Annotated in this window: 57 protein-coding genes and 2 tRNA genes (1 of these 59 running past the window's edge); 39 read left to right on the forward strand and 20 right to left on the reverse strand. The window is 42.4% G+C overall.

Annotated features, from left to right (window positions below):
- Positions 1 to 48: 48 nt before the first annotated feature.
- Positions 49 to 1,497 carry a serine-type D-Ala-D-Ala carboxypeptidase gene (gene dacB / locus PSF31_RS14650; protein ID WP_096864331.1) on the reverse strand — a complete coding sequence of 483 codons (1,449 nt, stop codon included), beginning with the start codon at positions 1,495 to 1,497 and terminating at the stop codon, positions 49 to 51.
- Positions 1,498 to 1,742: 245 nt separating this feature from the next.
- Between dacB and greA the strand changes: the two genes are divergently transcribed.
- Positions 1,743 to 2,219: a transcription elongation factor GreA gene (gene greA / locus PSF31_RS14655; RefSeq protein WP_004905916.1), complete on the forward strand. Its 477-nt coding sequence runs from the start codon at positions 1,743 to 1,745 to the stop codon at positions 2,217 to 2,219.
- A gap of 118 nt (positions 2,220 to 2,337) precedes the next feature.
- Here the strand turns inward: greA and yhbY are convergent, their stop codons facing one another.
- On the reverse strand, positions 2,338 to 2,631 hold the full coding sequence (gene yhbY / locus PSF31_RS14660; RefSeq protein ID WP_004905914.1) for a ribosome assembly RNA-binding protein YhbY: 294 nt from the start codon (positions 2,629 to 2,631) through the stop codon (positions 2,338 to 2,340).
- Positions 2,632 to 2,766: 135 nt separating this feature from the next.
- Here yhbY and rlmE point away from each other — a divergent pair, with 135 nt between their 5' ends.
- From rlmE to PSF31_RS14750, 18 genes are all read left to right on the forward strand, one after another.
- The gene (gene rlmE, locus PSF31_RS14665; protein WP_004905912.1) at positions 2,767 to 3,396 is read left to right on the forward strand and encodes a 23S rRNA (uridine(2552)-2'-O)-methyltransferase RlmE; all 630 of its coding nucleotides are present in this window, start codon (positions 2,767 to 2,769) and stop codon (positions 3,394 to 3,396) included.
- A 57-nt stretch (positions 3,397 to 3,453) separates the two neighbouring features.
- Positions 3,454 to 5,433, forward strand: a complete 1,980-nt coding sequence (gene ftsH, locus PSF31_RS14670; RefSeq protein ID WP_004905910.1) for an ATP-dependent zinc metalloprotease FtsH — start codon at positions 3,454 to 3,456, stop codon at positions 5,431 to 5,433.
- A 66-nt stretch (positions 5,434 to 5,499) separates the two neighbouring features.
- On the forward strand, positions 5,500 to 6,336 hold the full coding sequence (gene folP, locus PSF31_RS14675; protein ID WP_096864330.1) for a dihydropteroate synthase: 837 nt from the start codon (positions 5,500 to 5,502) through the stop codon (positions 6,334 to 6,336).
- Between the two features lie 4 nt (positions 6,337 to 6,340).
- Entirely contained in the window at positions 6,341 to 7,678 is a 1,338-nt protein-coding gene (gene glmM, locus PSF31_RS14680; RefSeq protein WP_004905906.1) for a phosphoglucosamine mutase, read from the forward strand.
- Between the two features lie 220 nt (positions 7,679 to 7,898).
- Entirely contained in the window at positions 7,899 to 8,243 is a 345-nt protein-coding gene (secG, locus tag PSF31_RS14685; RefSeq protein ID WP_004905902.1) for a preprotein translocase subunit SecG, read from the forward strand.
- Between the two features lie 115 nt (positions 8,244 to 8,358).
- Positions 8,359 to 8,448, forward strand: a tRNA-Leu gene (locus PSF31_RS14690).
- A gap of 58 nt (positions 8,449 to 8,506) precedes the next feature.
- A tRNA-Met gene (locus PSF31_RS14695) sits at positions 8,507 to 8,583 on the forward strand.
- Positions 8,584 to 8,835: 252 nt separating this feature from the next.
- Positions 8,836 to 9,288 carry a ribosome maturation factor RimP gene (rimP, locus tag PSF31_RS14700; protein ID WP_036958775.1) on the forward strand — a complete coding sequence of 151 codons (453 nt, stop codon included), beginning with the start codon at positions 8,836 to 8,838 and terminating at the stop codon, positions 9,286 to 9,288.
- A 23-nt stretch (positions 9,289 to 9,311) separates the two neighbouring features.
- Positions 9,312 to 10,820 (forward strand): transcription termination factor NusA, encoded by a 1,509-nt coding sequence (gene nusA / locus PSF31_RS14705; RefSeq protein ID WP_004905898.1) that lies wholly within the window; start codon positions 9,312 to 9,314, stop codon positions 10,818 to 10,820.
- Positions 10,821 to 10,843: 23 nt separating this feature from the next.
- Positions 10,844 to 13,582: a translation initiation factor IF-2 gene (infB, locus tag PSF31_RS14710; protein ID WP_096864329.1), complete on the forward strand. Its 2,739-nt coding sequence runs from the start codon at positions 10,844 to 10,846 to the stop codon at positions 13,580 to 13,582.
- A gap of 86 nt (positions 13,583 to 13,668) precedes the next feature.
- Complete coding sequence (gene rbfA, locus PSF31_RS14715; RefSeq protein WP_004905894.1) at positions 13,669 to 14,079, forward strand: 30S ribosome-binding factor RbfA; 411 nt, start codon at positions 13,669 to 13,671, stop codon at positions 14,077 to 14,079.
- A complete protein-coding gene (gene truB / locus PSF31_RS14720) occupies positions 14,079 to 15,032 on the forward strand; it encodes a tRNA pseudouridine(55) synthase TruB (RefSeq protein WP_004905892.1) in 954 nt (317 codons plus the stop codon). Before rbfA ends, truB begins: the two co-directional genes overlap by 1 nt.
- Before the next feature lie 112 nt (positions 15,033 to 15,144).
- On the forward strand, positions 15,145 to 15,414 hold the full coding sequence (gene rpsO / locus PSF31_RS14725) for a 30S ribosomal protein S15 (protein WP_004905890.1): 270 nt from the start codon (positions 15,145 to 15,147) through the stop codon (positions 15,412 to 15,414).
- A gap of 403 nt (positions 15,415 to 15,817) precedes the next feature.
- Positions 15,818 to 17,941 (forward strand): polyribonucleotide nucleotidyltransferase, encoded by a 2,124-nt coding sequence (pnp, locus tag PSF31_RS14730; RefSeq protein ID WP_094961648.1) that lies wholly within the window; start codon positions 15,818 to 15,820, stop codon positions 17,939 to 17,941.
- 93 nt (positions 17,942 to 18,034) lie between these two features.
- A complete protein-coding gene (nlpI, locus tag PSF31_RS14735; protein WP_226617020.1) occupies positions 18,035 to 18,952 on the forward strand; it encodes a lipoprotein NlpI in 918 nt (305 codons plus the stop codon).
- Positions 18,953 to 19,122: 170 nt separating this feature from the next.
- Entirely contained in the window at positions 19,123 to 21,054 is a 1,932-nt protein-coding gene (locus tag PSF31_RS14740) for a DEAD/DEAH family ATP-dependent RNA helicase (protein ID WP_164560869.1), read from the forward strand.
- A 57-nt stretch (positions 21,055 to 21,111) separates the two neighbouring features.
- The gene (locus PSF31_RS14745) at positions 21,112 to 21,597 is read left to right on the forward strand and encodes a type II toxin-antitoxin system RelE/ParE family toxin (protein WP_232806433.1); all 486 of its coding nucleotides are present in this window, start codon (positions 21,112 to 21,114) and stop codon (positions 21,595 to 21,597) included.
- A complete protein-coding gene (locus PSF31_RS14750) occupies positions 21,587 to 21,916 on the forward strand; it encodes a helix-turn-helix domain-containing protein (RefSeq protein WP_004905885.1) in 330 nt (109 codons plus the stop codon). The genes PSF31_RS14745 and PSF31_RS14750 overlap by 11 nt, the downstream gene beginning before the upstream one ends.
- Positions 21,917 to 21,920: 4 nt before the next feature.
- Here the strand turns inward: PSF31_RS14750 and btsR are convergent, their stop codons facing one another.
- Positions 21,921 to 22,637 carry a two-component system response regulator BtsR gene (btsR, locus tag PSF31_RS14755; RefSeq protein ID WP_004905884.1) on the reverse strand — a complete coding sequence of 239 codons (717 nt, stop codon included), beginning with the start codon at positions 22,635 to 22,637 and terminating at the stop codon, positions 21,921 to 21,923.
- A 19-nt stretch (positions 22,638 to 22,656) separates the two neighbouring features.
- Positions 22,657 to 24,342, reverse strand: coding sequence for a sensor histidine kinase (locus PSF31_RS14760; RefSeq protein WP_004905883.1), 1,686 nt, complete (start codon positions 24,340 to 24,342; stop codon positions 22,657 to 22,659).
- A gap of 533 nt (positions 24,343 to 24,875) precedes the next feature.
- Between PSF31_RS14760 and PSF31_RS14765 the strand changes: the two genes are divergently transcribed.
- From PSF31_RS14765 to PSF31_RS14785, 5 genes are all read left to right on the forward strand, one after another.
- Positions 24,876 to 25,847, forward strand: coding sequence for an HlyD family secretion protein (locus tag PSF31_RS14765; RefSeq protein ID WP_004905881.1), 972 nt, complete (start codon positions 24,876 to 24,878; stop codon positions 25,845 to 25,847).
- A gap of 11 nt (positions 25,848 to 25,858) precedes the next feature.
- Positions 25,859 to 27,004, forward strand: coding sequence for an ABC transporter permease (locus PSF31_RS14770; protein ID WP_004905879.1), 1,146 nt, complete (start codon positions 25,859 to 25,861; stop codon positions 27,002 to 27,004).
- A complete protein-coding gene (locus PSF31_RS14775) occupies positions 27,004 to 28,158 on the forward strand; it encodes an ABC transporter permease (RefSeq protein WP_004905877.1) in 1,155 nt (384 codons plus the stop codon). Before PSF31_RS14770 ends, PSF31_RS14775 begins: the two co-directional genes overlap by 1 nt.
- Before the next feature lie 130 nt (positions 28,159 to 28,288).
- Positions 28,289 to 28,576 carry a type II toxin-antitoxin system RelB/DinJ family antitoxin gene (locus tag PSF31_RS14780; protein WP_004905876.1) on the forward strand — a complete coding sequence of 96 codons (288 nt, stop codon included), beginning with the start codon at positions 28,289 to 28,291 and terminating at the stop codon, positions 28,574 to 28,576.
- The gene (locus PSF31_RS14785) at positions 28,557 to 28,874 is read left to right on the forward strand and encodes a type II toxin-antitoxin system YafQ family toxin (RefSeq protein ID WP_004905874.1); all 318 of its coding nucleotides are present in this window, start codon (positions 28,557 to 28,559) and stop codon (positions 28,872 to 28,874) included. The genes PSF31_RS14780 and PSF31_RS14785 overlap by 20 nt, the downstream gene beginning before the upstream one ends.
- Positions 28,875 to 28,913: 39 nt before the next feature.
- Here PSF31_RS14785 and PSF31_RS14790 read toward each other — a convergent pair whose 3' ends face one another.
- Together PSF31_RS14790 and ubiU are read right to left on the reverse strand one after the other, a co-directional pair.
- The gene (locus PSF31_RS14790) at positions 28,914 to 29,789 is read right to left on the reverse strand and encodes a U32 family peptidase (RefSeq protein WP_096864325.1); all 876 of its coding nucleotides are present in this window, start codon (positions 29,787 to 29,789) and stop codon (positions 28,914 to 28,916) included.
- Positions 29,790 to 29,806: 17 nt separating this feature from the next.
- Entirely contained in the window at positions 29,807 to 30,802 is a 996-nt protein-coding gene (gene ubiU / locus PSF31_RS14795; RefSeq protein ID WP_094961644.1) for a ubiquinone anaerobic biosynthesis protein UbiU, read from the reverse strand.
- A gap of 514 nt (positions 30,803 to 31,316) precedes the next feature.
- Here ubiU and ubiT point away from each other — a divergent pair.
- Together ubiT and PSF31_RS14805 are read left to right on the forward strand one after the other, a co-directional pair.
- Positions 31,317 to 31,841, forward strand: a complete 525-nt coding sequence (ubiT, locus tag PSF31_RS14800; protein ID WP_004905868.1) for a ubiquinone anaerobic biosynthesis accessory factor UbiT — start codon at positions 31,317 to 31,319, stop codon at positions 31,839 to 31,841.
- On the forward strand, positions 31,835 to 32,338 hold the full coding sequence (locus PSF31_RS14805) for a GNAT family N-acetyltransferase (RefSeq protein WP_004905865.1): 504 nt from the start codon (positions 31,835 to 31,837) through the stop codon (positions 32,336 to 32,338). Before ubiT ends, PSF31_RS14805 begins: the two co-directional genes overlap by 7 nt.
- Here the strand turns inward: PSF31_RS14805 and PSF31_RS14810 are convergent.
- On the reverse strand, positions 32,311 to 32,649 hold the full coding sequence (locus PSF31_RS14810) for a GIY-YIG nuclease family protein (RefSeq protein ID WP_004905864.1): 339 nt from the start codon (positions 32,647 to 32,649) through the stop codon (positions 32,311 to 32,313). The two genes, PSF31_RS14805 and PSF31_RS14810, sit on opposite strands and share 28 nt — an antisense overlap.
- Positions 32,650 to 32,919: 270 nt before the next feature.
- Here PSF31_RS14810 and bhsA point away from each other — a divergent pair, with 270 nt between their 5' ends.
- Complete coding sequence (gene bhsA, locus PSF31_RS14815; protein WP_096864324.1) at positions 32,920 to 33,171, forward strand: multiple stress resistance protein BhsA; 252 nt, start codon at positions 32,920 to 32,922, stop codon at positions 33,169 to 33,171.
- A gap of 301 nt (positions 33,172 to 33,472) precedes the next feature.
- The gene (locus PSF31_RS14820) at positions 33,473 to 33,910 is read left to right on the forward strand and encodes a YhbP family protein (RefSeq protein WP_096864365.1); all 438 of its coding nucleotides are present in this window, start codon (positions 33,473 to 33,475) and stop codon (positions 33,908 to 33,910) included.
- On the opposite strand, the gene nrdG is transcribed toward PSF31_RS14820, so the two are convergent.
- From nrdG to pyrB, 5 genes are all read right to left on the reverse strand, one after another.
- Complete coding sequence (gene nrdG / locus PSF31_RS14825) at positions 33,907 to 34,371, reverse strand: anaerobic ribonucleoside-triphosphate reductase-activating protein (protein WP_096864323.1); 465 nt, start codon at positions 34,369 to 34,371, stop codon at positions 33,907 to 33,909. The genes PSF31_RS14820 and nrdG overlap by 4 nt on opposite strands.
- 4 nt (positions 34,372 to 34,375) lie before the next feature.
- A complete protein-coding gene (nrdD, locus tag PSF31_RS14830) occupies positions 34,376 to 36,514 on the reverse strand; it encodes an anaerobic ribonucleoside-triphosphate reductase (protein WP_096864322.1) in 2,139 nt (712 codons plus the stop codon).
- Between the two features lie 401 nt (positions 36,515 to 36,915).
- Entirely contained in the window at positions 36,916 to 37,302 is a 387-nt protein-coding gene (gene ridA, locus PSF31_RS14835; protein ID WP_004907508.1) for a 2-iminobutanoate/2-iminopropanoate deaminase, read from the reverse strand.
- Positions 37,303 to 37,464: 162 nt separating this feature from the next.
- Entirely contained in the window at positions 37,465 to 37,929 is a 465-nt protein-coding gene (gene pyrI / locus PSF31_RS14840; RefSeq protein ID WP_004905852.1) for an aspartate carbamoyltransferase regulatory subunit, read from the reverse strand.
- 12 nt (positions 37,930 to 37,941) lie between these two features.
- The gene (pyrB, locus tag PSF31_RS14845) at positions 37,942 to 38,877 is read right to left on the reverse strand and encodes an aspartate carbamoyltransferase (protein ID WP_004907510.1); all 936 of its coding nucleotides are present in this window, start codon (positions 38,875 to 38,877) and stop codon (positions 37,942 to 37,944) included.
- 443 nt (positions 38,878 to 39,320) lie between these two features.
- On the opposite strand from pyrB, the gene PSF31_RS14850 reads away from it, so the two are divergent.
- Entirely contained in the window at positions 39,321 to 39,677 is a 357-nt protein-coding gene (locus PSF31_RS14850; protein WP_036958764.1) for a hypothetical protein, read from the forward strand.
- A gap of 61 nt (positions 39,678 to 39,738) precedes the next feature.
- Here PSF31_RS14850 and phnV read toward each other — a convergent pair whose 3' ends face one another.
- The 5 genes from phnV to phnR form a co-directional block, all read right to left on the reverse strand.
- Entirely contained in the window at positions 39,739 to 40,536 is a 798-nt protein-coding gene (phnV, locus tag PSF31_RS14855; RefSeq protein ID WP_096864321.1) for a 2-aminoethylphosphonate ABC transport system, membrane component PhnV, read from the reverse strand.
- A gap of 2 nt (positions 40,537 to 40,538) precedes the next feature.
- Positions 40,539 to 41,399 (reverse strand): 2-aminoethylphosphonate ABC transporter permease subunit, encoded by an 861-nt coding sequence (phnU, locus tag PSF31_RS14860; protein WP_096864320.1) that lies wholly within the window; start codon positions 41,397 to 41,399, stop codon positions 40,539 to 40,541.
- Between the two features lies 1 nt (position 41,400).
- Positions 41,401 to 42,510, reverse strand: coding sequence for a 2-aminoethylphosphonate ABC transport system ATP-binding subunit PhnT (gene phnT / locus PSF31_RS14865; protein ID WP_096864319.1), 1,110 nt, complete (start codon positions 42,508 to 42,510; stop codon positions 41,401 to 41,403).
- 6 nt (positions 42,511 to 42,516) lie between these two features.
- A complete protein-coding gene (phnS, locus tag PSF31_RS14870) occupies positions 42,517 to 43,530 on the reverse strand; it encodes a 2-aminoethylphosphonate ABC transporter substrate-binding protein (RefSeq protein WP_096864318.1) in 1,014 nt (337 codons plus the stop codon).
- A gap of 127 nt (positions 43,531 to 43,657) precedes the next feature.
- A complete protein-coding gene (gene phnR, locus PSF31_RS14875) occupies positions 43,658 to 44,377 on the reverse strand; it encodes a phosphonate utilization transcriptional regulator PhnR (RefSeq protein WP_004905839.1) in 720 nt (239 codons plus the stop codon).
- A gap of 139 nt (positions 44,378 to 44,516) precedes the next feature.
- On the opposite strand from phnR, the gene phnW reads away from it, so the two are divergent.
- From phnW to PSF31_RS14895, 4 genes are all read left to right on the forward strand, one after another.
- On the forward strand, positions 44,517 to 45,620 hold the full coding sequence (gene phnW / locus PSF31_RS14880) for a 2-aminoethylphosphonate--pyruvate transaminase (RefSeq protein WP_096864317.1): 1,104 nt from the start codon (positions 44,517 to 44,519) through the stop codon (positions 45,618 to 45,620).
- 9 nt (positions 45,621 to 45,629) lie between these two features.
- Positions 45,630 to 46,439: a phosphonoacetaldehyde hydrolase gene (gene phnX / locus PSF31_RS14885; protein ID WP_096864316.1), complete on the forward strand. Its 810-nt coding sequence runs from the start codon at positions 45,630 to 45,632 to the stop codon at positions 46,437 to 46,439.
- Positions 46,440 to 46,590: 151 nt separating this feature from the next.
- Entirely contained in the window at positions 46,591 to 47,130 is a 540-nt protein-coding gene (locus tag PSF31_RS14890; protein ID WP_096864315.1) for a hypothetical protein, read from the forward strand.
- A gap of 94 nt (positions 47,131 to 47,224) precedes the next feature.
- Positions 47,225 to 47,377 (forward strand): hypothetical protein, encoded by a 153-nt coding sequence (locus tag PSF31_RS14895; RefSeq protein WP_153673787.1) that lies wholly within the window; start codon positions 47,225 to 47,227, stop codon positions 47,375 to 47,377.
- A gap of 117 nt (positions 47,378 to 47,494) precedes the next feature.
- Here the strand turns inward: PSF31_RS14895 and argF are convergent, their stop codons facing one another.
- A complete protein-coding gene (gene argF, locus PSF31_RS14900) occupies positions 47,495 to 48,520 on the reverse strand; it encodes an ornithine carbamoyltransferase (protein ID WP_096864314.1) in 1,026 nt (341 codons plus the stop codon).
- Positions 48,521 to 48,689: 169 nt separating this feature from the next.
- On the opposite strand from argF, the gene rraB reads away from it, so the two are divergent.
- Positions 48,690 to 49,103, forward strand: a complete 414-nt coding sequence (gene rraB, locus PSF31_RS14905) for a ribonuclease E inhibitor RraB (protein ID WP_176489311.1) — start codon at positions 48,690 to 48,692, stop codon at positions 49,101 to 49,103.
- 235 nt (positions 49,104 to 49,338) lie between these two features.
- Here rraB and PSF31_RS14910 read toward each other — a convergent pair whose 3' ends face one another.
- Entirely contained in the window at positions 49,339 to 50,907 is a 1,569-nt protein-coding gene (locus PSF31_RS14910) for a hypothetical protein (protein ID WP_096864312.1), read from the reverse strand.
- Between the two features lie 386 nt (positions 50,908 to 51,293).
- Here PSF31_RS14910 and PSF31_RS14915 point away from each other — a divergent pair, with 386 nt between their 5' ends.
- Together PSF31_RS14915 and PSF31_RS14925 are read left to right on the forward strand one after the other, a co-directional pair.
- Entirely contained in the window at positions 51,294 to 51,419 is a 126-nt protein-coding gene (locus PSF31_RS14915) for an NAD-dependent epimerase/dehydratase family protein (RefSeq protein ID WP_255254518.1), read from the forward strand.
- A 119-nt stretch (positions 51,420 to 51,538) separates the two neighbouring features.
- Positions 51,539 to 52,588 (forward strand): UDP-glucose--hexose-1-phosphate uridylyltransferase, encoded by a 1,050-nt coding sequence (locus PSF31_RS14925; RefSeq protein ID WP_096864311.1) that lies wholly within the window; start codon positions 51,539 to 51,541, stop codon positions 52,586 to 52,588.
- Positions 52,589 to 52,625: 37 nt separating this feature from the next.
- On the opposite strand, the gene PSF31_RS14930 is transcribed toward PSF31_RS14925, so the two are convergent.
- Positions 52,626 to 54,806 carry an extracellular solute-binding protein gene (locus PSF31_RS14930; protein WP_096864310.1) on the reverse strand — a complete coding sequence of 727 codons (2,181 nt, stop codon included), beginning with the start codon at positions 54,804 to 54,806 and terminating at the stop codon, positions 52,626 to 52,628.
- 302 nt (positions 54,807 to 55,108) lie between these two features.
- Here PSF31_RS14930 and PSF31_RS14935 point away from each other — a divergent pair, with 302 nt between their 5' ends.
- The 3 genes in view from PSF31_RS14935 to PSF31_RS14945 are tightly spaced (at most 21 nt apart) and all read left to right on the forward strand, a layout consistent with a single transcriptional unit that may run on beyond the window.
- Positions 55,109 to 55,930: an MBL fold metallo-hydrolase gene (locus tag PSF31_RS14935; protein ID WP_096864309.1), complete on the forward strand. Its 822-nt coding sequence runs from the start codon at positions 55,109 to 55,111 to the stop codon at positions 55,928 to 55,930.
- Positions 55,931 to 55,940: 10 nt separating this feature from the next.
- The gene (locus PSF31_RS14940) at positions 55,941 to 57,191 is read left to right on the forward strand and encodes an MFS transporter (protein WP_096864308.1); all 1,251 of its coding nucleotides are present in this window, start codon (positions 55,941 to 55,943) and stop codon (positions 57,189 to 57,191) included.
- 21 nt (positions 57,192 to 57,212) lie between these two features.
- Positions 57,213 to 57,671 carry the 5' portion of an MgtC/SapB family protein gene (locus tag PSF31_RS14945; protein ID WP_272683204.1) on the forward strand. The gene runs 252 nt beyond the window's last position, so the window shows 459 of its 711 coding nt (coding positions 1-459); its start codon is at positions 57,213 to 57,215; the stop codon falls past the right edge of the window.

A 57,671-nucleotide genomic window follows, 5' to 3' on the forward strand; every position in this document is an offset into this window, starting at 1 on the left:
AGTCTGAAAGGCGCGAAAGCGCCTTTTTACTGTCTAAATCACGTATGATCAGTTTTTCTGATACAGATCTTTATACAAACGGCTTTCAAATCGTACTAATGGAACTCGACGAGTACGTTGCTGGCTCTGTGGTACTGCATAAGCAGAGATAAATTGCACAAAAGCCACACGTTGACCACTGGCGGTTGTGATAAAACCAGCGAGATTATAAACCCCTTGTAATGCTCCAGTTTTGGCGGAAACTTTTCCATTAACACCCGCCTCATCAAAACCACCACGGTAACGCAAAGTGCCATCATGGCCTGCAAGTGGAAGCATAGAAATAAAATCGAGTTGTTGATCATTTTTTGCGATAAATTGCAAGATCTCCATCATGGTTGCTGGGGTGATTAAATTATGGCGAGATAATCCCGATCCATCTACCATCACGGTATTGCCAAGGTCGATCCCCGCTTTTTGCTTCAGCACTTGTCTTACCGCATCGGATCCTGAACGCCAAGTCCCCGGAACGCCATAATATTCACGGCCAATGGTACGAAAAACGGTATCCGCTATCATATTATCCGATTTTTTGAGCATCACTTTCAACAAGTCATGTAGTGGCTTAGATTCGGTTTTGACTAATACTTGTGATTGAGCCGCAGGAAATGTGCGTTTTTTCACATGGCCAGTTAGCTCAATACCCGCGGTGGTTAACTCATTTTTGACAATTGCACCGGAGTAACTCGCTCCGTTTTGTACCGCAAAGGCAAGTGGCAAGGGCTCGCTGCGTTGAGTTAAACAACCTGTTAGGGTGTAGCGGTTCAGTTCACCAGGAACGACATCAAGTTCGCAATAGCGCGCTTCAGGGGAACCTTTAGGTAATGTTTTGACTTCGCTGAACATATTGACAGGGTAAAAACTAGCCGCCTTAATGAATGCAAAATCTCCTGCTTTTTCAGCAGGGTAAAGAGAAACTGAAAAACAGTTACGGTCAATGATAGCCGCAGCGGGTGGCGCACTAAAGCATTGGGTCATATCATTCCAAACCCATCCCGGTGCTTTGTCATGGCTAGTAAAAGCAGAAATATCAACGACGAGATCGCCGTCAACTTTATGGATCCCAAGCTGCTTTAATGCATTCGCCATATTGCGAATTTGTTGGCGGGTTAATGTCGGGTCACCACTGAAGCGGATCACTAAATCACCCGTCAGCGTGTTGTTGCTAAGTTTTGCATCAGTTTCAAAATTGGTGACAAAACGGTAATCTGGCCCCAGTTGCAATAGGGCAGCAAGAGCGGTCACAACCTTTTGTGTACTTGCAGGTAATGCCATTTGCTGTGCATTATAATCAATTAATGGGGTGCTACTTCCCACTTTTTGCGCGACCAGAGCAAGGTTAGTGCCATCAGGTAAATATTGTTTGTATTCATCAATAGGAATCGCAAAAACTTGCGTACTAGCTAAGGTAATTCCTAAAGAGATTATCCATTTTCTGGTTAAAGTTAATAATGACATATATTTCACGCATTAGGGTGGACATATAATACATACTAAAGTGTAATGCCCAAGAAAGTAAACGGTGACCCGTTATTAAGTCTCAGTTAAAATAGCGTACATTATGATAAGATAAATGAGTACATAAGTCTGATTGCGTTTTTTTACTAGAACACCCCCGGTTTTACGCAGGTGTTCGGTGTACTGTTGTTACAAAATCAGGAAGATACTTGTTTTTAGATAGGATTGAACCGAGGTATTTATTAATGAAACAGATCCCGATGACGGTACTTGGTGCGGATAAGCTAAGAGAAGAGCTAGAATTCCTTAAATCTGTCCGTCGCCCAGAAATTATTGCATCTATTGCAGAAGCGCGTGAGCACGGTGACTTAAAAGAAAATGCAGAATATCATGCAGCACGTGAGCAACAAGGTTTCTGTGAGGGCCGTATTCAAGAAATCGAAGGGAAACTTTCTCACGCTCAAGTGATCGATGTAACTAAAATGGTCAATAACGGTCGTGTTATCTTTGGCGCGACTGTGACAGTATTGAATGTTGATACTGACGAAGAGCTAACGTATCGTATTGTTGGTGATGATGAAGCAGATATTAAGATCAATCTGATTTCTGTGAACTCACCGATAGCACGCGGTTTAGTGGGTAAAGAAGTTGATGATGCGGTCTCGATTAAAACCCCAGGTGGTGATGTCGAGTTCGAAATTCTTAAAGTTGAGTATATCTGATTCCTATTTCCCTGAATTGGTTATATTATTTCCCTGATTTAAAGAAAAAGGCCGCAGGCGGCCTTTTTCATCATATAAAACATGCTTTCAATGGCATTTTTATATAAATGATGGGGGATTATTTAGGTAAAATGATTTTGCGGTCTGCCGAAGGACGGTAGATAACAAGAATTTTACCAATAATTTGTACATTTACTGCACCAGTTTCGCGAACAATCGCATCAGCGATCAAATTTTTAGTATCACGGTCTTCGCCTGCGATCTTGACTTTGATAAGCTCATGATGTGCTAATGAGAGTTCAATCTCAGCCAAAACACCTTCGGTTAAACCATTGTTGCCGATCATAACAACAGGGTTTAAATGGTGAGCGAGACTTTTTAGGTGCTGAATTTGTTTTTTATTAAGATTCATTGATTTTTTGCTTGGTTAGTATTGAAAATGGCTTATTCTACCGCCATCTGATATCTATCACCATCAATTATATCTTTTTGATGGTAAAGAAGCAGCAAGTTAGGTGAAGTTCTTTTAGTATAGTTGGAAAGCACAATGGCCAATAAAAAACGTTCGGCAAGCTCAAGTCGCTGGTTGCAAGAGCATTTTAGTGATAAATATGTTCAGCAAGCACAAAAAAAAGGGCTACGCTCACGTGCATGGTTTAAGCTGGAAGAAATCCAGCAAGGTGATAAAATTTTTAAACCAGGTATGACCGTTGTTGATTTAGGAGCAGCCCCTGGTGGTTGGTCGCAATACGTTGTTAGCCAAATAGGTCATAATGGGCGGGTTATTGCTTGTGACTTATTGCCGATGGACCCAATCGTTGGCGTTGATTTCCTGCAAGGGGATTTTCGCGATGAAGCCGTTCTCGCCGCTTTGTTAGAACGCGTTGGCGACAAAAAAGTACAGGTGGTCATGTCTGACATGGCTCCAAATATGAGTGGGACACCAGCGGTTGATATTCCTCGCTCTATGTATCTAGTTGAATTAGCTTTGGATATGTGCCGTGCTGTATTGGCGCCTGGGGGGAGTTTCATTGTTAAAGTGTTTCAGGGAGAAGGCTTTGACGATTACCTTAGGGATATCCGCTCCCTGTTTACGAAAGTAAAAGTTCGTAAACCCGAATCTTCGCGCGCACGGTCACGTGAAGTATACATTGTAGCGACAGGGCTAAAACTGTAGTACCCTGAGCGTTATTTGTTAACACAGTTGTAATATGAGGTTAATCCCTTGAGTGACATGGCGAAAAACCTGATTCTCTGGTTAGTCATCGCAGTTGTTCTGATGTCCTTGTTCCAGAGTTTTGGCCCAAGCGATTCGAATAGTCGCAGAGTTGATTATTCTACGTTTATCAATGAGTTAGCCCAGGATCAGGTACGTGAAGTTCGTATCACAGGTCGTGAATTGAACGTCAGAAAGGCTGATAATAGCCGCTATACAACTTATCTTCCTATGCAGGATGAGAAGCTGTTAGACACTTTGCTAAATAAGCATGTGACGGTTGTTGGTGAACCACCAGAAGAACCTAGCTTACTGACATCTATTTTTATTTCCTGGTTCCCAATGCTTCTGTTGATTGGTGTCTGGATTTTCTTCATGCGCCAGATGCAAGGCGGTGGCGGCAAGGGGGCAATGTCATTTGGCAAAAGTAAAGCCCGCATGCTGACAGAAGATCAGATCAAAACAACATTTGCAGACGTTGCTGGGTGTGATGAAGCCAAAGAAGAAGTAGGCGAAATCGTAGAGTTTCTGCGTGAACCTGCTCGTTTCCAAAAACTTGGCGGTAAAATTCCAAAAGGCGTCCTGATGGTAGGGCCTCCAGGAACAGGTAAAACATTACTGGCAAAAGCTATCGCTGGTGAGGCAAAAGTTCCATTCTTCACCATTTCCGGTTCTGACTTTGTGGAAATGTTTGTGGGGGTGGGGGCTTCTCGTGTTCGTGACATGTTCGAACAAGCGAAAAAAGCAGCGCCTTGTATCATCTTTATTGATGAGATCGATGCGGTAGGTCGTCAACGTGGTGCAGGTCTTGGTGGTGGTCACGATGAGCGTGAACAAACACTGAACCAAATGCTAGTTGAGATGGACGGTTTCGAAGGTAATGAGGGGATCATTGTTATCGCAGCAACTAACCGTGCTGACGTACTTGACCCTGCTTTATTACGTCCAGGTCGTTTTGACCGTCAGGTAGTCGTTGGCTTACCAGACGTTCGTGGCCGTGAACAAATTCTGAAAGTACATATGCGTCGTGTTCCTATTGACCCAAGTGTAGATACTTTCATTCTTGCACGTGCAACACCTGGGTTTTCAGGTGCTGAACTCGCAAACTTAGTGAACGAAGCCGCATTGTTTGCTGCTCGCGCGAATAAGCGTGTTGTTTCTATGGTTGAGTTTGAAAAAGCGCGTGACAAGATTTGGATGGGTGCAGAGCGTCGTTCTCTGATGATGACCGAAGAGCAAAAAGAATCAACGGCTTACCATGAAGGTGGTCATATGATTATCGGTCATTTAATGCCAGAACATGACCCTGTCCACAAAGTAACGATCGTTCCGCGTGGGCAAGCGTTAGGTGTTGCTTTCTTCTTACCTGAAGGTGATGAAGTCAGTCGTAGCCGCTTGAAGCTCGAAGGTATGATTGCAACGGCATATGCAGGTCGTATTGCAGAAGAACTGATTTATGGTCGCGATAAAGTCACAACGGGTGCTTCTTCCGATATTCAGTTTGCGACGAATACGGCACGTAACATGGTGACTCAGTGGGGCTTCTCTGACCGCTTAGGCCCAATGCAGTATTCGAAAGAAGAAGGCCCAGCGTTCTTAGGTCGCTCTTCAGGTAATGGTTCAGGAATTTCTGATGAGACAGCACGTATTGTCGATGAAGAAATTAAAAAAATTCTGGACCACTGTTATCAATTGGCATACAAAACATTGGAAGACAATATTGATATTCTGCATGCGACTAAAGATGCATTATTGAAATATGAAACCATTGATATGCCACAGATTGATGACCTGATGAACCGCCGTCCAGTGCGTGAGCCAGCAGGTTGGGATGAAGACAAAAAAGTGAGTAATGTCACTGGTTCGTTCGGTACAGGTGCGCCAAAAGCGGAACCTACAGCGGAAAAACCACAGTCTGAAGAACCAAATAACACAAGTAATAGTAATAATGCTGATGAATCAAACCCATCAGATAATAACGACAGCAAACCACAATAAGCGGTCGTGAAATAAAATATTAAGACCCCAGTTCGCTGGGGTTTTTTTCGTTAAGGAAAAATAACAATGCAAATCAAAGCGAGAGGCAGTGTCCTTGACTTATCCACACCTAAGGTGATGGGGATTTTGAATGTCACTCCTGATTCATTTTCAGATGGTGGCACTCATAATCGTTATCATGATGCGCTTGAACATGTGGCAAAAATGGTGCAACACGGTGCGACTATCATTGATATTGGTGGCGAATCTACCCGTCCAGGGGCTGCCGAAGTTTCTGTGAATGAGGAACTTGATAGGGTTATTCCTGTTGTTGAAGCAATAGCCCAGCGTTTTGATGTATGGATTTCAGTCGATACCTCTAAAGCCCAAGTCATGGCGGAAGCAGCAAACGCAGGTATGCATATCATCAATGATATTCGTTCTCTACATGAGCCAGACGCATTAGTCGTCGCCGCGAAAACAGGTTTACCCGTTTGTATTATGCATATGCAAGGCCAGCCAAGAACGATGCAAGAAGCGCCAAATTATGAAAATGTGGTGCGTGAGGTAAAAGACTATCTTGATGCTGAAATCACCCGGTGTGTGGGCGCAGGGATAGAGAGGCAACAAATTATCCTTGATCCAGGCTTTGGTTTTGGTAAGAACTTGTCGCATAATTACCAGTTATTGGCAAACTTAGAACAATTTCATAATTTCGGACTACCGCTATTGGCAGGGATGTCACGTAAATCTATGATTGGACAATTATTGAATGTTCCACCACAAGAACGCCTCGCAGGCAGCCTAACTTGTGCAGTGATTGCTGCGATGCAAGGGGCTCACATCATTCGAGTTCATGATGTCAAAGAAACCGTGCAAGCGATGCAAGTGGTACAGATGACTCTGTCAGAAAAGGAAAAATAAGCGTATGAGCGACCGTAAATATTTTGGTACTGATGGTATTCGTGGCAAAGTGGGTGATAGCCCAATTACCCCTGATTTTGTTTTAAAATTAGGCTGGGCGGCAGGGAAAGTCCTCGCTCGTCATGGTTCACGTAAAATTATTATTGGTAAAGATACGCGTATTTCTGGCTATATGTTGGAATCTTCATTAGAAGCGGGCTTAGCAGCGGCAGGTTTATCCGCATCTTTCACAGGTCCAATGCCAACCCCAGCGGTTGCTTATTTAACACGTACTTTCCGCGCAGAAGCGGGAATTGTCATTTCAGCGTCTCATAACCCATATTATGATAATGGGATTAAGTTCTTCTCAATTGATGGGACTAAGCTGCCTGATGAAGTCGAAGAAGCCATTGAAGCTGAAATGGAAAAGCCGATCACCTGCGTTGAGTCAGCTGAATTAGGTCGTGCAAACCGTATTGTAGATGCTGCGGGCCGTTATATTGAATTCTGTAAAGGTACGTTCCCGAACGAACAAAGCCTTGCAAGTTTAAAAATTGTCATTGATTGTGCTAATGGGGCTACTTACCACATCGCACCAAATGTGTTCCGTGAGTTAGGGGCAGAAGTCATCACTATCGGTTGCGATCCTAACGGAATCAACATCAACGAAGAGTGTGGCGCTACAGACGTTCGCCAGTTACAACAAAAAGTTTTGGAAGAAAAAGCGCATGTTGGTTTAGCATTTGATGGTGATGGTGACCGCATTATTATGGTTGATCACCTCGGTGAAAAAGTCGATGGCGACCAAATCCTCTTCATTATTGCTCGCGAAGCGTTACGCCAAGGCCAGTTAAAAGGCGGGGTAGTGGGAACATTAATGAGTAATATGGGTTTAGAAATCGCCCTAAAACAGCTAGGAATTCCTTTTGAGCGTGCAAAAGTGGGCGACCGCTATGTTCTCGAAAAATTACAGGAAAAAGGTTGGCGCATGGGGGCTGAAAACTCAGGCCACGTGATTTTATTAGATAAAACGACCACTGGTGATGGGATTGTTGCAGGCTTGCAGGTATTAAGCGCTATGGTACGTAACCATATGAGCCTACATGATTTATGCAGCGGTATGAAATTATTACCACAAGTGCTAGTTAACGTACGTTTCAAAGGCCAACACGACCCATTACAAAGTGATGCAGTTGTTGCCGCGAACGAAGAAGTTGAAAAACAATTGGCAGGAAAAGGCCGCGTATTACTGAGAAAATCAGGAACAGAGCCATTAATCCGAGTTATGGTTGAAGGTGAAAACGAAGCTGATGTGACAGCAATGGCAAACCATATTGCTGATGCAGTAAAAGCAGCTGGCTAAGTTGTTATTGGTGAAGCTGAGCGATATTTTGATAATTTGTTGTTTTTTTCTGCAAATAATCAAATGGAATTAAAATAGACTTGCTTGTCGGCTCAGCTTTGGTTAGTATTCGCACCTGCTCAATCCCGTAAGCGTGTTTCTTTACGGTCGAAATGAGCAGGTGTGCAGTGATAAAGGTCATAGCATTAGGCTATGCACCGCAACTGAATAGGTAACTCAAATGTATGTAGCTCTTTTAATTATTTTCTTGCTAGCGGCTATCGGGCTTATTGGTCTGATTATGTTACAGCAAGGTAAAGGTGCTGACATGGGAGCTTCATTCGGTGCGGGCGCTTCTGCAACACTGTTTGGTTCATCGGGCTCAGGTAACTTCATGACCCGTATGACTGGAATCTTGGCTGCTGTGTTTTTCATCATCAGTTTAATACTTGGCAACATGACTGCCAACAAGTACGGAACTGGTAGTGGTAGTAAGTGGGAAAACATTAGTGAACCTACAAAAGTCGAGCAACCAACAGACGTTCCGGCAGCACCAGCTACACCAACGAGCGATATCCCTCGTTAAGTGTGAAAGATTCCGAATGAAGGCAACTAATGCCATCATTAAGTAGTAAGCTCAGCGATGAGCAAGAAGTTAAAATTTGAGGTTATTGATTAAATATTGATAACCTCGCCTCAGTGCCGAGGTGGTGAAATTGGTATACACGCTACCTTGAGGTGGTAGTGCCTACAAAACGGGCGTACGGGTTCAAGTCCCGTCCTCGGCACCATTATTTAAGATACTTGTGATTTACAAGTTATCTGTGTAGAATATGACACGCTTTCGAACGCGGGATGGAGCAGCTTGGTAGCTCGTCGGGCTCATAACCCGAAGGTCGTCGGTTCAAATCCGGCTCCCGCAACCATTTCTTATTCAACATACCTTGTCAGTATCGTGGTCTATAGTAGTTATCCGGTGTAGTAATCAAGTGCAGTTATCTAACAGCTCTCAAAATTTCTCATCGATTTCTCTAGATTTTACAGGTATAATAAGAATATGGTGAACCCGTGCACTACAGGGTCCAGTTGCATAAAGCCCCGAATTTCGGGGTTTTTTGTTATTTGACAATCGAATTAACTGGGCTTTTATAGCCCTTTTTTTATGTCTGGGGGTGGGCTTGTCCACATTAGAACAGAAATTAACAGAGATGATCTCAGCACCTGTGGAGGCGCTAGGCTTTGAATTTGTAGGCTTAGAGTTTGTCCGTGGCCGTACATCAACACTGCGTGTCTTCATTGATAGTGAAGAAGGCATCACTGTTGATGATTGTGCTGATGTCAGCCATCAGGTCAGTGCAGTATTGGACGTTGAAGATCCAATCTCTGTCATTTATAACCTGGAAATATCGTCACCAGGGCTTGAACGTCCATTATTCACCATTGCGCATTATGAGCGTTTTATGGGGGAAGAGGTGGCATTGACTTTGCGTATAGCAATGCAGAACCGCCGTAAGTGGCAAGGAATTATTAAGGCCATAGACGGTGAAATGATTACGGTTACTGTAGATGGTAAGGATGAGGTGTTCGCCCTCGGCAACATCCAGAAAGCTAACTTGGTACCCCACTTTTAATAAAGTTCAATGAGGCAACTAGGATGAATAAAGAAATTCTGGCTGTTGTAGAAGCGGTTTCTAACGAAAAATCCCTCCCTCGTGAAAAAATCTTCGAGGCTCTGGAAACTGCATTAGCGACGGCGACTAAAAAGAAATACGAGCAAGAAATTGATGTTCGTGTGGAAATTGACCGTAAATCAGGTGATTTCGACACGTTCCGTCGTTGGTTAATTGTGGAAGAAGTCACAATGCCAACGCGTGAAATTACGTTGGAAGCGGCTCAGTATGAAGACCCAGCGCTCCAGCTTGGAGAGTACGTCGAAGATCAAATTGAATCTGTTGTATTCGACCGTATTACTACCCAAACAGCTAAACAAGTTATCGTACAGAAAGTGCGCGAAGCAGAACGTGCGATGGTTGTTGACCAATTCCGTGAGCAACAAGGTGAAATTATCACTGCTCAGGTGAAAAAAGTTAATCGTGAAAATATCACGTTAGATTTAGGCAATAACGCGGAAGCCGTTATTCTGCGTGAAGATATGTTGCCACGTGAAAACTTCCGTCCAGGTGACCGTATCCGCGGAGTCCTGTATGATGTTCGTCCTGAAGCACGCGGCGCGCAACTTTTTGTTACGCGTTCTCGCCCTGAAATGCTGATTGAATTATTCCGCATTGAAGTGCCAGAAATCGGCGAAGAAATTATTGAAATTAAAGCCGCTGCTCGTGACCCAGGCTCTCGTGCAAAAATCGCAGTTAAAACTAATGACAAGCGTATCGACCCAGTTGGTGCTTGTGTTGGTATGCGTGGTGCACGTGTTCAAGCCGTTTCTAGTGAATTAGGCGGCGAAAGAATTGATATTGTGTTATGGGATGATAACCCAGCTCAATTCGTTATTAATGCAATGGCTCCGGCTGATGTTGCATCTATCGTAGTCGATGAAGACAAATGTACGATGGATGTTGCCGTAGAAAGTAGTAATTTGGCACAAGCCATTGGACGTAACGGTCAAAACGTTCGTCTGGCAGCTCAGTTACTGAAAAAACACCGTGGTGATGACAAATGGGAATTAAATGTCATGACCGCAGAAGAGCTTAATGCAAAACATCAGGCAGAAGCACATGCTTCTATTGATACATTCACCAAGCATCTTGATATTGATGAAGAGTTTGCCACTGCACTTGTTGAAGAAGGCTTCTCGACGTTAGAAGAACTGGCTTACGTGCCTATTAATGAACTTCTGGAAATTGATGGTCTTGACGAAGAGACTGTTGAAGTTCTACGTGAAAGAGCGAAAGCGGCCCTCACCACAATAGAATTGGCTCAAAAAGAGAGCCTAGGTGATAATCAGCCAGCAGAAGATTTATTGAATCTTGAAGGTATGGATCGTACTCTTGCCTATAATTTGGCTACTCGTGGAATCTGTACACTGGAAGATCTTGCTGAGCAGGGCATCGACGACCTGATTGATATTGAAGGTCTGGATGATGAGAAAGCAGGTACGCTCATCATGGCCGCACGTAATATTTGCTGGTTCGGTAACGATGCGTAAACACTGTAGCAGGAAGGAACGGCATGACAGAAACTGTAAAAACATTGGCAACGGAAATTCAAACCACAGTTGATCGCCTGGTACAGCAATTTGCTGAAGCAGGGATCAAAAAAGGTGAGAATGACTCTGTTAGCCAGTCAGAAAAAGAAGCTTTACTGAACCATTTAAACCGTGAACAAGGCGGGGTAGCGGGTCAGCCAAGCAAATTGACACTACAGCGCAAAACTCGTAGTACGCTGAGTGTCCCCGTCACCGGTGGCAAAAGCAAATCGGTAAATGTCGAAGTCCGCAAAAAACGCACTTATGTGAACCGTGATGCTGAAGAAGCAAAAGCGGAAGAGCAGGCGCAGCGTGAAGCGGAAGAGCAGGCACAGCGCGAAGCTGAAGAACTGGCACAACGTCAAGCAGAAGCAAAACGATTAGCAGAAGAAACAGCTAAACGTGAAGCGGAAGAAAAGGCAAAACGTGAAGCCGAAGAGAAAGCAAAACGTGAAGCAGCAGATAAAGCTACGCGCGAAGCAGCGGAAAGAGAAAAAGTGAAACCAAGCGAAAATCAACAAAAACCAGGCAAAGCTGTAGAAAGTAATGCCGACAAACAACGCCGTGAAGCTGAAGCTGCGGAGCTAAAACGTAAAGCTGAAGAAGAAACTCAGCGCAAAGTTGAAGCAGAAGCACGTCGCGTAGCTGAAGAAGCACGCAAAATGGCAGAAGAAAACGGTGAAAAGTGGACTGCTGAAACGAAAACTGAAGAAGACAGCGATTATCACACGACAACTTCAACGCACGCTCGTGCAGCTGAAGATGAAAGTGATGAGAAAGAAGAAGGCCGTCGTTCACGTAATCGTACTGCAAAAGCACCTCGCCAGAAGAAAGGTAATAAACTTTCTGAAAAAGCAGATCGCGAAGAAGAACGTGCCGCAGGCCGTTCGGGTCGCAGCAAAGGTAAGCAACGTAAAGGTAGTTCTTTACAACAAAGCTTTACTAAACCAGCAGTTGCGGTTAACCGTGATGTTGTGATTGGTGAAACAATCACTGTTGGTGAACTTGCTAATAAAATGGCAGTAAAAGGTTCTCAAGTCATCAAAACGATGATGAAGATGGGCGCAATGGCGACTATCAACCAAGTGATTGACCAAGAAACTGCACAGTTAGTTGCAGAAGAAATGGGTCACAAAGTTATTCTGCGTCGTGAAAACGAATTAGAAGAAGCGGTAATGAATGACCGTGATACAGGTTCTGCACTTCAAGAGCCACGTGCGCCAGTTGTGACCATTATGGGTCACGTTGACCATGGTAAAACCTCTCTACTTGACTACATTCGCTCAACGAAAGTGGCATCAGGTGAAGCGGGTGGTATTACTCAGCACATTGGTGCTTACCACGTACAAACTGATAAGGGTATGATTACCTTCTTAGATACCCCAGGTCACGCCGCGTTTACTTCAATGCGTGCTCGTGGTGCTCAGGCAACGGATATCGTTGTTCTGGTTGTTGCTGCAGACGATGGTGTTATGCCACAAACAATTGAAGCTATTCAGCATGCGAAAGCAGCGGGTGTACCAATTGTTGTTGCAGTAAACAAAATTGATAAACCAGAAGCTGATCCAGACCGCGTTAGAAATGAGCTGTCTCAGTACGGTGTTATTTCTGAAGACTGGGGTGGTGATACTCAGTTCATCAGTGTTTCTGCTAAGAAAGGTACCGGTATTGACGAGTTGCTCGATGCTATCTTGCTGCAAGCTGAAGTTTTAGAACTGAAAGCGGTATATGCAGGCATGGCAAGTGGTGTCGTTGTTGAGTCGTACTTAGACAAAGGTCGTGGCCCAGTTGCAACAATCTTAGTTCAAGAAGGTACACTGAACAAAGGCGATATCGTCCTGTGTGGTTTCGAATATGGCCGTATTCGTGCAATGCGTAACGAATTAGGTAAAGAAGTTCAGTCTGCAGGCCCTTCAATGCCTGTTGAGATCTTAGGCTTATCTAACGTGCCTTCAGCGGGTGATGAAGCTACCGTTGTACGTGACGAGAAAAAAGCACGTGAAGTTGCCCTGTATCGTCAAGGTAAATTCCGTGATGTTAAATTAGCTCGCCAGCAGAAATCTAAACTGGAAAACATGTTTGCTAACATGGAAGAAGGTAAAGTGTCTGAGCTGAACATCGTTCTGAAAACCGACGTACAAGGTACTTGTGAAGCAATTACCGACTCTCTAATGAAGCTGTCGACTGATGAAGTTAAAATTAAAATCATCGGTTCTGGTGTAGGTGGTATCACTGAAACTGACGCAACATTAGCTGCGGCATCGAATGCTATCATCTTAGGCTTCAATGTACGTGCAGATGCTTCTGCTCGTCGCGTGATTGAAAGTGAAAGTGTTGACTTACGCTACTACTCTGTTATCTATAGCTTAATTGATGAAATCAAACAAGCTATGAGCGGTATGTTAGCGCCTGAGTACAAACAGCAAATTATTGGACTTGCAGAAGTTCGTGATGTATTTAAATCACCGAAATTCGGCGCGGTTGCTGGTTGTATGGTCACTGAAGGCACCATCAAACGTAATAACCCAATCCGCGTATTACGTGATAACGTGGTTATTTATGAAGGTGAGCTAGAGTCACTACGTCGCTTTAAAGATGACGTCAATGAAGTTCGTAACGGTATGGAATGTGGTATCGGCGTTAAGAACTACAACGATGTTCGTGTAGGCGATATGATTGAAGTTTTCGAAATTATTGAAGTTAAACGTTCTATTGACGGTTAATTTTGTGAGTACCCACGAAATGTCGTGGTGAGAAAACAGTATGAATGAGGGGGCGCTTGCCCCCTTTATTGTCAGGAGATATAACGATGGCAAAAGAATTCAGTCGTGCACAACGCGTTGCGCAAGAGATGCAAAAAGAAATTGCGATCATCTTACAACGTGAGATCAAAGACCCACGTATTGGTATGGCTACCGTTTCAGGTGTCGAGTTATCTCGCGATCTCGCATACGGTAAAGTCTTTGTGACCTTCTTCAATATCGCTAACGATAAAAGCGAAGAAGAAATGGTTGCAGATGGCATTAAAGCATTAAATGAAGCATCAGGCTTTATACGTTCATTAATTGGAAAAGCAATGCGTTTGCGTATTATTCCTGAGTTAACATTTGAATATGACAACTCTCTTGTTGACGGTATGCGGATGTCTAATTTAGTGTCAAATGTGATCCGCGATGATGAAAAACGTCGTGCGGATGTTAGTGATAAAGAGGAAAAATAATGGGGCGTCGTCGTAGCGGCCGTAATATTGACGGCGTAGTGCTGCTGGATAAACCCACGGACATTTCTTCAAATGATGCGCTGCAAAAAGTGCGGCGCTTTTTTAATGCCAATAAAGCCGGGCACACGGGGGCACTTGACCCTCTCGCAACAGGTATGTTGCCTGTTTGTCTCGGCGAAGCGACGAAATTTTCCCAGTTTTTACTCGATTCAGATAAACGTTATCGCGTGATTGCACGTCTTGGGCAACGTACTGATACGTCAGATTCACATGGCGAAATTATTAGTGAGCGTAACGTAGAGTTTACACAGCAGCAACTAGATGATGCTTTAGAATTTTTCCGCGGTGATACATTACAAATTCCTTCAATGTATTCTGCGTTGAAACACCAAGGTCGTCCGTTGTATGAATATGCGCGTAAAGGGATTACAGTTGAGCGTGAAGCTCGCCCAATTACAGTGTATGAATTGCAGTTTATTCGTTTAGAAAATAATGAATTAGAACTGGAGATACACTGTTCTAAAGGAACCTATATTCGTACAATTATCGATGATTTAGGTGAGATGTTAGGCTGTGGTGCGCATGTTATTTACCTGCGTCGAGTGCAAGTGGCTAATTACCCTTATGAGCGAATGGTAACATTAGAACAATTAGCTTCTTTACGGGCAAAAGTAGATGCGGGTGAAGGTTCTTTTGAGTCATTGCTCGACTCTCTATTGTTACCAATGGATACCGCAGTCGTTCATTTTCCAGCTGTAAATATTACAGAGGAAACAGCGGCTTATTTTAAGCAGGGTCAACCTGTGAGAGCCGCAGTCCAAGGCCTTGAAGAAGGTTGTATGGTCCGAGTCACTTGTGGCGCAGAGCAGCGGTTTATCGGTATTGCTCTGGTGAGTGAAGATGGCCGTATAGCACCGAAGCGTTTGGTTGTGGAAAATGAACAGTCCGTGTAGTGGCGCTTATTGCTTTGCTGCCTTAAGCAGCGTAGAATAGCGGCGCTTAATCTTGAGATGCTAAATTAGAGATTGGCTCTCATCACTTACATTAATCATTTTGGAGTTTATTATGTCTCTAAGTAATGAAGCGAAAGCTAAAATCGTTGCTGAGTTCGGCCGCGGTGAAAATGACACTGGTTCAAGCGAAGTTCAAATCGCTCTGCTGACAGCACAAATCAACCACCTGCAAAGTCACTTTGCAGAGCACAAAAAAGATCACCACAGCCGTCGTGGTCTGCTGCGTATGGTTGCTCAGCGTCGTCGCTTACAAGCTTACTTGAAAGGTAAAGATATCGCGCGTTACACTGCTCTTATCGAGCGTTTAGGTCTGCGCCGCTAATCTTACTCTAGATAATTTGAGTTGCAGCTAGGCGACAAATGAGTGAGTTACTAGGTACATACATGAGTATGTGGCTAGTACGAGTGAATGTAGTCAACAACGTTGCAACTTGAAGTATGACGAGTAGAGTCAGTTTCAGAGAAAAGGGGCCAGAGGCCCCTTTTCTTCTAAAAGTTATTTTGAAAGTTGAAGTAATACTCGAATTATACTTAACTTAAATGCTAAGCTATAAATCGTAGTGAGTTGTTTTTATTAATGCCTCTTCGCTACATCCGATTCGCGCGGCTAATGAGAGAATTGATCACTAGAACATCAGTATTCTCATTAGTCGCGAGGCTGTAGTAGGAAGAGTAAACCAATGCTCCCTGAGAATCTCAGGTAGCCTTACAAAAAGGGTAATATAGTGTTAAATCCTATTGTTCGTAAATTCCAATACGGTCAACATACTGTTTCGATTGAAACCGGTATGATCGCACGCCAAGCATCTGCTGCTGTTATGGTTAACATGGATGACACTGCAGTATTCGTGACTGCAGTTGCACAGAAAAAAGTGAAAGAAGGTCAAGATTTCTTCCCTTTAACTGTTAACTATCAAGAACGTACATATGCAGCGGGCCGCATCCCTGGAAGTTTCTTCCGTCGTGAAGGTCGTCCTGGTGAAGGCGAAACGTTAATCGCACGTCTGATTGACCGTCCTCTACGCCCTCTGTTCCCAGAAGGTTTTTATAACGAAATTCAAATCATTGCGACCGTTGTATCTGTTAACCCACAAGTTAACCCAGATATCGTTGCGATGATTGGTGCATCAGCGGTATTAGCGCTGTCAGGTGTTCCATTCAATGGCCCAATCGGTGCTGCACGTGTTGGTTTTATCAATGACCAATATGTTCTGAACCCTACAGCAGACGAACTGAAAAACAGCCGTTTGGATTTAGTGGTTGCAGGTACTGATAACGCGGTATTAATGGTTGAATCTGAAGCTGATTTGTTGAGCGAAGAGCAAATGTTAGGTGCAGTGGTATTTGGCCACGATCAACAACAAGTTGTTATTCAGAATATCAATGAATTAGTGAAAGAAGCTGGGAAAGAGAAATGGGATTGGCAGCCAGAGCCAGTTAACCAAGCTCTTCATGACCGTGTTGCACAATTAGCTGAAAGCCGTATGGGCGATGCTTATCGCATCACTGAGAAACAAGAGCGCTACGCGCAGGTTGACTTAATCAAAGAAGAAGTCACTGCAGTATTAGTTGCTGAAGACGAAAACGTTGATGTTTCTGAAGTTGCAGATATTTTAGCAAGCTTAGAAAAACAAGTTGTTCGTAGCCGTGTTATCCGTGGTGAGCCACGTATCGATGGCCGCGAAAAAGATATGGTTCGTGCACTGGACGTTCGTACGGGGGTTCTGCCACGTACTCACGGTTCTGCGTTGTTTACTCGTGGTGAAACTCAAGCACTGGTAACTGCAACTTTAGGTACAGAGCGTGATGCACAGGTTATCGACCAATTAATGGGCGAATATACTGACCGTTTCTTATTCCATTACAACTTCCCTCCATACTCTGTCGGTGAAACTGGCATGGTGGGTTCACCAAAACGTCGTGAAATCGGTCACGGCCGTTTAGCGAAACGCGGTGTGTTAGCTGTGATGCCTGACCACGCAGATTTCCCATACACTGTACGTGTTGTGTCTGAAATCACTGAATCCAATGGTTCATCATCAATGGCATCAGTTTGCGGTGCGTCATTAGCACTGATGGATGCTGGTGTGCCAATTAAAGCCGCTGTTGCAGGTATTGCAATGGGGCTGGTAAAAGAAGGCGAAGATTTCGTTGTTCTGTCTGATATCTTAGGTGACGAAGACCACTTAGGTGATATGGACTTTAAAGTGGCTGGTAGCCGTGAAGGTATCAGTGCACTGCAAATGGACATCAAAATTGAAGGGATCACGCGTGAAATCATGCAAGTTGCCTTAAACCAAGCAAAAGGTGCGCGTTTGCACATTCTTGGTACGATGGAACAAGCAATCAATGGTCCACGTGAAGAAATCTCTGAATTTGCTCCACGTATTTACACTATCCGTATCAATCCAGACAAAATCAAAGATGTCATCGGTAAAGGTGGTTCTGTGATCCGTGCGTTAACGGAAGAAACAGGCACGACTATCGAGATCGAAGATGACGGTACTGTGAAAATTGCAGCAACTGATGGTATTAAAGCGAAAGAAGCAATTCGTCGTATTGAAGATATCACAGCAGAAGTTGAAGTTGGCCGCATTTACCCAGGTAAAGTAACCCGTATTGTCGACTTTGGTGCATTTGTTGCGATTGGCGGCGGTAAAGAAGGTCTGGTTCATATTTCTCAAATCGCGGACAAACGTGTTGAGAAAGTGACTGATTACCTACAAATGGGTCAAGAAGTTCCTGTTAAGGTATTGGAAATCGACCGTCAGGGCCGTATCCGTCTTAGCATGAAAGAAGCGGTAGCAACTGAAGAAGCAAGTGCACAACCGCAGGACTCAGCAGAGTAAGCTGACTTAACAGCGCTCTATTAAGTTAGGGCGCTATCAGCCTAAATTTGCTGAAACCATCATTTGTAAAGCGTGGTAATGTAAGGGCGGAGTATGTTGAACAGTATCTGTCTTCGGGTGAGAGATTATCGCACGTTACCGCGTGTGCTCTTGGCGCTTATCTTTTTTGTTATTATTGGATGTAGTAGCAAAGATTGGCGAAAGAACGAGGTATTTGCCGTTCCACTTCAACCTTCATTGCAACAAGAAGTGATACTGGCTCGTATGGAACAAATCCTTGCGAGTCGGTCTTTAACCGATGATGAATACGCACAGCTTTTATATGAGCGCGGTGTGTTGTATGATAGTCTCGGTTTAAGGGCGCTGGCACGTAATGATTTTTCAACTGCGTTAGCCATTCGTCCTGATATTCCTGAAGTTTTTAATTTTTTAGGGATATATTTTACGCAGGCAGGCAATTATGATGCTGCCTATGAAGCGTTTGATTCTGTTTTAGAGCTTGATCCAACTTACAATTTCGCGCGAATGAATCGTGGCATCGCATTATATTACGGTGAACGGTACAAACTAGCGCAGGATGATCTGCTGGCGTATTATCAGATAGATCCAAATGATCCTTTTCGTACTCTGTGGCTTTACCTCGTAGAGAAAGACATAGACCCGCGTATGGCGCAAGATAATCTTGCTGCCCGCTACAACCAAGCGGAGAAAGGGCAATGGGGCTGGAATATCGTAGAATTCTATCTTGGCAATATCAATGAAAATACATTGATGGAGCGTTTGAAAGAAACATCTACGGATAACACTTCGCTCGCTGAGCATCTCAGTGAAACTAACTTCTATTTAGGTAAGCATTACCTAAGTCTGGGGGATAAGGATAGCGCAGTTGCGTTATTCAAACTGACGGTAGCTAACAACGCTCACAGCTTTGTTGAACACCGCTATGCATTGTTGGAATTGGCGCTGTTAGGCCAAGAACAAGACGACCTTTTAGAATCGGGCCAGCAATAGCTGACGAACATTTCATGATAAATTTTTAAGTCATCATCCCTCGGGGTGACGGCCTATTTGTTCGTTTAATAAACACAATTTGAGCCAGTTCACATTTTAAATGAAAATGACCGAAATGATTTTCGCATGGTTATGTAAACTGGCTGCCATTATGTATGAGGCACCTTTACATGACTACTGAGACCGATATTTCTTTTGCTGAGTTAGGTTTATCAGCATCTATTTTGACAGCACTAAATGACCTGGGATATGAAAAACCATCACCAATCCAACAGCAATGTATTCCATTGTTAATGGATGGAAACGATGTATTAGGTATGGCACAAACAGGTAGCGGTAAAACTGCTGCATTTAGTTTGCCATTACTGCATAACATCGACCCAGATTTAAAAGCTCCGCAAATTTTAGTACTTGCTCCAACTCGTGAGTTGGCTGTTCAGGTAGCGGAAGCAATGAGTGATTTCTCTAAACATATGAACCGCGTTAACGTTGTTGCCCTGTATGGTGGTCAACGTTATGACGTACAATTACGTGCACTGCGCCAAGGACCACAAATTGTTGTGGGTACACCAGGCCGCCTTCTTGATCACTTAAAACGTGGCACGTTAGATCTTTCTAAATTAAAAGGCTTAGTCTTAGACGAAGCTGATGAAATGCTGCGTATGGGCTTCATTGAAGATGTTGAAAACATCATGAGCCAAATTCCAGCTGAGCACCAAACTGCGCTGTTCTCTGCAACAATGCCTGAACCAATTCGTCGTATTACACGTCGTTTTATGAAAGACCCGAAAGAAATTCGTATTCAGGCTAGCATTACAACCCGTCCAGACATTGCTCAGAGCTATTGGACAGTGTACGGTATGCGTAAAAATGAAGCGTTAGTGCGTTTCTTAGAAGCAGAAGACTTTGATGCAGCAATTATTTTCGTGCGTACCAAAAATGCAACATTAGAAGTGGCTGAAGCGTTAGAACGCAATGGCTACAACAGTGCTGCACTAAATGGTGACATGAACCAAGCATTGCGTGAGCAAACCTTAGAGCGCTTAAAAGATGGTCGTTTAGATATCTTGATCGCAACTGACGTTGCAGCGCGTGGTTTGGATGTTGAGCGTATTAGTTTAGTTGTTAACTATGACATCCCAATGGATGCTGAGTCTTACGTTCACCGTATTGGTCGTACAGGCCGTGCAGGTCGTGCGGGTCGTGCGTTACTGTTTGTTGAAAACCGTGAACGTCGTCTGCTACGTAACGTTGAACGTACGATGAAACTGACTATTCCTGAAGTTGAATTACCAGATGCAGATCTGCTGAGCCAACGTCGTCAGGCGAAATTTGCTGAGAAAATTCAACAGCAATTAGAAAGCAGCGATTTAGACCAATATCGTTCACTGTTAGCAAAAATGTCTCCATCAGAAGATGTAGATATGGAAACTTTAGCCGCAGCATTACTGAAAATGGCACAAGGTGAACGTGCGCTGATCCTGCCACCAGATGCGCCACGTCGTCCACGTCGTGAATTTAATGATCGCGATGATCGCCGTGGTGATCGCCGCAACAGCAACGGCAATGGTTTTGACCGTGCAGAACGTGGTGAGCGTGGCGGACGTCGTGAGCGTCGTGATGTCGGTGATATGGAAATGTACCGTATTGAAGTTGGCCGTGATGATGGTGTGGAAGTTCGTCACATTGTTGGTGCGATTGCTAACGAAGCGGATATCAGCAGCCGTTATATCGGTAATATCAAATTGTACGGAACGCACTCGACAATTGAATTACCAAAAGGCATGCCAACTGACGTGTTAACTCATTTAAGTCGCGCACGCATTTTGAATAAACCAACTCAAATGCAGCTGATCGGTGATGCACAACCGTTTGAACGTCGCGGCGGTGGTGAGCGTCGTGGTGATGGTCGTCGTGATGGCGGCAGTGAAGGTGGCTTCGGTGCAGGTCGTCGTAATGACCGTGGCGGTGAGCGCGGTGGCGAACGTCGTGGCGGTGGTGAACGCCGTGGTGGTGGTAACCGTGACCGTGGTAACTCTGCTCCACGCCAAGATGGTACTAATGCGGCACCTCGTCGTCGTAGCAGCAGCCATAACGCGTAATTGCTAGGTTTTAGGGAAGTTATTCCCTAATAAAATGAAAACCCGCATTTCTTGGAAATGCGGGTTTTTTGTTGTTTTAAAAATGAACAATATATATTGTCTTCAAAAATGGCACTTGCTACTATAGTAATAGGTACTACATGGAGAGTAGTTGTGGCGTTCTATAAAATTTCCTCATTTAAGCGAAGCACCAAAAAAATTAAGATAATGGATAAACACTTGCTTAAGGCTGCAAATGAAGTCTTAGCGGGGGTTTATGAAGCAGACTTAGGAAGTGGTGTAATTAAAAAAAGGATTGCCATTAATGGAAAAGGGAAAAGTGGTGGGGTCAGGGTTATTATATTCTTCAAAGTTAGCCATCATCTCTTTTTTGCCGATGGTTGGGAGAAATGCAATATAGCTGCTAAAGGAGTAAAAGAAATTGAAGATGATGAACTAGATGCGTATAAGAATTTATCTCGACTTTTTCTTAATTATACGGATGATAAAATTGCTGATTTAGTTTTACATAATATTTTGGAGGAGCTTACTGATGAGCAATAAACTAGAAAACATGCTTGAGCTAGCGAAAGAGTTACATCAGGTTGATGCTGCACCAAAAAGTTTAGTTACTGATTTAGAACAGAAGGTTGGTAATCGTAAAATAAATAATAAAATCAAGGTAGTACCTATGATGAGCGGTGCGCAAATCAAACAACTCCGTGCTCAATATGGAATGTCACAAGCCATGTTAGCTTTAGCGCTGGGCATGTCTAAGGAAAGCGTATCTAAGTGGGAAAGAGAAGAAAAAAAACCCAGTGGCCCAGCTCTAAGAATGCTACATCTTATAGAGCAGCGAGGGCCAGAGATTTTAATTATTTAACCACTCAAACTAAACCCAATGCCTCTTTTAGTGGCTTGAGATAACGGCGGCTGACAGGTATATGTTCACCGGAGCTGAGTACCAACTCGGCTTGTCCACCGTCGCCAAACAGAATTTCATTTAACTGAGTCATGTTGACCAAATATTGGCGATGGCAGCGTACTAAAGGTGTACGAGTTTCTAATGTGCGTAATGTGAGCTCAGTAAAGCCTTCTTGCCCTTGTGTGCTCATCACATACACGCCACTCATACGTGAGGTGGCGTATAGCACTTCATCAAGCTTCATCAAATAGATGCGGCTATGGCCAGTACAAGGGATAAATTTGAGCGGCTCATTGTTGCTGAGTAGTTCAAGGTTCTGTTTTTGCTTACCTTGACGTAGGCGGTTTAAGGTTTTTTTTAATCGCTCTGTTTCAAGGGGCTTTAACAAGTAATCAAATGCATGCTCTTCAAAAGCTTGGATGGCAAATTCATTAAAAGCGGTAAGAAAGACGATATAGGGGCGGTCTTCTGGATCTAACATGCGTACCATTTCAAGGCCAGTTAGGCGCGGCATTTGAATATCAAGAAAAACCACATCAGGCTTTTTTTTGTGAATGACCCCAATCGCTTCAATCGCATTGGCGCATTCACCGATAATTTCAATATCATCGTGTTCTTCAAGTAGGCAACGCACATTTTCCCGTGCAAGAGGTTCGTCATCAACAATCAATACATTCATAGAGGTAATTTAATCATTATTATGTTGTAGCCAAATAAGGCAGGCGAATTTTCATTCGAGTGAATTTTTCTGGCTCATGTTCTACGCTGATACCATATTGTTCACCATATTTTAAACGTAAGCGTTTATCGACTAGCCCCATTCCTAAGCCATCGGACTTTTTAGTGGGCTTGTATAGCCCCGCGTTATCTTCTATTTCGATGTAGACATGTTCACTGTCGATATAACTACGTATTGTAATATATCCTGTTTCTAATAACTGTGAGGTGCCGTGTTTAATTGCATTTTCAACCAGTGGCTGCAGGGTAAATGCCGGAAGTTCAACCTGTTTGACTTCATCTGGGATCTCAATATGAATTTGTAAGCTTTCTTGAAAGCGGGCTTTTTCTATCTGCAAATAGGCGTTGATATGTTCAATTTCTTCACCAAGCGTGGCATTTTGTTCAGGTCGTTTTAAATTATTGCGGAAAAATGTCGAAATATATTGCACAAGCTGGCCTGCTTGCTGGCTATCTTTGCGGATCACGGCTTGCAGCGTATTGAGTACATTAAACAAAAAGTGGGGGTTCACTTGCGCATGAAGTAGTTTAACTTCAGATTGTAACAGTGATTGCTTATTGCGCTCATATTGGCCCGCGAGAATTTGCGCGGAAAATAAGCTGGCTATGCCTTCACCAAGGGTACGATTTATGGAGCTAAATAGGCTATTTTTCGCTTCATACAGTTTAATTGTACCAATGACTTTTTCATTTTCCCCGCGTAATGGGATCACTAATGCAGAACCGAGTTTACAGGTGGGGCTTAATGAACACTTGTAAGGCGTTTCATTGCCATCGGCATATACAACTTCATTATTCTCAATAGCTTGCCTTGACTGACTCGACGAAATCGGTGTTCCCGGGCGATGGTGATCAGCGCCAATACCAATAAATGCGAGTATTTTTTCACGATCAGTGATGGCGACGGCGCCAATTTCTAGTTCTTGATAAATAATCTTGGCAACTTTCATACTGTTATCAGCATTAAAGCCTTTACGCAGAATTCCTTCAGTGGTTAAGGCGATTTTTAGCGCCTGAGCAGAGAATGCAGTTGTGTATTTTTCAACAATAGCGCGGCGGTCGAGTAAAATACGAATAAACATAGCTGCGCCAATCGTATTTGCGATGACCATAGGTGCAGCGATATTTTTAACAAGTTCGAGGGCTTCATCGAAAGGTTTTGCCAACAATAAAATAATTAGCATTTGTATGATTTCAGCAATAAAAGTGACACAGCTGGCAATCATAGGATTAAAAATTTTATTAATTTCGCCACGTTTCATAAAGTAACGATGAACTAACCCGCCAATCAACCCTTCAACAATCGTTGAAACCATACAGGCAAATGCGCTCATGCCACCCAATGAATAACGATGTAACCCACCAGTAAAACCAACGGCAAAGCCGACAGCGGGACCGCCTAATAGACCCCCAAGCACGGCACCAATGGCGCGAGTATTGGCTATAGAATCATTGATATGCAAACCAAAATAAGTACCGATAATGCAAAATACTGAGAAAATCAGGTAGCACATCACCTTGTGAGGTAAGCGAATAGTGACTTTAAGTAATGGGGTAACCAGCGGGGTACGACTGAGGACCCATGCGATCACTAAGTAGACGCACATTTGCTGGAGGAGGAGTAATATTAAGTCAAATTCGTACATGCTCGTCATATTTCACATTCTGGGGGTGTTGACTACGTTCAGCTCCTTGGGTCACATACTTGTGTATGCTCCCCAAGCTATCTTCTCTTGTCGCCTACCCATAATGCGAACTATTTAGAGCATGGCTCGTCATGTTTCACATTCTGGGGGTGTTGACTACGTTCAGCTCCTTGGGTCACATACTTGTGTATGCTCCCCAAGCTATCTTCTTTTGTCGCCTACCCACAATGTGAACTATTTAGAGCATGATACGTTGTGGGATTTTTATTTTGTGGCGGAATTATTTATTCTTGCTATCTATTATTAGTCTTTATTCGGCTTGAAATTATATCGTAAGTCACTGGTTAAGTAATCGACATTTGAGAAAAGTACACTCATCAATATTTGACATAAGGCTGAAACCGCTTCAATATTAGTCAATGACCTACCTTTTCGTGATCTTGCGCACGAATTTATTAACGCTGTATTTAACTTTCTTGTCATACTCTAGGGATGGTAGTTTCCCCCGTTATTATTTAAGGTTCACATAAATAATGAAAAAAAGAACAATAGCACTGATTTTGCTGATGCTTATCTTAATAGCAGCAGCGGCACTTTTTCATTCCCATAACCAATATTTATTGTTACAGGGGGAAGTCGATGCACCTGAAGTTATCGTAACCTCGAAAGCAAAAGGGCGGGTGATTGAGCGCCATATTGAGCGTGGTGATGATGTAAAACAAGGGCAACTTCTCTTAACATTAGAAAGCCCTGAGCTACAGGCGCAGTATGCAGCATCAAAAGCGGCAAGAGACCAAGCAAAGGCGCAGCTAGAACTCTCTATTAATGGTACTCGCGAAGAAACTATTCGTGATCTTCAAGCCACCTTGGCACAAGCCAACTCTCAATATCAAAATGCCTCTCGTGAATATGCTCGTTTAAGTAATTTAAAAAACAAAGGGTATGTTTCAGCGAATGAGTTAGATAACGCACGTAAGGCCAAAGAAGTGGCATTTTCGCAAGTTCAAGGGGCAAAAGCACGGTTGGAAGAAGGCTTACATGGTGACCGTATTGAATTACGTCAGCAATATGAGGCGGCGCTTGACCAAGCAGAACAAAAATTAGCTGAATTGCAAGTTCAGGTGGATGATTTGCAAGTTAAAGCCCCGGTTGATGGGGAAGTAGGGCCTATCCCCGCTGAAATTGGCGAACTATTTAATGCAGGAAGCCCTTTGGTTTCATTAATACGCCTACCGCAAGCTTATTTTGTCTATAACTTGCGTGAAGATATTTTAGTTGATGTGAAAAAAGGCGATAAAGTACAGCTGGATATCCCAGCGTTGGGTAATAAGGTGGTTGAAGCTGAAATTCGTTATATTGCACCAAAAGGTGACTATGCTACTAAGCGAGCAACACGTGCAACGGGTGACTTCGATTTAAAAACATTTGAAATTCGCTTATATCCTGTAGAGCCGATCGAAGGGTTAAGGCCTGGCATGAGTGTGTTATGGCATTGGGATAAGTAAAAGGTGTTGCCATGAAATTTAAGTTCGCTTGGCACGGTTTTGAGCACGCCTTTAGCCGTGAAACCCAAATGGCTATTCGTAGCCCTGTTTTTCATTGGTTAAGTTGGCTGTTTCCATTAATGCTGTTTACGTTAGTTAGCGCTAACTTTTCAGAGGGGACATTAATGGATTTACCCGTTTCTGTGGTGGATGACAACCATAGCCCCGTGTCTCGGCAAATTATTCGTGACCTTAACGCAGGCCCGCACGCTGATGTAAAAACGATTGATGATAATTTGAGTACGTCATTAAAAAGACTCGGTAGTTCAAAAGATTACGCGTTATTGTATATTCCTCATAACTTTGAAGAAGATGTCTTACGGGGGCGTCAGCCTGAGCTGCGGATGTATTATAATGCGCTCTTTTATGCATCAGGTAGTTATGCGATTCAAGATTTTAGTGGGCTAGTGGCAGAGCTGAATGCGAAGTATCGCCAAGAAATGGCTAAGTCCATGGGAAAGGCATTGCCGCCATTAGCTCAAGTCACACTTTCTTATGACAGTTTGTTCAATCCGAGCGGTAGTTATATTTATTATCAACAGTTTGCTGCAACTATTCATATGTTACAGCTATTTGTTGTTACCGCAACAATCTACACCATGTCACGAGGTTCTACCTTACAAAGTGTTAAACCGTTTGTCATGGCGTTACTTGGGAAGTTAGCTCCTTACACCTTATTTTTCAGTATATTGCTCGCCGTAGAGATTGCGGCGCTAGTCACTATTTTTGATGCTAAAGTGGTAGGGAACCCGTTATATATGATTGTATTAGGGTTTTTCTATGTGATAGCAGCGCAAAGTATCGGTTTATTGCTGTTTAGTTTTACCTCAAGTGCCATCATGGCGTATAGCTTGATAGGGATGCTGGTGAGTATCGCCTTAGCCTTTTCGGGTATGGCTGTGCCTGAGCTATCAATGATATTGCCTGCACAGATTATTTCGAATATTGAACCACTTACACATACATTGAATGCTATGTTTGATATTTTCTTGCGGGAGATTTCTTTTACTCGCATCGTTCAAGTGTGTCTATTTTTATTGATTTACCCATTTGTGATTGGCTTTTTAATCCGTAAGCGACTAGTAAAACGGTTAGAAAACCAAGGAGGGGTTGTCTAATGGCTATCTATTTTGCAACCTTTCGTAAAGTGCTGCTGGGGATGTTGGAAAAACCGATGTGGCTGTTATTATTGGTTTCTCTGTGCGTTATGAGCTTAGTTTATGCCAAGCCTGTTCTTTGGGACTTACCTGTTGCCGTTATTGATATGGACCACAGCACAGCAAGTCGTGAGTTAATCCGTGATCTTGATGCGACGCCGAAGGTGCAATTGCAGAGTTATGATAACCTTGCTCAAGCTCGTCAGGATATGATTGCGAGAAAGTTATTTGCGATAATTATCATTCCAACAGATTTTCAACAACACTTATTGAGTGGTAAAAATATCACTGTGCCAGTGTATGGTGATGGCACCAACCGGCTAGCAAGTGGGCAAATTCAGCAAGAGTTATCAAAAGCCTACCAAACACTGCTCAATGCCTATAACACCCAGTTACTCACTAAAGCAGGCTATAGCCAAGAGCAAGCGAAAGTGATTATTACCCCTATTCGCAGTGAAACTGAGCCACTGTATAACCCAGGGATCAGCTTCGCAGCAATCGTTTTTCCTGGCTTGTTAGTGATGTTATTACAGCACTCCCTGTTGATTGCCTGTGTGCGAGTCAGTATCGCGGTCCGTTCTACGCCGAAAGGAAAACCGCCATTAGCCGTTTATTTAGGGGCGCTATCTGCTTTAATTCCGATTTGGTTATTTTTATCTACCGTATTTTTTGCCCTTTGGCCGTGGGTATTGGGTTACCGGCAAGAAGCGCCATTGTATGTGATTTGGATGTTCACGTTCCCATTCCTCTTGGCTGTTCTGGGGCTTGGCAAGTTAGTGACGGAATGTTTGCGCAGTGTCGAAATGATTTATTTAACTTTGGCATTTATTACGACTCCTGTGTTTTACATGTCAGGTACGATTTGGCCACTGCAAGCGATGCCTGATTGGGTTCGTATGATTGCATCAGCACTACCATCAACATGGGCCACAAACGCTATGGCAGGTCTTAACCAAATGGGACTACCGTTTAGCGATGTCCTGATGGATATCGTGATGATGCTGATTTTAGGGGTTATTTATACGGTCATTGGGGTATTTATTGGTATGCTCCGAGATGGCGAACTGCGTCATATTAGCCATATGTTTAACCGCTGGCGCAGGCATCGGCATTAATATTTAATCGTGTTTATGGTCTATTAGAAAAGGCGGCCTAAAGAAATAATGACTAATTAATCGACAAATGCTAAACTCAACCGCAATGTAGTCACAATGTAGCTACGTTTGATATGTGTAGGGGGATGATATGTCAACACTATTGAAAACAACAGATGTTCGTAGTCGAATTGATGAACAATTAAAAGCGGAAGCCACGAGTGTATTACAAGATTGTGGTTTGACTATTAGCGCAGCTATTCGTTTGTTTTTAGAACAAGTAGTTCAAGAGCAAAGAGTTCCCTTTGAAATCAAACGTAAGCAACCTTCGCTGAAAACTACACTAGCGTTGAAAGAAGCTAAAGCTATTGAGCAGCACTACGATTCAATTAACGAAATGATGGTGGAGTTAAGCAAAGTTGACTCAGAAGCCAAGTAATAAGCGAGCTAAGCAACCAAGGCAGGTTGCTTATACACCAACGTTTAAGAAGTCATGGGAACGATATAACCGAGCGGGCCGTAGGGATATGAATGCGGCTGTTCTCGTTATGGAAATACTGTTTTCTCAAAAAATAATACCAAAAGAATATCTTGACCATGAATTAGAAGGTCATGAATGGCAAGGAGCTAGGGAGCTTCATATTGGTGGTGATTTCTTACTGGTTTATCGCTTGTCAGATAAAGGTAATTTAATCACTTTCGTTGATATTGGTTCGCACAGTGAATTATTTGGTTAAGGTAATGAGCTATAGTTCGAGCTCATTACCTATTGTATATCAAGGCACTAGCAACAACCCTGCAATTTGTCGCCAATAACCATTACAGTTTTGGTTTACGATATTCAGCGGAATATCCCCATTTTCATTGGCTTTAAACTGTTTGATTATCTCAAGGGATTCTATACTTTCAGGGGAAATGCGCACAATATCTACAAGATCATGCATTGAATGCAGGTCATTGCCAAGGTTATAGCAAGCACCACTGAGCGTTTGAATGCCATTCAATGTAAACACCTGTTGATGTTCTTGGGAAAGCACCTTGCGCCCTTGTGGGTAGTTTATACAGCAAGTTTCACACTCGTCTTTTTGCTTATTTTCAGAGCGCGCAGTAAAACAGCGTGCGGAATAGGCAAGTGGTAAGTGACCGTAGCTCATCACTTCAACATCAAATTTGCCACGAATACCGATATCATCACATTGGTGAAGTAAATTGACTAGCCAATCACGAGAAAGCTCTACAGGCATACACCAGCGCACCATGCCTTGGCGTAAGAGAATATTTAAGGTTTGTGCGTTATAGCAATTCAAACCGTGGCCCGCGACAAAAGGAAGTCCTCTCTCGGCTAACATGTTGACCACACCAAAATCATGGGCTTCAACGAGAAACTCGCCATTATCAACTAATTTGCTGATCTCTTTAAGTTCTGAAGGTGCTTGAAGGAGAGCAAGGGTGCTCAGCACAATCTGTTTACCACTTTTCGCGAGTTGTTGTGCGAGTTCTATCCAATCATTGGGCTTCATTTCTCGACGTTTACTGCACACTGTCTCACCGAGATAGATAATATCGGCGTCACTTTGAACGGCGTGTTGATAAAAATCTTCCAGCGTTTGCTTTGGCCAGTAATAAAGAATAGATCCTAACGAGTACTGCATGATATTTACCTTTTAAATTACTGCCATTTACGATGATAGGCACCCAATGTAGTTTGGCTTCCTTCAGAAAGCCCACCTAATGCTTTTAGCCATTTAGGGTCGGTGACAAAGTTATTCGGGTTGGATTTGTAGCGGTCGATGGCTTGGCGCCAAATACGGGTCACTTCAGTCACATAAGCTGGGCTGCGCTGGCGGCCTTCAATTTTGACAGAGGCAATATTCGCTGCCATTAATTCAGGTAATAATTCAATAGTATTGAGGCTGGTGGGCTCTTCAAGGACATGATATTTCTGTTCATCGACAAGATAACGTCCTTTACATAGTGTTGGATAACCGGCATTTTCATCTTTTTGGTAACGGTCTATCAGCACATTATTAAGGCGCGATTCCATTCCTTCTTCAGTTTGTTGCCAACGAACAAAACGGGCTGGAGAGCATGCGCCTACGGTATTTGGTGACTCACCCGTGAGATAAGAAGACAGATAGCAGCGGCCTTCAGCCATGATGCATAAACTACCAAAAGCAAACACTTCAAGCGGTACAGGGCTATTTTTGGCTAATTGTTTCACTTGGTGAATAGATAGCACGCGCGGCAGGACGACACGATGGACTTGAAAATTACGTTCATAGAAGCGTATGGCTTCAGTATTGGTCGCAGAGGCCTGAACAGAAACATGCCTTTCAATATGCGGGTATTTATTTGCCGCGTACTCTAACATTGCGATATCGGCTAAGATCAAGGCATCGGCACCGAGATCCGCGGCAAGATCGACAGAATTTTGCCAACGTTCGTAACCGTTAGGGTGCGCAAATGTATTAATCGCAATATGTAATTTTCGTTTACGGTTATGGATATAGCGCTCAGCTTCGTGCAGTTTTTTTTCAGTAAAATTGAGTCCTGCGAAATGGCGCGCATTGGTATCATTTTTTAATCCAATATAAACGGCATCAGCACCGTTATCGACAGCCGCTTTTAACGCGGGCAAATTCCCTGCTGGGCAGAGTAATTCCATTGTCCTATCCCTGTATAAAATTTAATAGCTGCCATTCTAGTCAACAGAACTGTTATAGATTTTGATTTAGAGCAGAGAAATTGTTAATGGATATCAGTATTCGTTAATTAAGGTTGTTAGAGAAATAAGGGGACTGGTGGGTAATAAAGAAACTGTATCAAATAGTAGGGAATAAGTTTAATAAATAGGGAAAATAAATTATTTCTGACTGAATTTTGAACATTAATTGGATGGTATGGGTAATTAGAGATAGTTTTTTATCAATGGGAAGTGAGAAATAAATATTGGCGGGATGGGCAAAAATTGATATAGGATCAAACCAATAATGTCATTTTTTGGCAAGATAACTTATCGTGAGTCAAATGTTAGGTTAATGACTTCAATAAATGGGGTTATTAGCGTTGAAAATTTAATCATCTAAATATGCAATATGTTACCCTAAATAATTCGAGCTGCTACTGCGGTTAAGTAGTTACACGAAAACGGGCAGACAATTACTACGGGAGTCAGTACTGTGTTAGGTAAAATTCGTTCTCAACTCATCACAAAAGGCCCTTCATTTTTGAAACTGCCTTTAAAAGTGACCCCATTCGCATTACAGCGTCAGGTTCTCGAGCAGTTGCTAAGTTGGCAATTTCGTGAATCAGTAAAAGAAGGGGAACTTGATTTTCTCGAAGACAAATGGCTAAAAGTTGAAGTTCGTGACTTAGCATTAGTCTGGTTTATCAGTTTGCAAGATGGTCAATTGTCTGTAAAACAGCATGCCGAGGCTGATGTTAGTGTGAGTGGTAATGCGAATGATCTAGTACTGATCGCCGCGCGCAAAGAAGACCCCGATACGCTCTTTTTCCAACGTAGATTGGTGATTGAAGGGGACACTGAGCTCGGACTCTATGTGAAGAATTTAATGGATGCTTTCGAACTCGAAAACATGCCAGCACCGCTGCGTTTTGCTCTATTACAATTAGCCGATGTGATTAAAACCGTGCATGAAGCTGAGGACGCAGAGCATAAATCGCCTGCGTTAACTTCATGCTAATTCGAGTTGAAATCCCTGTCGATGCAATGGGTATTGATAAATTATTGCGTGAAACGTTTCCAACTGAAGCGGAAGCTAACCTTGTTCAACATTTGCGTGAGGATGGTTTGTTAACTCTCGGGGTTGTGGCAACAAATGATGATGGTGAAGTGATTGGCTATGTTGGCTTCACACCCGTTGATGTTAACGACGAAGACGTACAATGGGTAGGTCTTGCGCCATTAGCGGTAAGTAAAGCGCATCAAGGCCAAGGGATCGCAGAAAAACTGGTCTATGAAGGGTTAGATAGCCTTAATGAGTTTGGTTATGGTGCTGTCGTTGTACTGGGAGATGAACGCTACTATTCGCGTTTTGGTTTTGAACCGGCTTCAAGCCACGGCGTAAGTTGCCAATGGCCTGAACAACAGGCTCATTTTTTGGTTTGTGGCTTAGAAAATGGCGAAATCGGGGAACACCAAGGTTTGGTGACTTACTCTTCACACTTCAATAATTTATAGTTAGCTAAGTAGTCAGTTAAATCATCAGGCTGGTCAATGACCAGCCTTTCTTTTATCTTTTTATTCAGTTGCTTAACTTGATATTCTATTTTTGACGCGGCTGAGCGAGAACCAATAAAACAAGAAAATACCAGTTCTAGTGGCATTTTTCCTTTCAATGCTTTTGCCCCTGTTCCTGCCTTATGTTGCTCAAAACGACGTTGTACATCGGTGGTGATACCACAATACAAGGCGTTATTTTTCTCTCTTACTAAGTAAAGATACCAATCACTTTGTTTTGATTGTTTTTTTTCTAGGGTTGTTTTTATCATTCTGTGCTGATTTATAAGAAGAAAATATTAGGTTAACAACGAATATATTCGTTAAGTAAGATATTTATAACATATTAAAATTTAAATAAAAAATGATATAAAACTGTCACAAAGTTGTAACCTCAACCTAAGTTAGCATTCAAATTATTTGAATAACTATAGCAAAATTAGCTAATTTTCTTTTCAAAATAAAGCGCATAATATGATCCATATCACAGAGGGACAGTAAAAATCCCAACTAAAAATCAATTTTACAAGAAGGTATATACAATGAAAAAATCAACATTATTCGCTGCTGCTTTAACTTTAGGTGCTGTTTCATTTGGCTCAATGGCTGCTGAAGAAGTTCAACATACTAGTCAGCCAGCAGCTGGTTATGTCTCAGTAACGGGTGCTGTGAGTGTAAATGACCTGACCGCACAATTAGCCAAAAAAGCTGATGAAGCTGGCGCAACTTCATTCCGTGTGATTTCTGCTGGCGGTGAGAATAGCATGAATGGTACTGCAGCTATTTATAAGTAACTCTATTCGTCATATTTACTCGTCATACTTCGAGCCGTAGCGTTGTTGGCCGCGTTCATTCGCACTAGTCACATACTTATGTATGCTCCTAGCGTCTCGTTCACTTGCCGCCTAGCTACAACTCGAATTATTTAGAGTAAAGACTTGGGTGATATGGTGTAAAAACCCAAGTTAATTAGAGCCATTTTTTAATTAGTTAGGCTATAGTAATAGCGAATTTTATGCCTACGTTCAGAACAGTTTAAGCAAGCTTAGGGGTAACCCGAAAGCTTGTTCTGAACGGGTCTATATGGAAACCGCTATGACGCCTGAACAAGCTTTAAAACACATCCAACGCTATATTGCTCGCCAACACGTTTTTTCCCTTTTTGCTCATCACAACAATGATATCTGGCCTGCCAGTTGTTACTATGCATTTGATGCGAAAACGATGTGTCTGATTTTAATGACAGACCCGAATTCCAAGCATGGGCAATTGATGGTGGCTAACCCGCAAGTGGCTGGCACAATATCGGCGCAAACTAAAGCCGTGAATACAATACAAGGTATTCAATTTACAGGTGAAATTAAAATATTAGAAAGTGAGGAAGCACAACTCGCTCGCGGTTTCTACTGCCGCCGCTTCCCTGTGGCAATAGCAGCGAAACTGCCAGTTTGGCAGCTTCACTTACAGAATGTCAAAATGGTGGATAATAAATTAGGTTTTGGCACCAAGCTATATTGGGAATGCCAAATTTAACGAAGCCTATGGATTACCTGATTTGAGCTACCGCGCCAAATTAAGCGCGGGTCATGTAAATCCTGCTCAAATTTACCGTCAATCACGGTATTGACAAAACTCACCACTTTTTGCTGTTCAAGCGTTAAATCACCCAATGTGTATCCTGTCCATAACCAGATGTCTTTATCTGGGCAAACGGCTTTAACGCGTTTTACCAACTTGAGCACTGCAGGCAAATTGGCTGGGTGTAGCGGGTCTCCGCCCGACAGGGATAATCCCTGTCGACGAATACGAGTATCTTGCAAGTCTTGGATAATTTGGTCTTCCATTTCTTGGGTGAATGGCACACCTGAATCCACTCGCCATGTACTTTGGTTGTAACAACCACGGCATTGATGAACACACCCTGCCACAAACAGTGTACAGCGGGTTCCGGGGCCATTAACCACATCAACAGGATAATATTGGTGATAATTCATGGCATTAACCTATTTGGCCGTTACCTAAATGCTTAATACGGCGTTTGACTTCCTCTTGTTTTCCTGCATTAAATGGCCTTGCATCTGGGCTGCCTAAATAGCCACAGACACGGCGGATAACTGAAACGCGGTTAGTATCATGATTACCACAAGCCGGGCAGGTAAAACCTTTGCTGGTGCAGGAAAATTCACCGGAGAAACCGCATTCATAACACTCATCAATGGGGGTGTTAGTCCCATAATAAGGCACATGTTGATAGCTGTAGTCCCACACGTCTTCTAAGGCTCTAACATTATGTTGTAAGTTTGGGTATTCGCCATAACAGATAAAACCGCCATTCGCGAGTGCAGGGTAAGGTGCTTCAAAATCAATTTTATCGTAGGGATTCACCTGTTTTTCAACATCTAAGTGGAAGCTGTTTGTGTAGTAGCCTTTGTCGGTAACACCTTGTATCACACCAAATTCAGCGGTATCGAGACGGCAAAAACGGTCACACAAATTTTCACTTGGTGTGCTGTATAAACTGAAACCATAGCCTGTTTGGGCTTTCCATTCATCGGTGGCTTGGCGTAAGCGGTTGACAATTTCGACGGCTTTTTCACGTAATTTTTCATCATCATACACATGAGTTTGTGTGCCAAAAAGTGCATTGATGGTTTCATGCAACCCAATGTAACCTAAAGAAATAGATGCACGACCATTTTTGAATATCTCAGCGACGTTATCATCCGCTTTTAAGCGAACTCCACAAGCGCCTTCCATATATAAAATTGGCGCAACACGTGCTTTGACGGTTTCTAAACGGGCAATGCGAGTCATTAAGGCTTTTTTGGCAATAGCTAAGCGATCATCCAGTAATGCCCAAAATGCATCTTCATTGCCTTGAGCTTCGATAGCAATACGAGGCAAATTGAGGCTGATAACCCCTAAATTGTTGCGCCCATCATGAATTTGTTGCCCATTTTCTTCATAGGTACCAAGGAAACTGCGGCAGCCCATTGGCGTTTTAAATGACCCAGTAACATCAACGACGCGGTCGTAATTAAGAATGTCAGGATACATACGCTTACTGGCACACTCTAAAGCGAGTTGTTTGATATCGTAATTAGGGTCGCCTAGCTTATGGTTTAGGCCATCTTTAATTGCAAATACGAGCTTAGGGAAAACGGCCGTTTTACGGTTTTTACCAAGTCCCGCAATGCGGTTTTTCAGAATAGACTGTTGAATTAATCGTGCTTCTTTAGAGGTTCCGAGACCAAAACCAAAGGTGACAAACGGGGTTTGGCCATTTGCGGTGTGAAGCGTATTGACTTCATACTCTAAGGATTGAAAGGCGTCGTAACACTCTTTATCGGTGCGGCTGTGTGCATAACCTTCTGCGTCTGCTATTCCCCATTCTTTGGCGACTTTTAGGTGCTTTTCGTAGCTGATAGCGACATATGGCGCTAAAATTTCGTCAATACGGTTAATGGTTGTGCCCCCATAAATATGGCTCGCAACCTGTGCAATAATTTGTGCTGTAACAGCTGTTGCGGTTGAAATAGACTTTGGTTGCTCTATTTCTGCATTTCCCATTTTAAACCCGTTAGTTAACATGCCTTCAAGGTCAATTAACATACAGTTAAACATCGGGAAGAACGGCGCATAGTCGAGATCATGATAGTGAATTTCACCACGTTCGTGTGCGATAACGACATCTCTCGGCAAAATATGTTGTTTTGCATAGTGTTTAGCGACAATACCAGCGAGTAAATCGCGTTGTGTCGGGATCACTTTACTGTCTTTATTGGCATTTTCATTGAGTAAAGAGACATTACTTTGTTCGATTAGCCCACGAATGTCATGTGTCAATTGGCTGCGTTTTTCACGTTCGCTGTCTCTGTCGTGGCGATATTCAATATAAGCACGGGCTAAGTCTTTATAAGGCCCCGCCATCAATTGGTTTTCGACAGCGTCTTGGATTTCAGCGATATCCACTCGGTCACGGCTGCAAAGTTGCTCTGTGACAACAGAAGCAACCTGAAGACAATAATCGTCATCCTTAACATTCACAGCAGCCGCTGCACGTTTAACGGCTTCCTGAATTCGTGGAAGGTCAAAACCGACCTGACAACCATCTCTTTTTATAACAACCGTTCCCACGGGCATTCTCCTTGTTAAGTTATCCACAATACGACTTCAGCTATTCGCCATGTTTATCACGGGGACTAATCTGTGGATAAAATGTGAATAAATACTATATGTTGTGTCATTAGGTGTAATTAAAGCACAATATGTAGGATTTTGCTTTTATTTAGATCGCCAACATTTGATTTAAAACAAAGAAAAAAATAATTTGTATGAAGATCAAAAGCGCAGAGGAAATAAATCTTTTCAGTTGCCAGTATCCATATCAGTGAGATAAATAAAAAAAGAGATGTGATTTTCTTTATTCGCAAAGCATGAAAATGACTACTGTGGCGGGGAGTTTATTCTGTATCGGAGGTAGACAGTAATGAAAGACACCCCACCCAAAGCATGGGGTGTTTGGCTCGAACTAATCGTTATTTACGTACTGCGATTGCTTCGATTTCAATTTTCACGTCTTTTGGCAGACGAGCAACTTCAACGCAAGAGCGCGCTGGGAATGGTGCATTATGTTGTTTGAAAAATTCTTCGTAGGTTGCATTCACTGTCGCAAAGTCATTTAAATCTTTTACAAATACCGTTGTTTTCACGATATTAGCCGCACTTAAGCCAGCTTTTTCTAAAATTGCTTTTACGTTAGCCAGTGATTGGCGAGTTTGTGCTGCGATATCTTCAGGCACTTCACCCGTTTTAGGGTCAACAGGGATTTGCCCTGATGTGATAACCATACTACCCAAATCTACGCCTTGAACGTAAGGACCGATCGCTGCTGGTGCGTTTTCTGTATTGATTTCGTATGACATAACTACTCCGTTTCATCACGTAAAGAAAAAATACTCGTCATATGGTAAGCCACAGCGGTGTTTGTGGCTTAGTGTGACTTTGAGTATAACTTTATGGGGTGTTAGGCGCCATTATAAACATGGATTGCACCTACACAACACCGCAGTCTACGCAAAAACAACCTATTGGTTATTGATCACAGCGTCTCTATCGAACTCTTTTTCGCAGAATTTACACGTCAGTGCGACTTCTTTGCCGATTTTTTTCACACGGAAACTGCTTGATACAGGTTCATTATGGCTAATACAGTTGCTGTTTGGGCAAATTAACACATTGTCGATATACTGAGGCAGTGTGAGTTCAAGCTTTTCTACCACTTGGTAATCTTCAATACGGTTAACGGTGGCTTCAGGGGCATACATGGCTAATTGGTTAGCTTGCTCTGGAGTTAAAAAGGTATTTTCGATTTTGATAATGTCTTTTTTACCTAGATTGCTTGATGGCAAATTTAAACCAATTGTGATGCGTTCATCTGTTTTTGTTAGTTTAAATAACTTTAGTAATTTGAAACCAATTTGAGCAGGAATGTGGTCAATAACGGTACCGTGGCTGATTGCTTCAACTTGTAATTTATGATCTTGTGTCATGGTATGTCCTCCTCAGATAGCTAATTCTTTATTTAAAACTAGAGATAACAATGCCTGCCTTGCATAAATCCCATTTCCTGCTTGTTGGAAATAGTAAGCATAAGGTGTGCTATCCACATCAACTGCGATTTCATCAACCCGTGGTAGTGGGTGTAAGACTTTTAAATTCGGTTTTGCACAATGCAGGTCAGCCGCACTTAAAATAAATTGTGCTTTCACATTCGCGTATTCAGAGGGGTCGAGGCGCTCTTTTTGTACACGGGTCATATACAGAATGTCGAGTTCTGGCATCACTTCATCAATATTATTATGCAGGCTGTAGGTTGCGCCTTTTTCTTCTAAAATGTGCAGAATATGGTTTGGCATTGAAAGCGCTTCAGGGGCAATAAAGTAGAAGTGATTGCCTTCAAATTTAGACAGTGCTTGGGTTAAGGAATGCACGGTTCTGCCATATTTTAGGTCACCGACCATGGCAATTTGCAGGTTCTCTAAACGGCCTTGCGTTTCTTGGATAGTAAACAAGTCGAGTAATGTTTGTGTGGGATGTTGGTTTGAACCATCGCCTGCATTAATGACAGGAATGTGGCCTGCAAACTGGCTAGCGAGGCGAGCGGCACCTTCTTGCGGATGGCGCATGACAATAGCATCGACATATTGGCTGATAACAGAAATGGTATCGGCTAATGTTTCCCCTTTTTTACCGAGGGATGTGTTGGTGCTATCAGAGAAACCAACAACGGAAGCGCCTAAACGATGGATAGCCGTTTCAAATGACAAGCGTGTGCGTGTAGAGGCCTCAAAGAAACAACTTGCGATGACTTTATGTTTTAGAAACTCAGGTTGCGGCTGTTTTTTTAATGAAGCCGCAACATTAAGCACTAATTCAAGGTCTGAACGGTCTAAATCATTAATCGAGATGATATCGCGGTGGTATAAAGGGTTCGGCATTGTTGTTCTCCTGTGTCAGCAAGACATGTTAGGTCTATAGGCCAAAAAAAAGCCCCTCAATTGAGGGGCTTTTCTATAAATAAGAAGGGGAAAAACAGGCTGTCCAGACCGCCAGAAGGCAGTGCAGTGGAGGTATTCTCTGTAAAAAATAGAGCAGCAGCGTTCATGGTTTCTCCCGGCAAATTGTGGCGCATTATACGCATCTCATTCCATGACGCAAGCGTTTGCATAAAGAAAAATACATTTTTTTTATTTTTGCGTTTTGGTGAATATTTGAACTAACTGAAAAATGGGAGAAATAGTATCTCTCAATAGGGAATGTGCTGAGCATTGGTGTTTTTTAAACCAAAATTAAATCACATGATTGAATATACAGTACATTTATTTACACACATTTTATGTACGAGTAAGATATTTTTTCTTTTTAATTAAATATGATCATTATGAAATCACGACTTTTTATTCTATTGGCATTCCTTCTTTCTGGCTGTTCATCTGTTTGGGTACCTGTTTCCGGTGGCTCAAAATTCACTCAAGCTGAGGCGAATGCAGTTTGTAAACCTGAAGCCCTTCATTTGTACCCAATCAAAAATGAAGTTGCGCAGCGCTCTGTTATGTCTTATGTCGAAAAAAAATGCAAAAAAGATGATGATTGTGGAAAAGACAAAACTTATAAAGAACAAACACCAGTTATGGAAAGCTATGTGATTGATGTCAATGAAGATACCCGTAATAATTATTACTTGGAATGTATGGTATCCAAAGGCTGGACAAAAAAAGATAAGTATATGTGGGAATAGTATACAGGCCGCTAAATAGCCCAGTAGGTAGAGGTTACTTGGCTATTTAGCGTGATAACTTTTATTTTTGCCCAAGCCTTTTTGCTACTTTCTCTAATTTCATCATTAGTAATAATGTAATCGAAACTAATACAATCGTTAGTGCCGAACCATCAGCAATATTGCCTCTATCGGTTAAACTGAAAATGGAAACAGGTAATGTCGCCCAGCCGGGGGGATATAACATCATTGTGGCGCCAAGTTCCCCTAAGGACAGTGATAGGCTTAATGCTAATGCTGAAATCATCCATGGCATCAATAGTGGTAGGGTGACATGGCATAAACGATACCAAGGGGAAGCGCCTAAGCTAAAAGCCACATTTTCAATATCGGGAGAAATACGGGTTAACCCAGTGGAAACATTGCTAAACGTAAAAGCAGAAATCAACACAAAATGAGCACTAAATACAATCCAAAAAGTGCCGTTCATCTGTAAATAGCCTTGGCTGAATGCTACAAGGATCCCAAGCCCAATAGACACAGAAGGAATAGCGCTGGGGAGATAAAATGCAATACTCAGCCACTTTTGTATTTTCCCACTGTGTCTTCTTAGTGCTAACGCAGCCCAAAGCCCACAAAACAGCGCAAATAGACTGGCACTAAAACCAACCACTAGGCTGGATAAAATGGCATCCCAAGCTGGCCCACTAAACGCATTCACAAAATGTTCAAAAGTAAAGCCTGAAGGCAAAATGCTATTCCATTGGCGGCTGAAACTCGACATTAAAATCATCACTAAAGGCAGTAAAAACAATAAACCAAATAAGCTGATGGCAATGATAGTGGCAGTGGCTCGCCCTTTTTTAGACCAAATCAACATAATTAATTCCTTAACCCAAGGCGAGTGGTCGCCATTCTGTATAGGAAAAATAACCCGAGTGAAAGCAAGATGTTAATTAAGGCAATCATGCATGCCACCGCATAATCTGACTCTAATATTGCCTTGCTGTATACCATCATCGGCAAGGTATTGACGCCTTTCGCCCCGATAAACAGTACGATGCCAAATTCATTGGTGGTTAACAGCAGGCACAGGCTACCCCCTGCTAATAAGGCGGGTAGCGCCGCAGGGAAAATAACTTGCGCGATAACCCGTGCAGGGTGTGCGCCTAAAATACTTGCCGCTTCTAACTGGCTCTTGTCGATTTGCCGCAGTGCCGCCATAAGGGGACGCATGACCAAAGGGGTAAAAACGGTAATTTCTGCCAAAATCACCCCATGGATAGAATAAAGAAACTCAACGGGGGGGAATTCTAAATCAAACAATGCCATCAAGGTGCCATTGAGTAACCCTGCAGAACCATAAATGAAGGTAAAAGCGAGGGTAATCAAAAAGGTCGGTAGAGCAATAAAAGTATCAATCACTTGCGTGATAAAACGGCTTCCCGGAAAAGGAATAAACACTAAGATCAGTGACAATACACTACCTATCACAAGGCAACCTAAGGTGGCCAAAATGGCGATGTAGAGTGTATTCCATAACCCATTAATAAAGCGTTTTGACTCAATAAGTTGCCAAAATGCATCCAACCCCCATCTACCCGCCTCATTTTGTAGTGCTTGTTGGGCTATCAACAATAAGGGATAAAAAAACAACGTAACTAACACCAGTAATGGCGGCAATATCCAATAAATGGGCTTTATCGTTATTGATGAACCTTTTGGCACGCTAATATGTGACATGTTATTCCTCAATTAAAACGGTATCCGCAGGTGAAAACCATAAAGTGAGTTTGTCGCCTATTTTAGGCGGTGAGGCCAAATGGGTGATGGCAACACTCACGGTTTCACCAGCAACATCACAAATTAAATGCGTTAAATCCCCCTGCCAGCGAATAGACGTCAATGTGGCCTGTAATTGATTGGTGGCATTGGAATTTGGTACTAGCGTGATGTGCTGTGGGCGGATACACACCCATTTGTGAGTGCCTGCTCGCATGCCTAATGTATGAGCCTCCAACAATGTTCCACCACAACTGACATTCACTTTTCCAGGGCTTGTTGAAAAACCAAGCGCAGTAGCGGCTAGAATATTGGCTCGGCCTAAAAACTCAGCAGCAAAACGGTTGGGTGGGCGGTGATATAAGGCATTTTTCTCACCATGTGCGACTAAGTAGCCATCTTTCATAATGCCAATTTTATCACCAAGTGCGAGAGCTTCAGTTTGGTCATGAGTCACATAAAGAATAGTTAAATCGGGCAGTTCACGGTGTAAACGGGCAATTTCTTCAACCATATTATGACGAATTTGCGCATCTAGTGCGGAAAGCGGTTCGTCGAGTAACAGAACACGAGGCCTCACGGCTATCGCTCTAGCAATCGCAACTCGCTGTTGCTGCCCCCCTGAAAGTTGGTGAGGGTAGCGGGTTGCGTAATCCGTCATACCGACGATTTTAAGGGCTTCAATGACTCGCTCGTTAATGAGTGCTTTAGGTTGTTTCTGAGCTCGTAAGCCAAATGCGACATTCTCTTCCACTTTCATATGGGGAAATAGCGCATAATTTTGTACAACCATACCGAGTCCGCGTTGGTATGGGGGAAGGTGGGTGATATCCATATCACCTAATAAGATGCGCCCGCTGTCAGGTTGAGCAAACCCCGCAATGGCTCGCAATACCGTGGTTTTTCCTGAACCAGACGGGCCAATCAACACCAATATTTCCCCAGAGTCGATGGTTAAATCTAAAGGTTTTAGCACGACATTATTATGATATGAGACACGTAAAGACTCTAATGTGATCCCAGAGTGCTCGGTTTGCTGCATTGCAGTAGTGGCTTTTCGTTTCATCAACATCACAAGTTACTCACCATCAGTGACTTTTTGCCAACGGGAAATATCATCGGATAGGGAAACTTCAACTTCATCCCAATTAGGCTGCCAAGTTTTCACACCTTCTAACATTTGGACAGCGCTCTGGTATTGCTTATCAGATGGTGTGATATCTGAACGAACAGGCATACCCCATGAAAGCTCACTAACACGGCTTTGTGATGGTTTATCCAGCAGGAAATTAATGAGTTTTTTACCGTTTTCGGTTTCAGGGGCATTGTTAACTAAGCCGACAACATAAGGTAAAACCAGTGTACTACGTTCCCCATTGGCATCTTTTGGCCAGAAAATTTGGACATTAGGGTTACGTACCATTTGGGATAAATTCATTTGTAAGTCGCCATTAGCGACATAGAGCTCCCCTTTATTCACGAGGGCGGTAAGCTTACCTGTCGAGGCGGATGGGCCAACGTTATTAGCCTGCAACTTACCGAGATAATCAAACCCTGCGTCTTTGCCATTAAAACTGTGGAAAACTTGTAACATCACTGCAGTACCATCCCCAGCTTGTCCTGGTGTTGAATATTGAAGTTTATTTTTAAAGCGAGAATCGAGTAGGGAGCCCCAATTTTCAGGAGGAGACTTAAGCAGCTTAGCGTTATAGATAAAGGTCAGGTAATTATTGACCAACGGCGTGTAAAAGTGATTTGAATTAGGAATATTTGCTGCATTTTCTGGCGTAAATTCAGCTAATAACTGGTTTTTTGCGGCACGTTGGATAAAAGGCGGAACGGTAATAAGCACATCGGCTTGTGGATTGGTGCGTTCTTTAGCGAGCCTTTCAACGATCGCCCCTGAGCCACTTTCGACATATTGTACTTTAATGCCTGTTTGTTTGGTAAACGCCTCGAACTGATTTTTATACCAACTGTTGTTGCCATCGTGCAGGCCATCAGCGGAGTAAACAGTCACAACATCAGCGGCAAAAACAGAGGTAGAGCAAAGGGTTGCCATTAATAGACCAGCTAAGTAGGTGCGTTTCATGGTTATCTCCTGTTAAGGTAAAATGTATCCTGGTATATACCAGATGTTTTTTACGCTAACGGGTTTATATGACAGAAAGATGAAATGCAGCTAAATAGCTAAAATTATTTTCTATAAATAGAAATAATCACAAAGTATCGACTTCGATGCGCAAGCTATCGTGGCGCCAGTATTCAACATCATAATCTAAAATTCGCCCATGTTGGTCATAGTTTAAGCGTTGCAACAATAAGGCTGGACGGCCAACCGTAACCCCCAGTGCTTGTGCTGCTTGGGCAGGCATTGCCGTTGGGTAGAAAGACAAATGCATACTGGTATAGATTAAATTGAAATGAGCTTCGTACACTTCCGTTAAACTGCCGTTGAGGTCGTGGCGTAGCAGTTCAGGAACGCGAGCAGGTAAACAATGGTTCTCACAGTAACAAACGGGCCTGTCATCAGCAAAACGTAGGCGGGTGAGTAAATAAATTTGTTCAAATGATTGAAGTTTTAACGGCTCCATAGCTTCGAGAGGAACGGTAATAACTTTTCCATCCAGTAAAACTGTCTTCGGTTGGCGACCTTGTTCGAGGCAAAGTTTATGGAAATTAGTATTTTGGGTTGGATCTAACCAAAGGCGCTCAGGTGTGACAAACCAACCACGACGCTCAGAACGGTAAATGGCCCCACTGGATTCTAGCTGCGCTAAACTTTCGCGAATAGTGACACGAGTGGTATTGAAAATGGCACAAAGTTCGCGTTCCGAGGGGAGTTTATCACCACATTTTAGCGAGCCATTTTGAATCTTTTCCTGTAATTGGGCTTTGATAAGCAGATATTGCGGGGCTTCATCCGCTGATAATTTCATGGTTATTTCCTGTCATTGTTTCAGTCATATTATACATAGTTATATGAATTTTTTGTTTCACGAGCACTTTTCCTTTGACCTTTTGAGCAGCCTACGACCATTATAATGGAAAACTGGTATAGACCAATAGGTGAATTGAATGACAAACAACAATTATTTGCTATTAACGCCGGGGCCGCTTACCACGTCTAAAACGGTGAAGGAAGCCATGCTGTTTGATAGCTGTACATGGGATGATGATTATAATTTAGGCATTGTACAAAATATTCGCCAACAATTAGTCACACTGGCAACGGGCAAAGCAGGGTATTCTTCGGTACTGCTTCAAGGAAGTGGAAGCTATGCGGTTGAAGCGGTTTTAGGTAGTGCAATCGGTGATAAAGAGAAAGTTTTGATTATCAGTAATGGCGCTTATGGCGCTCGAATGGCCGAAATGGCCCAGCGCTTGGCTGTGGCTCATTATGTTTATGATTGCGGTGAAGTGTCGTTGCCAGATGTGCAACAGATTGAACAGTTATTGCAACAAGATAGCCAAATCACTCATATTGCGATGGTGCACTGTGAAACTACGACAGGGATTTTAAACCCGATCGAGAAAGTCGCGAAGTTAGCGAAGCAGTATCAAAAATGCTATATCGTGGATGCAATGAGCAGTTTTGGTGGGGTCCCTATGGATGTTGCTGAGCTTAACATTGATTTTTTAATTAGCTCTGCGAATAAATGTATTCAAGGGGTTCCAGGGTTCGCTTTTGTTATCGCTCGTACCGAGGCGCTTGAACTTTGTAAGGGGCATTCCCGTTCATTATCGTTAGATTTATATGCGCAGTGGCGCTGTATGGAAGATTTCCAAGGTAAGTGGCGATTTACTTCTCCAACTCATACCGTATTGGCGTTTGGCCAAGCACTCAAGGAGTTAGCTCAAGAAGGTGGCGTAGCCGCTCGCTTTCAACGTTATCAGGGGAATCAATACAAGTTGGTGTCCGGTATGCGTAAATTAGGTTTTACCACGTTGTTAGAAGATAACCTCCATTCGCCAATTATTACCGCATTTTACTCACCAAATTCATCTGATTACCAATTTAAGCAATTTTATCAGAGTTTAAAATCTCAGGGTTTTGTCATTTATCCGGGCAAGGTCTCGCAAAGTGATTGTTTCCGTATTGGAAATATTGGTGAAGTTTATGAAAAAGACATTGATGCATTGTTGGTAGCAATAAAAAAAGCCATTTACTGGGAAAAATAAGGAAAAGAAATGAACCGTATTGAAGCCGTTATCCTTGATTGGGCGGGTACCACTGTAGATTTTGGCTCTTTTGCTCCTACTCAGATTTTCATCGAAGCATTTAAATCTGTGTTTGATATAAATATTACATTGGCTCAAGCGCGCATTCCTATGGGACTAGGAAAATGGCAACATATTGAAGCACTGGGTAAATTGCCTGAAGTAGACGCTTTATGGAACGCAAAGTTTGGCCGCTCAATGAGTAGTGAGGATATCGATAAAATCTACGCGGCCTTTATGCCATTGCAAATTGCTAAAGTTGTCGATTTTGCTGCGCCAATCACCGGAGTTGTCGACACAATCGCTACATTACGCAACCAAAATATTAAAATTGGCTCTTGTTCAGGTTACCCTCGTGCCGTGATGGAAAAGTTAGTTCCAGCAGCAAAGGCATTGGGCTACCAACCCGACTACTGGATAGCAAGTGATGATCTACTTGCTGGTGGGCGTCCGGGACCTTGGATGGCATTACAGAACGTCATTGAGCTAGGTGTTGGTTCCGTATCCGCTTGTATCAAAGTGGATGATGCCGTTCCCGGAATTGAAGAAGGGCGCAATGCGGGAATGTGGAGCGTTGGGTTAGCGGTTTCGGGTAATGAATTTGGTAAAACATGGGATGAATATCAAGGGATGCCAATTGATGAAGTTAACGCGTTGAAACAACAAGCCACAGAGAAACTATATGCTGCTGGCGCTCATTATGTGATTGATACTTTAGCTGATTTGACATCAGTTATTGAAATAATTAATAGCCGATTGGCTAATGGTGAAAGATCCTAATCAGTATATATTATTTCTTTATTAATCACTTTTTTCTATCTGAATGGCCTACTTTTATTTGATATAAATTTTCAGCAAAGTAGGCCAAAATATTTTTGCAGGTGAGGTATGAGGAGCAGAGTATAACGGATAACAATATAGGGAGTCGCATGTGTCTTCGGAGTCTAATCTACATAAAACAGTCGATTTTTTACAGGAGTTTGTTGATGAAGCTCTCTTAGATTTACAAGTAAGTACGCTATCAGAAGATGACTTTGAGTCCTTAGTGAGAGATAAACGGTCTGTGTTAAATTGGCTTAGCAAATTTGGACATTTTCTCAGTGAAGACAGCTTTCATATGGGGTTCAGATTAGAGAAAGGTTCTGAAATTGATGGTGCAGTACTTGGTGTTTACGCGACTAAGCGTGGTGACTTACATATTTTTTTGATTGAGTCTTTTGTGCGAGACCTCCCTGAGCACCCTCTAAATGGGCGTTTAACTACTTTAGTTATTATTGCGGTAACTTTTTTCCTTACTCAATATCCAGATAGTAAAGCCGTTTATATTATTGAACCTGATGAAGGTTTGATCTCACATTATCAAAAGTTTGGTTTCAAATTATTAAGGGATGAAAATGTTATGTTTGCAACCAGTGACGCTTTGCGATTAATTCAGCTATCGTTACTTACGGAATTACTGTCGAATCAATAGTGCTATTAAAATAGTCTATTTTTCACCATGCTGTAAAATTATTGTGGAATTTGATACAATACAGCTTGGGAACATTAATGATACGGGGTGATTTATGGGGAATAATAAGGTTGAAAGATTATCGCCTCAAGAAATGCGCGATATTATGTTAGCGAATGCTAAAGTATTAATGTCTGACCGGTTTAGAACAACAGCCCCTGAAGTTACTGGTCAAAAAAAGAAAGTGATATCAACACTTCAAAAATAAAGATTTTACAATGTAATTTTGTTGTAGCACCTGATCTATCCCTGATAGCCACTTCTAACTCGTCAAACTTTTCTGTAGACATCCTTTGCTTAAATTGATGTCTACAGAGCAGCATAATTAAAATATATTAGCAGGCAATTCTGGCGCTAATGTCGCCACCATCACCGCTTTGATAGTATGTAAACGGTTTTCTGCTTGGTCAAATACAATGCTATAAGGCGATTCAAAGACTTCTTCCGTGACTTCTAAGCCACCAAACATATTGAATTCTTTAGCTAATTGTGCGCCCAATGTGGTGTCCTCATTATGAAAGGCAGGCAAACAATGTAGGAACTTCACATTTGGGTTGCCAGTGAGCTTAATCACATTCATATTCACTTGGTATGGTTTTAATAAATTAATGCGCTGTGTCCATACTTCTTTGGCTTCTCCCATCGATACCCACACATCGGTATAGATAAAATCAGCATCTTTAACGCCTTCGGCGACATCTTCCGTGAGCGTGATTTTCGCACCCGTTTTTTGAGCTAGTGCTTGGCAAGTGTTCACTAAGTCTTCCTCCGGCCAGCAACTTTTTGGCGCAACAAGGCGTAAATCTAAACCTGTGAGAGCAGCAGCTTCTAACATCGAGTTGCCCATGTTGTTACGCGCATCGCCTAAATAGGCAAATTTAATTTCTGAGAATGGCGTATTTGGTCGGTGCTCTTGAATGGTCAGCAGATCGGCTAATAACTGTGTGGGATGGAATTCGTTAGTTAATCCATTCCATACAGGCACTCCCGAATGCGCGGCTAAGAGTTCTACCGTGTTTTGGGCGAATCCACGGTACTGGATACCGTCATACATCCGACCCAACACTCTAGCGGTGTCTTTCATGGTTTCTTTATGGCCGATTTGGCTACCAGAAGGCCCTAAATAAGTGACTCTAGCACCTTGGTCAAATGCTCCAACTTCAAATGCACAGCGTGTCCGTGTTGAGTCTTTCTCAAAAATAAGGGCAAAGTTTTTCCCTGAAAGGAGGGGCTGCTCTGTGCCCGCTTTTTTTTCTGATTTTAACCAAGAAGAGAGTTTTAAAAGTGAATGAATTTCGCTAGAAGTAAAATCAAGTAACCTTAAAAAAGGTTTATTATATAGGGGATTCATAATTGGTAGCCTTTTTGATTTGAATTAATATTCAATTTATATTCATAAAAATTCAAAATCAACCCCCAATGTAAAAGAAATTATCTTTAAATATATGGTTTCACTGTCAACCGTGTGGGAGAATGGCGCAAAGAAAGATGAGCGACAAAGAAACAAAAGGGGTGTGGATATGGTAGATAAAGCTGAACTCGATGCGCAGTACGAAGAAACTCGCTTGATCATCGAGGAATTACTGGAAGATGGTAGCGATCCTGATGCATTGTATGCGATTGAGCATCACTTCTCTGCGGACAACTTTGCTCTGTTAGAGAAAGCAGCCGTTGAAGCTTTTAAACTAGGCTATGAAGTCACGGATGCAGAAGAGCTCGAAATTGAAACGGGTGAAACCCTGATGTGTTGCGATGTAATCAGTGAAAGTGCTTTAAATGCAGAGCTGATTGACGCACAGGTTGAGCAATTAATGAAGTTGGCTGAAAAAATGGGCATCAACTATGATGGTTGGGGCACGTATTTTGAAGACCCAGATGCAGAGTATGACGACGAAGATAGTGATGATATAGACCCTGAAGATCGCGTGCATTAATTATTAGTCGCATCATATAATTACTTAAAAGGATAGCTAAAAACTATCCTTTTTTGTTGTCTGCATTAAACCATTCCTTAAGAAGGTGGTGATTAACTCTGCGGTACCTCTGCTTGATTGGTTTGATGTGACCTAGATGTAGCGAGTACGGGTGGGTAGCTCGTATCGTAGGTTTAACAGTTAGCGAAGAAATGGCATAGCGAATACAGTGCCATTTCTTCGGGGTGAAAGGGAATTAACGGTTTGAAATGCCTAACCATGCAGGTGTTGCGCCGGGCTGCCCATTTTCGTTTGTAGGTGCTGAACACCATACACGGTTATCAGGACAAGAAGATTTTGTTCTTATTCCACCATAAATAGTGAAACTATCATCTTTGATTGCGATAGCAGCGTATGGGCCACCAGAGAACTCAATTGCATTATCTACATGTAATGCTTTGAACAGGCCATATAGCTCGCGACGGTCTAGACCATCATCCACATCTCCTCCTTGATAAATATAAATCAGATTTTCATCTTCATTAAAACTCATAGCCACTCTACCCAACCCTCTCTCTGCATATGCTGGGGTAATGGAGGGATCTTCTATTCGGTCGTTAATCCCCACACCGGAAACAGCAATGTATTTGAATCCATCACGGTCTAACTCTTTCATTTGTTGTTCGACATTTTTTGCTTCCAGTGAGTCTGCATGAATCAGCATGCGATGTGAATAAACATCATCAAGCCAAAGCATTGTATCGAGTTTGATAGATTTATAGTTGTTAGGGTTTATAAAATAAGGCAAGCCCGCGAGGTATTTATTTGGAGAATTATGAGTACCTTGAGTTGGCCCTTTTGTTACATTGTCATAATACATACCCATTGGAGATGAACACCGATTCATCTTCCAGTTGGTCTGCGCAGCTTGCTTGCGGACATCAAAGAAATTGGCATTTAGTGCCACTAAAGGGCCATCAAGTTCTTGCCAAGCTTCATACGGTGTATAGATTTCAGCGTTTTGATGCTGATAATCTACGGTAGCATAAACGTTGTATTCACAGCGCTCAGACTTGCCCTTATGCATATCTCCTAGCAGATGTGGATATACATAGCGAACTCTATCAATAAGTTTAGGGAGCATCAGAAGGCTACCGGTCAGTTTAACTGTATAACTTTCCGATCCGAGAATAACAGGGACTTCGTAATAATCTGTGTGATCTTTTCTTTGACCGAAAACGTATTGACCTGCCTTCTTCGTCTTTTGTACATCTGATGCTGCTAAATGAATTCGATTAGCCTCATAGGCAGCTTGTCCTGCTATGAATGAAGTTCCTTTTCGGCTATCAGCTCCTTTAATTAAGAAGGACCAGACAGGATAGTTATCATCGAGATAATCAATTTTTATCATTTCAATTTCGATTTCGTAATCCCCTGAACGGATAGCAGGAAACTCAAACCGTGTTTTAAATTCTTTGATTTTTCCAAATACTTCGTTTGATTCTTGTCGCATCAATTTTCCAGAAATCACGTGCTTAGCTGATGCGGTTACTCGGACTCGTGTCTGGTCGTAACTGGGCCCTTGATATTTCATATTATGTAGATAGACGTCTACCAATAGAGGCCTTTCGTTATTTCTCACTCTTACATCACTTTTGGCTTTAAAGCTATAAATTGGAGGGCTACCCAGACTGATAGATTGCTGCCCCCAGCTTACCCACGATTCTGTTTCCTTCATTTCATTTGCATGCACTGGAAACCCATAAATAAAGAGCATTAACATCATACAAAACAATGACTTTATTAACTTAACTGTGTTTGTCATGTTGGACGCCTTAAGGTTCATAATTTGGATGGCCAAGTCCGTTTGCTTTTTTAGTGATTACTGCGGTTGATATTATTATAAAGCACGCAATATCAAATAGTTCCGTTCGCTAATCAAAAGTGTAGATGCAAAACACAAGAGAGCAATCTCAATGCCTAAGAATTGGTACGTATACAACTTAAAAAAGCAAAAACAAACATAACAGCGACTGCAATAATTAAGTTAAAGCCTGCCATGTAAAAACAATCGAAAGAACCTTATTGGCAATTCGTGATTAAAATGAATTTTGGATATGTATTGTGATCTCTGTTCAATTTCTAACATCAATACATGGAATTGATACGTTCAAATCGTATGATTGGTGAAATCGATTCAGCGAGGTCAATATGGAAAAAGTAGAAATTTTGGTTTCAGGGGGAATGGGGTATATCGGAAGCCATACTTGTGTAGAGCTCATTAAAGCGGGTTATATCCCTGTGACAGAGTATTGGTCAACACCAGAGAAAGCTTAATGTGAACTCCACTGGAAGGCAACATGAAGCATTCAGGATATGGCTGATGATACTTGGCGTTGGCAAAGTAATAATCCGGAAGGCTACAACGATTCAAATGTTAATAAATGAGGTCCAACATGAATTTACCAAAATTCGACCCAACAGAGGTGCCACATCGCCGCTATAATCCGCTAACTGACCAGTGGGTACTTGTGTCACCTCACCGTGCTAAAAGACCATGGAATGGCATGGATGAGGCTCCTGAAGCGACAAAACAGCCTGAATATGACGAAAAGTGTTTTTTATGCCCAACAAATAAAAGAGTTTCAGGTGAGATAAATCCAGACTACAAGGGAACTTTTGTTTTCCAAAATGATTTTTCTGCCCTAACGCAGCAAGGTTCTGCGCAGCCTGAAAATGTAACCCGTTTGCTCCGCACTCAAGCTGTGCGAGGCCTTAGTCGAGTGATATGCTTTTCTCCAGATCACAGTAAAACATTGCCAGAACTGAGTGTTTCACAAATTAAAGACGTCGTGAAAACATGGAGTGAACAACTGTTTGAACTTGGGGAGGAGTATTTGTGGGTTCAAGTATTTGAAAACAAAGGTGAAATGATGGGGTGCTCACAACCGCACCCTCACGGGCAGATTTGGGCCTCTGATTTTCTTCCTAACGAAATAAAGCGAAAAGATGAAAACCTACAGCGTTACTATAAGGAAAATGGCTCCAATCTACTTTTGGACTATGCAGCCCTTGAAATGAGTGACGGAAAACGCACGGTGGTAGAAACGGATCATTGGATTGCAGTGGTACCATATTGGGCTGCTTGGCCATTTGAAACAATATTGATGCCAAAATCAATTGTTCATCGCATGAATGAATTAACGGAAGAGATGCAGAGTGATCTCGCACTTGCATTAAAAAAGCTCACTTCACGCTATGACAACCTGTTCAAAACATCTTTCCCTTACTCTATGGGATGGCACTTTGCGCCTTTCTTTAAGGACGGCCAGAACATTAACCATTGGCAATTACACGCCCAATTTTATCCGCCTTTACTACGTTCATCTTCAGTACGAAAATTTATGGTAGGCTATGAAATGTTGGCTGAAGCGCAACGAGATTTGACGCCAGAACAAGCAGCAGAGAAACTAAGAGCAGTTAGTGATATACATTATAAAAATTGAACAAGACCACGGCCCCGAGAGGCTGTGGCCTGTATTTTTAAAGATTTTTTAACCCTAGATTTATCTTCTGAATGGTTTCCTGAATGGTCATTAACCCATCTAAAGCATCAATGACCCCACGACCAATGATATTTTCAGCTTGACGAAGATTAAATGCTTCTCCATTAGGCATTGTGGATTCACGGACTCCAGTCCTAATTTCATTATATGAAAGCGAAAGCCAAGGATAACGCTGTCTAACCTCTTGCATATAAATATAATTACGTTGAATAGTATTTCCACCAAGCATCAGTATATGATCCTGAATGACGTCAGAGTAAAGCCAGCGGTAAAAATGCTCGACTAATTCTGTCTTTTTACTACAACGTGACATACCTAAAACCCCACCGCCAATTTGAGGCTTTCCTCCAGGCACTGGGGCGAATCCAATGTTATTGGACATAGGACTGTGAGCTACATCGTTAAATAAATTCATATACGCGATGTTCATCGCAAGGCCTCCTGACTCAAACCGTTTTATCGATTCTCCCCACCACTCACTGTTAATCCGGTCTGTGTAGGAGAGTTGGTTTATGTAGTCAGCAAGCACTTTCTCAGCAATCAAAGGGCTTAAGCTCGGTTCTGTACTAGCGTCAAACAAACGTCCACCTGCGGCATAATAGCGTAGCAGGTACTCTGATGAAATTATTCCAGCACTTCCTGTTGTCGAAGATGAGCCATAAGGCTTATTTTCGTTGCCTGCTTCTCGATGAGTATAGAAAAAATGGCTTATTCTGTCGTATTCTTCAAAAGTGGAAGGAACTTTCAGCTCTTTGCCTGTCGATTCAAAGTACATGCGCTTTGTAATTGGGTCTTCAAATAGGTCTTTTCTGTAAAACATAAGTTGTACACTTGCGTCCAACGGCATTGCATAGGCCGTGCCATTAACCAAACAGAATCGGCTCTGCTTTTGCTCTGTGTACTTTGATTGTAAGTCTGTTAATCCATTACCTATCGCACTAAGCGGAACGAGTGTCTTTTCTGCAAACCAAGGAAAGAAAGCGACATCAACGCGTAATAAATCGTAAAAAGCATGCTCTTCTATCGTATTAAGGATGTTGAATATCTCTCCAAAGGGGCGAACAGAGATATTAACGTGGACTCCTGTTTGGGCGAAAAAGTTAGGAAGCAGTTTTTGTAATGCGTCGGTTGAAGGACTGGGTATCGTTAGTAAATTAAGCGTATCAATTCGAAGGCGTTCACCATCTCTAGCCTCACTGGTGTAAACATGGCTACAAGGGTTGGAGACTTGCGGTTCCTGTTCTAACTTTTTCCCCTCATTTTGAAATAAGCGAATGGCAACATCCTGACCTAATTGGGCGTAATTAATTGGGGAGCAATATATTCCATTAACCATTGGCGGTGTGCTGCCAGTTAATGAAAAAATACGGGGTGCCTCTCTCGAGCTCCCGAAATAACTAGCCTGAGTGATATATCGAGTTCTTTCGAGATCTTGCGCAATGATTGCATCTAACTTTTGGTTATTAGAGAAAAAATCAAATGCGGTATTGTAAGATTCGAGGTCGCTTGAATAACACACAACAATTTCGACATTCGGTATGTTTTTTTGTAATGATAGCCGTACTTCCCGGACAAACTCCTCACTATTCAAATGATGTGAGGCCTCGGCAAAAATTCCAATTCTCTTATATGAGTCTTTTGCTATCTGATTTGCGATGGCTTCAGCTGCCTGAACATAGTCAAGACCAAAATGGATTTTAGCATTTTGGGGTTTTCGATAGACAAAAGTTACATTTTCAGGGGCAATTTGAAGCGTATCAAAATAAATTGCAGCATCGTCAAGACAACTAACAGAGATAACATTCTTGTATCCACCAGAGGCGATTTTTTGCAATACTTTCAGTTCTTTAGACTTTAGGTCATCAGTCAGAAAGACATCAAATGGCAAGTCTGAGTAGTCTTCGATCGTTTGGCGAATAGAGTTGAATAGTACAGTGTATTTTTCTGATGTTAGGTGGGGGAGTACAATAGCAATCTTAATATTTGTATTTGCTCGGAGTAATTGAGCTTGTGTGTTAACGCTATAGCCCAGTTCTTTAGCCGCATTTAACACCGCTTCCATTTTCTCTACGCTGACGTTACCACGCCCATTCAACACATTAGAGACAGTGCCGTGTGAAACACCAGCAATCCTACAAATATCCCTCATCGTTGCCATTGATTATCCCCTCCAAATTGACTGTCAATAATAATACCTTAATTTGAGGTTATATAAAGATAAATGAAATTGATTCGTATCATATTTTACATCCTGTTGTATGACTAAGATCATAATGAATTCAATTCCTATACGTCTAATTAACTATTGCTTAATATATTGATATTTTAGGTATTAGTGAATTTTACTTTGAACGTGATCACTTAATTCACTATAAAAGCTTTGTGATTGTCTTAAATTATATATATTGATACGTATCAAATTCAAATAAGCATGATAATTACAAATAAAAGGAATTCACTATGAAAATCCATTTTTTAGGTACAGCTGCTTCCGAAGGTATCCCGAACCCATTTTGTCGATGTGAACACTGTTTAGAGGCTCGCCGAATTGGCGGAAAAGATATTCGAACCCAGTCATCCGCTATCATTGATGATGTTATGCTAGTGGATATGTCTCCGACGTTCAGCCATCAGTTATTGCGAGATGGTCGTGATGCGACTGATATTGAAACGCTTCTTTTTACGCATACTCACCCTGACCACTTTAATGTTGGCGATTTATATAGCCGTATGGAAGGTTATGGCTACGAAATATGCCACCCTTTGCACATTTTTGGTAACGACAGAGCAATTAATGGCTCTATCAGTGTTTTACCTGGTTACAGTAAAGAACGCTTCGGTTTTCATTGCATGGTTCCCTATGAAACAGTTGAGCATAATGGCTATAAAATCACGCCTTTGCTGGCTAATCATGCAAAGTGGGAATATTGTTTTGTGTATCATGTAGAGAAAGCTGGAAAGAGTATTTTTTATGGACATGACTCCGGTTGGTTCCCTGAACTGACTTGGAATTGGCTCGTCGATAAGCCGTTGGATATCGTTGTTTTAGAATGTACCTATGGCTTGAATGGTGATGATAAAACGGACAATCACATGAGTTTGGAAACCGTGTTTGCAGCCAAACAAAAGCTGGAAGCCCAAGGTTGTATACACCCGAAAACAAAAACATTGGTTTCCCATATCTCACATAGCGCGCGTTTATTACATGAAAATCTGGAAAGCATTTGCGCTGAACATAACATTTTAGTTGCTTCTGACGGCCTCACGGTTGAAGCAAACTAAGGAGATCACTATGAGCGTGAATATAACTTCCAGGCTGTTGATCATGATGTTTGTCCAATATTTCATGCAAGGTGCATGGAATATGACGATGGGACTGGTATTGAGTTCTTATGGAATGGCTAACATCATTGGTAATGCTTATGCCTTACTGGGGCTGGCGACTATCATGTCACCACTATTCATCGGAATGATTGCGGATAGATTCTTTTCATCACAAAAGGTTATGGCTGTACTTCACATTATCAATGCAGGTGTGTTGCTAACGGTGCCTCAATTTGTGGAAGCGCAGAATGTTGGAATGACCTTGTTTCTGATCTTTATCGTCGGTTTGTTATTTTACCCAACCACAGCGCTCTCTAACAGTATTACTTTCTCACACATTAACGGCGTGAAAATGTTCCCAGTTATCCGAGTGTTTGGAAATTTCGGTTTCATGGTTGTGGGATTCATCATGGGTGAAATGGGCTTCTCTGGTAGTACCATGACTTGGTATATTGCTGCGGGTGCAGGTGTTGTGCTAGCGCTATACTGTTTAACACTGCCGGACACTCCTCCGAAAGCTAAAGACCAACCATTTAAGCCTAGGGATATTCTATGTCTTGACGCACTTTCTTTATTTAAAGACCGCTATTTCGCAATTCTCATGTTTAGCATCTTTGTGCTCATGATCCCAAAAACAGCTTATTCCGCTTATATTCCGGTATTCATTAAAGCGCTTGGGTTCGATAACGCAGCATCCATGATGCAGATTGGCGTGGCCTGTGAAATCGTCTTTATGTTTGTATTGTCATTCGTGCTGTTAAAATTCGGGTTTAAAATTACATTAGCATTAGGTATTGGCTCTTGGATTGTCCGAACTGTCCTTTTCTCTTATGCAGCAATGGATACTGGCACGATGTTTATTATCATTGGTCTGTTACTGCAAGGCTTATGTTGGGACTTTTTCTTTACTGCTGGCGACATCTATGTTGATAAAAAGGCGCGCCCAGAAATCCGCGCTCAAGCTCAAGGGATCCGCTTTATCGTCTCTAATGGTGCAGGCTTATTATTTGCGTCAACTGTCTGTGGTTATATTTTCAACAATACAGTCACAGAGACAGGAGCCACATCACTGCCTCAATGGGTTACCTATTGGCATTACCCAACAGTAGTTGCAGCCGTTGTATTAGTCTTCTTCCTCATCTTCTTTAAAGATGATGTTTCGAAAAAGAAAACAACGCAGCAAGATAATCACAATGTGGATGCTGTTGTAGATAAATAAATGGAGTAAGGAGAGAGGTAAATGGAAGGCTTAACCTATGTTTATGAGCAGTTAAGCAACTTTCCTCCTACATTAATCAAGTTGACGGTCGCCTTTGTCTTAGGTGGCCTCCTTGGTTTAGAAAGGGAAGCAAAAGGTAAACCAGTCGGATTTACCACATGTGTTATTATTTCAGTTGCCAGCTGCCTGTTAACGATTGTGTCAATACAATCCGCTGAATACTACGCTGGGATATCCGACAATATACGTAGCGATCCCATGAGGCTAGCCGCGCAGATTATCAGCGGGATTGGTTTTCTAGGTGCAGGGGTCATCATGCACCGCAGCGATGATGCCATCTCAGGCTTAACAACCGCTGCAATTGTGTGGGCTTCAGCTGGGATTGGTATTGCGTCAGGAAATGGTTTTTATATTCATGCCATCGCAGTGACTGTCTTATTTTTTGTTGCAATATGGATTAGCCCACAAGTCTTGCTCTAT

This window comes from Providencia sp. PROV156 (genome assembly GCF_028480905.1).
In the GTDB taxonomy this organism is placed as follows: Bacteria; Pseudomonadota; Gammaproteobacteria; order Enterobacterales; family Enterobacteriaceae; genus Providencia; species Providencia hangzhouensis.

Coding starts and splice junctions, on each gene's coding strand:
- dacB (WP_096864331.1), bottom strand. CDS start 1,497: ATGTCATTATTAACTTTAACCAGAAAATGGATAATCTCTTTAGGAATT.
- greA (WP_004905916.1), top strand. CDS start 1,743: ATGAAACAGATCCCGATGACGGTACTTGGTGCGGATAAGCTAAGAGAA.
- yhbY (WP_004905914.1), bottom strand. CDS start 2,631: ATGAATCTTAATAAAAAACAAATTCAGCACCTAAAAAGTCTCGCTCAC.
- rlmE (WP_004905912.1), top strand. CDS start 2,767: ATGGCCAATAAAAAACGTTCGGCAAGCTCAAGTCGCTGGTTGCAAGAG.
- ftsH (WP_004905910.1), top strand. CDS start 3,454: ATGGCGAAAAACCTGATTCTCTGGTTAGTCATCGCAGTTGTTCTGATG.
- folP (WP_096864330.1), top strand. CDS start 5,500: ATGCAAATCAAAGCGAGAGGCAGTGTCCTTGACTTATCCACACCTAAG.
- glmM (WP_004905906.1), top strand. CDS start 6,341: ATGAGCGACCGTAAATATTTTGGTACTGATGGTATTCGTGGCAAAGTG.
- secG (WP_004905902.1), top strand. CDS start 7,899: ATGTATGTAGCTCTTTTAATTATTTTCTTGCTAGCGGCTATCGGGCTT.
- nusA (WP_004905898.1), top strand. CDS start 9,312: ATGAATAAAGAAATTCTGGCTGTTGTAGAAGCGGTTTCTAACGAAAAA.
- infB (WP_096864329.1), top strand. CDS start 10,844: ATGACAGAAACTGTAAAAACATTGGCAACGGAAATTCAAACCACAGTT.
- rbfA (WP_004905894.1), top strand. CDS start 13,669: ATGGCAAAAGAATTCAGTCGTGCACAACGCGTTGCGCAAGAGATGCAA.
- truB (WP_004905892.1), top strand. CDS start 14,079: ATGGGGCGTCGTCGTAGCGGCCGTAATATTGACGGCGTAGTGCTGCTG.
- rpsO (WP_004905890.1), top strand. CDS start 15,145: ATGTCTCTAAGTAATGAAGCGAAAGCTAAAATCGTTGCTGAGTTCGGC.
- nlpI (WP_226617020.1), top strand. CDS start 18,035: ATGTTGAACAGTATCTGTCTTCGGGTGAGAGATTATCGCACGTTACCG.
- PSF31_RS14740 (WP_164560869.1), top strand. CDS start 19,123: ATGACTACTGAGACCGATATTTCTTTTGCTGAGTTAGGTTTATCAGCA.
- PSF31_RS14745 (WP_232806433.1), top strand. CDS start 21,112: ATGCGGGTTTTTTGTTGTTTTAAAAATGAACAATATATATTGTCTTCA.
- PSF31_RS14750 (WP_004905885.1), top strand. CDS start 21,587: ATGAGCAATAAACTAGAAAACATGCTTGAGCTAGCGAAAGAGTTACAT.
- btsR (WP_004905884.1), bottom strand. CDS start 22,637: ATGAATGTATTGATTGTTGATGACGAACCTCTTGCACGGGAAAATGTG.
- PSF31_RS14760 (WP_004905883.1), bottom strand. CDS start 24,342: ATGTACGAATTTGACTTAATATTACTCCTCCTCCAGCAAATGTGCGTC.
- PSF31_RS14765 (WP_004905881.1), top strand. CDS start 24,876: ATGAAAAAAAGAACAATAGCACTGATTTTGCTGATGCTTATCTTAATA.
- PSF31_RS14770 (WP_004905879.1), top strand. CDS start 25,859: ATGAAATTTAAGTTCGCTTGGCACGGTTTTGAGCACGCCTTTAGCCGT.
- PSF31_RS14775 (WP_004905877.1), top strand. CDS start 27,004: ATGGCTATCTATTTTGCAACCTTTCGTAAAGTGCTGCTGGGGATGTTG.
- PSF31_RS14780 (WP_004905876.1), top strand. CDS start 28,289: ATGTCAACACTATTGAAAACAACAGATGTTCGTAGTCGAATTGATGAA.
- PSF31_RS14790 (WP_096864325.1), bottom strand. CDS start 29,789: ATGCAGTACTCGTTAGGATCTATTCTTTATTACTGGCCAAAGCAAACG.
- ubiU (WP_094961644.1), bottom strand. CDS start 30,802: ATGGAATTACTCTGCCCAGCAGGGAATTTGCCCGCGTTAAAAGCGGCT.
- PSF31_RS14805 (WP_004905865.1), top strand. CDS start 31,835: ATGCTAATTCGAGTTGAAATCCCTGTCGATGCAATGGGTATTGATAAA.
- PSF31_RS14810 (WP_004905864.1), bottom strand. CDS start 32,649: ATGATAAAAACAACCCTAGAAAAAAAACAATCAAAACAAAGTGATTGG.
- bhsA (WP_096864324.1), top strand. CDS start 32,920: ATGAAAAAATCAACATTATTCGCTGCTGCTTTAACTTTAGGTGCTGTT.
- PSF31_RS14820 (WP_096864365.1), top strand. CDS start 33,473: ATGACGCCTGAACAAGCTTTAAAACACATCCAACGCTATATTGCTCGC.
- nrdG (WP_096864323.1), bottom strand. CDS start 34,371: ATGAATTATCACCAATATTATCCTGTTGATGTGGTTAATGGCCCCGGA.
- ridA (WP_004907508.1), bottom strand. CDS start 37,302: ATGTCATACGAAATCAATACAGAAAACGCACCAGCAGCGATCGGTCCT.
- pyrI (WP_004905852.1), bottom strand. CDS start 37,929: ATGACACAAGATCATAAATTACAAGTTGAAGCAATCAGCCACGGTACC.
- pyrB (WP_004907510.1), bottom strand. CDS start 38,877: ATGCCGAACCCTTTATACCACCGCGATATCATCTCGATTAATGATTTA.
- PSF31_RS14850 (WP_036958764.1), top strand. CDS start 39,321: ATGAAATCACGACTTTTTATTCTATTGGCATTCCTTCTTTCTGGCTGT.
- phnV (WP_096864321.1), bottom strand. CDS start 40,536: ATGTTGATTTGGTCTAAAAAAGGGCGAGCCACTGCCACTATCATTGCC.
- phnU (WP_096864320.1), bottom strand. CDS start 41,399: ATGTCACATATTAGCGTGCCAAAAGGTTCATCAATAACGATAAAGCCC.
- phnT (WP_096864319.1), bottom strand. CDS start 42,510: ATGTTGATGAAACGAAAAGCCACTACTGCAATGCAGCAAACCGAGCAC.
- phnS (WP_096864318.1), bottom strand. CDS start 43,530: ATGAAACGCACCTACTTAGCTGGTCTATTAATGGCAACCCTTTGCTCT.
- phnR (WP_004905839.1), bottom strand. CDS start 44,377: ATGAAATTATCAGCGGATGAAGCCCCGCAATATCTGCTTATCAAAGCC.
- phnW (WP_096864317.1), top strand. CDS start 44,517: ATGACAAACAACAATTATTTGCTATTAACGCCGGGGCCGCTTACCACG.
- phnX (WP_096864316.1), top strand. CDS start 45,630: ATGAACCGTATTGAAGCCGTTATCCTTGATTGGGCGGGTACCACTGTA.
- PSF31_RS14895 (WP_153673787.1), top strand. CDS start 47,225: ATGGGGAATAATAAGGTTGAAAGATTATCGCCTCAAGAAATGCGCGAT.
- argF (WP_096864314.1), bottom strand. CDS start 48,520: ATGAATCCCCTATATAATAAACCTTTTTTAAGGTTACTTGATTTTACT.
- rraB (WP_176489311.1), top strand. CDS start 48,690: ATGGTAGATAAAGCTGAACTCGATGCGCAGTACGAAGAAACTCGCTTG.
- PSF31_RS14910 (WP_096864312.1), bottom strand. CDS start 50,907: ATGACAAACACAGTTAAGTTAATAAAGTCATTGTTTTGTATGATGTTA.
- PSF31_RS14915 (WP_255254518.1), top strand. CDS start 51,294: ATGGAAAAAGTAGAAATTTTGGTTTCAGGGGGAATGGGGTATATCGGA.
- PSF31_RS14925 (WP_096864311.1), top strand. CDS start 51,539: ATGAATTTACCAAAATTCGACCCAACAGAGGTGCCACATCGCCGCTAT.
- PSF31_RS14930 (WP_096864310.1), bottom strand. CDS start 54,806: ATGGCAACGATGAGGGATATTTGTAGGATTGCTGGTGTTTCACACGGC.
- PSF31_RS14935 (WP_096864309.1), top strand. CDS start 55,109: ATGAAAATCCATTTTTTAGGTACAGCTGCTTCCGAAGGTATCCCGAAC.
- PSF31_RS14940 (WP_096864308.1), top strand. CDS start 55,941: ATGAGCGTGAATATAACTTCCAGGCTGTTGATCATGATGTTTGTCCAA.